Source organism: Kineococcus sp. TRM81007 (assembly GCF_022669155.1).
Lineage (GTDB): Bacteria > Actinomycetota > Actinomycetes > Actinomycetales > Kineococcaceae > Kineococcus.
Genome location: NZ_JALBVB010000032.1, coordinates 23,357 through 79,413, shown reverse-complemented (window position 1 = coordinate 79,413; position 56,057 = coordinate 23,357). Strand labels below are relative to the sequence as shown.

Genomic DNA, 56,057 nt, shown 5'->3' with positions numbered 1-56,057 from the left:
ACGAGCCGCCCGGGCGCCAGGACGGCCACCTCGCCGGGGTGGACGGGCGGTTGCGCGGCGCCCGCCAGGGCCGGGTGCGCCACCGGTGCGCCCAGGCGCGCACCGCCGGGGGCGTCGAGCAGCGGCAGGGAGAGGACCGTCGCGTCCAGCTCCCCGGTGACGTGCACGGCGCGGGAACCGGGGGCACCGGTGACGGCGACGTGGCGGGGCCCGCAGCCGGGCGGGGTGCGCACCACCTGCACCGGCCGGGGGCCCACCCGGCGGGTCGCGGGGTCGACGCCGTGCAGCCGCAGCTCGTCGGTGCCCAGGTCCGCGACGAGCAGCGTGCCGGCGTCCAGGAAGGTCGCCGAGTGCGGGTGGGAGGACTCCTGCCGGTCGGCGCGCGGCCCTGAACCGGGCGCGGTGAGCACCTGCACGAGGTCCCGGGCGATCCCGCCGGGGGCGTCGACGATCCCCACGGCGCCGCCGTAGTCCGCCACCGCGAGCAGTTCCCCGCCGGGGTGCACCCCGACGTGGCAGGGGGCGGCGCCGCCGGTGGGCGCCCGCCCCAGCACCTCCCGCCCGCCGGGGCGCCGGGTGGAGACGACGCCGTCGTCGAGCTCGTGGGCGGCGTGCAGGACCCCCGGCGCACCGGCCGCGGCGAGGAACGACGGCGAGTCGCACGGGTCGGTCGCCACCGGTCCGCGCAGCCTGCCGGTGGCCGGGTCTCGCGCCAGCAGCACCACGCCGCTGCCGCGACCGCCGGTGGCGGCGGTCCAGCACCCGACGGCCAGGAGTTCGCCCACCGGCCCATCCTGCCCCGCACCGCTGCGGCAGGATGGGCGCCGTGCCGACGGGAACCCCGCACGACCCCGCTCCCGGCCCGCAGCGCGGCCCGGGACCGCGGCTGCGCCCGTTCGACCCGGCCGCCCCGGCGGACCTGAGCGGGCTGTACGAGGTGTGCCTGCGCACCGGGTTCCACGGGGAGGACGCCACCGGCCGCTACGCCGACCCGCTGCTGCTGGGCGACGTGTACGCCGGGCCCTACGCCGCGCACGACCCCGCGCTGGTGACCGTCGTCGACGACGGGGACGACGGGGACGACGGGGACGACGGGAGCGGCGGGGTGGCCGGGTACGTCATCGGCTGCGCCGACACCTTCTCCTTCGAGCAGTGGGCCCGTGAGCACTGGTGGCCCGGTGTGCGGCGGCGCCACCGGGGGTTCGTCGCGTCGGGGCACGAGCCGACGGCGCTGGACACCGCGCTGCTGCGCTCCCTGGACTCCCCGCCCGGCCCGCGCCCGCACCTGCTCGGGCGCTCGGGGTTCCCCGCGCACCTGCACATCGACCTGCTGCCGCGCGTGCAGGGCCGCGGGCTGGGGCGCCGCCTGGTGGAGCACCTGCTGGTGCAGCTGGCCGGGCGCGGCGTGCCCGGCGTGCACCTGGGGGTCTCCACCCGCAACCCCGGCGCCGTCGCGTTCTACCGCCGGCTGGGTTTCTCGGAGCTGCCCGGGCAGGAGCCGGACGCCGGCGGGCTCACGATGGGGCTGCGGCTGCGGTGATCCCGGGTCGAGCGCTCAGGGGACGACGGTGACCGGTTCGGCGCCGCACACGCGCAGCAGTTCCTCGAAGGTCGTCGGGAACACCGCGTTCGGCGTCCCCGCAGCGGCCCACACCACGTCGTGACCGGCGAGGGCGCTGTCCACGACGGTGCGCAGCGGCACGGGGTGACCGACGGGGGCGACGCCGCCGATGGGCTGGCCGGTGACGGCCCGCACCTCGGCCGCACCGGGCCTGGTGAGCTCGGCGGCCCCCAGCCGCGCCGCCGTGTGCACGGGGTCGACGCGGTGGGCGCCGCTGGTCAGCACGAGCACCGGCTCGCCGTCGGCGAGGAACACCAGGCTGTTGGCGATCGCTCCCACCGGGCAGCCCAGCGCAGCGGCGGCCTCCGCCGCGGTGCGGGCGGGGACGGGCAGTTCGCGGACCTCGCCCGCGCACCCGGCGGCGCGCAGGTGCTCGGCCACGGCGGTCGCGTTGCGGTGCAAGGAGGCTCCCGGGAGACGTGCGGGCGGGCGTCGGGCCCAGCCTGGCACAGGCGCCACCGGTCCCGGCGGGACGCTCGGCGCACCACCCCTCGCATTCACTGTGAGCAGTAAGCGCTCACTCCACGTAGTTCCGGATCGGCCGGGCCGGTCGTCCCGACGCGCACCGACGGGCGGAACGGCGCCGACGGGTCCACCATCGACGGGTGGCCGTCTGGACGTCGTTCATGGACCTCGTGCACCTCGTCGGTGCCGCCGGGTCGGTGGCGCTCGCGGCGGGGTTCACCGCCGACGGGGAGACCGCCCGCGCGCTCTTCTACGCCGTCGTGGCCGTCGCGTTCGCCGTGGCGCTGGTGCGCCGGCGCGCGCAGCGCCGGGCGGACGCCCCCGCCGCACCGGCCGTGGTGGACCTGCGCCCGGCCGCGGCCCCGGCGGCGCGGCAGGCGGGGGCCGGGCTCGGCGGCGCAGCCGAACCCGACCCCCAGCGGCCGGCCGCCTGAGCGGTTCAGACGCCCACGCGCTGCGGGTGCACGCCCTGGTGCGGCACCGGGGCCACCTCGGGCTCGGGCGCCGCGCCCCACAGGTCCGGCCCGAACACCTCGTAGCGGACCGCGGCGGCCGGCACACCGCGGGACAGCACCGTGGCGCGGACCTGGCGCATGAACGGCAGCGGCCCGCACGTGAACACCTGCACGCCCTCCGGCAGCGGCACCTCGGACAGGTCCATGAACCCGCGGCGCGACGTGGTGTCGCCCGGCTCGGGCTGCTCGTACCAGGCCAGCGCCGTGAAGTCGTCCAGCTCGGCCCCCACCCGCAGCACCGCCTCGCGCAGCGCGTGGTCGGCCGGGGTGCGGTCGGCGTGCGCGACGACCACCTTCCGCTGCGGCTGGGTGCGGGCGACGTGCTCCAGCACCGGCAGGACCGTGGTGATCCCCGCCCCGGCGCTGGCCAGCAGCAGCGGGGCCTGCGCGTCCTCGACGACGACGTCGCCGGAGGGGGTGCTGACGTCCAGCAGGTCACCGACCGCCACGGTGTCGTGCAGGAACGCCGACACGCGCCCGTCCGGGGCGCCGTCGCGGCCGCGCACGCGGCGCACGGTGATCTGCAGGCGGGCACCGCTGCGGGTGGAGGAGACGGTGTACTGCCGCGGCTGGCGACTGCCGTCGGGCAGGTCGGCGAACACGGACACGTACTGGCCGGGCAGGATCTCCGGCAGGGGCTCGCCGTCCGCCGGCTCCAGCACGAGGGAGACGACCTCCGCGGTCTCCTGCACGCGGCGCACCACGCGGTACGGGCGCACCGGCAGCGCCGGGTCCACACCGGCCAGGTGGTACAGGCGCGCCTCCTCGGCGACGAGCTGGGTGGCGAACAGCCAGTAGACCTCGTCCCAGGCGGCGGCGACCTCCGGCGTCACCGCGTCGCCGAGGACCTCGCCGACCGCGGCCAGCAGGTGGCGGCCCACGATCGTGTACTGGTCGGGGCGGATCCCCAGGGAGACGTGCTTGTGCGCGATGCGCCGCAGGACGTGGTCGAACGGCGGGGCGGCGGGGTCGATGAGCTGCACGGCGTAGGCCACCACGGAGGCGGCCAGGGCCTTGCTCTGCTCCCCCGTCGCCTGGTTGCCCGTGTTGAACACCCGGAGCAGCTCCGGGTGGGCGGCGAGCATGCTCGGGTAGAACACGCCCGTGATCTCCTCGGCGTGCGCGGCGACGACGGCGGCCGTCGCCCGCACCACCGCCTCCGAGCTCTCCGACAGCAGCGGCGCGGTGATGGGCACGGGACCTCCAGGGACGTGCGGGTGGGTGGCGCAGCGCCGCACCTCGCCGGCACGACGGCACCACCAACGTAGGGACCCGCGCGGTCGACGGGACCAGGCCGGTGGTCCCCACCGCGGGGACCAAGGTCCCGGTCGGGAACTCCCCGGCCGGACCCCCCGGCTGGAACTCACTCGGCCGGAACTCCCGCGACCCGGGACGGCGCCGCGCCGACCCGGTTCAGACCAGCGGCACCCGCCAGCGCAGCTCGGCGCCGCCGCGCGCCCGCACGCCCAGCGAGCAGTTCCCGCCCAGGCGCTCGGCGCGGGCGGACATGTTGCGGGTGCCGTGGCCCGGCGAGGCGTCCGGGTCCGGGCCCACGCCGTCGTCGGACACGCGCAGCAGCAGCTCGCGCCCGGTGGCGTCCACGGACACGTGCACGTCCACGCGGGAGGCGCGGGCGTGGCGGGCGACGTTCGCCAGCGCCTCCCCCAGCACCGCCAGCAGGTCCGCGCGCACGTCGTCGGGGACCGCCGAGTCCAGCGGCCCCTCCAGCGCCAGGTGCGGTTCGAAACCGAGCGGGTCGGTCGCGCCCGAGGCCACCCGCAGCAGTTCGCCCCTCAGGCCCGTGGGCCCCTCGTCCGGTTCCTGCAGGGAGAAGATGGTGCGCCGCACCTCCCGGATCGTCTCGTCCAGGTCGTCGACGAACGCGGCCAGGCGGTCCTCCGCACCGGTCCCGCGCAAGCGCGGCCCCAGGGACTGCAGGCCGAGGCCCACGGCGAACAACCGCTGGATGACGAGGTCGTGCAGGTCGCGGGCGATGCGGTCGCGGTCCTCGTAGACGGCGAGGCGCTGCCGGTCGGTCTGCGCGCGCTCGAACTCCACCGCGAGCGCGGCGTGACCGGCGAAGGAGCCGACCATGCCCACCTCCGCCCCGGTGAACTCCGGCGCACCGCGGTGCCGGGCGACGGCCAGCACGCCCAGGGCGTCGCGGCCGGGCACCGACAGCGGCGCCAGCGCGGTCGGCCCGCCCGCCGCCCCCAGCCCCGGCAGGTGCTCCCCCGCCTCCGCCAGCAGGCGCGGGCCCGCGCCGGACAGCACCTCCAGGGCGGTGCCGGCGACCACGCGCCGGCCCACCAGCTCCTCGGCGCCGGGCCCGGCGACCGCGGCCACCCGCAGCCCCGGCGAGGCGTCGGCGAGCAGCAGCACGCCGGCGTCCGCGTCGGCCGCCACGCACGCCTGCGCCACCACCCGGTGCAGGGCCTGCGCCCCGGCGGACCCGCCGAGCAGCGCCGCGGTGACCTCGGTGGACGCCTCCAGCCACCGCTCGCGGCTGCGGGTCTGCTCGAACAGGTCGGCGTTCTTGATCGCGATGCCGGCGGCCGCGGCGAGCGCCACGACGACGTCCTCGTCGTCCTGCGTGAAGTCGCCCCCGCCGGCCTTCTCGGTCAGGTAGAGGTTGCCGAAGACCTGCTCGCCGACCTGGATGGGCACGCCCAGGAAGGAGGACATGGGCGGGTGGTTCGCCGGCACCCCGTACGACTTGGCGTGCTCGGCGATGTCGTGCAGGCGGATGGGCCGCGGGTCCTCGATGAGGACGCCGAGGACGCCGTGCCCGCGCGGCGGCGGCCCGATGCGCAGCCGCGTCTCCTCGTCCACGCCGACGGTGACGAACTGCGACAGGCGGCGGTCGGGCCCGACGACCCCCAGCACCCCGGAGGTCCGGCCGTGAGCGCCCTCGACACCGCCCTGTGGATCGTCGTCCCCTACGCGTGCCTGGTGGTGTTCGCCGTCGGCCACGCGTGGCGATGGTGGTGGGGCTGCTGCTGCTCATCGCCCGCCGGTTCGTCGTCGGCGGCCGCGTGCGCCGCACCACGACGCCGATGGACCGCGTGCTGTACGTGGCGCTGGCCGCGATGGTGGTGCTGGGCATGAGCGCGACCATCGGCGAGAACCTGATCGGCCCGGGCTACGACTACCGCGAGACGATCGCGGTGTGGTTCCGCGGGGTGTTCATGCTGTCCCCCGACACCTCCCTGATGGCCGGGGCGCCGCTGGTGTACCAGGCGCACGCCCTGGGCGGGTTCCTGTTCCTGGCGCTGTGGCCGTTCACCCGGCTGGTGCACGTGTGGTCCGCCCCGATGGCGTACCTGTGGCGCCCCTACGTGGTCTACCGCCGCCGCCCCGGTGCGGCGCCGCTGCCGCACCCGCGCCCGGACGTGGTCCGCGACCGCGCCCTGCCCCCTCGGTAGGGTCGTCGGCGAGACCACCCCAGCGCACCGGAGGACGCCGTGAGCGAGTACCTGCCCTCGATCTACCGCGAGTTCACCGAGCGGTACCCGGACGTCGCCGCCGCGCAGGGGGCGCTGGCCGAGGCGGTGCGGGCGCACACCGGCTTCGACGCCCGCACGGACCGGCTGCTGAAGTTCGCCCTGGCCCTGGGCGCCCAGTCCGACGGCGCCGTGCGCTCCAACGTCCGCAAGGCGCTGGCGGAGGGCTCCTCGCCGGACGAGCTGCGCGCGGTGGCGCTGGCGGCCATCACCACGTGCGGGTTCCCCACCGCCATCGCGGGGCTGCGCTGGATCGAGGAGGTCCTGGCGGCGCAGGACGACGCGGCGGGGCAGGAGTAGGTGGTGGGCGTGGATCTCACCGCGGACGCTGAGGTGCGCGCGGTGCACGTCGGGCCGATGGACAACGCGGCGTACCTGGTGACGTGCCGGCGCACCCGCGAGCAGGTGCTCGTGGACGCCGCCGCGGAGCCCGGCACCCTCCTGGAGCTGGTGCGCGACGGCTCGCCCGACGGCCGGCTCGGGCTGGTCGTCACCACGCACCGCCACCACGACCACGTCGGCGCCCTCGCCGACGTGGTGGCCGCCACGGGGGCCGCGACCGCCGCCGGCGAGGACGACGCCGACCACCTGCCCGTCCCCGTGGACCGTCGCCTGCGCCACGGGGACGTCGTGGTGGCCGGCGACGTGCGGCTGGAGGTGGTGCACCTGCGCGGGCACACCCCCGGTTCCGTGGCGCTGGTGCTGCGCGACGGCGGGCAGGGCCCGGACCGCGTGTTCACCGGCGACTCGCTGTTCCCCGGTGGTGTCGGGAACACCCGCGGTGACGCCGCCGCGTTCGGCTCGCTGCTGACCGACGTCACCGAGCGGCTGTTCGCCGTCCTCGACGACCGCACCGTGGTGCACCCCGGGCACGGGGCGGCCACCACGATCGGCGCGGAACGCCCGCACCTCGGTGAGTGGCGCGAGCGGGGCTGGTGACCCCGGCCGCCGCGGTCAGTCCTCCAGGGCCCGGTCCCTCGTCTCCGGCAGCAACCAGCTCGCGGCCGCCGCGACCGCGAACGCCACGCCGAACACCACGAACACCGCCGCGGTCCCACCGGCTCCCAGCAGCGGCGGCACGCTGAGCGGGGCGAGGATCGAGGCGATGCGGCCGAACCCGGCGGCCGACCCGGCACCGCGCCCGCGCACGAGCGTCGGGTACACCTCCGGCGTCAGCGCGTACAGGGCGCCCCAGGCGCCCAGGTTGAAGAACGACAGCAGGATCCCGGCGGTGAGGATCGCCGGGTCGCTGTCGGCGGCCGAGTACAGCAGCGCCGCGGCCGCCGACCCCACCAGGAAGACCGACAGCGTGCGCCGGCGCCCCCACGCCTCCACCAGCCAGGCGGACACCGCGTACCCCGGCAGCTGGCCGAGGGTGATGATGAGCGTGAACTCCAGCGAGCGCACCACCGTGAACCCGTCCTCGAACAGCAGGCTGGGGATCCACGTGAACGCCCCGTAGTAGCTGAAGTTCACGAAGAACCACACCAGCCACAGGCCGGTGGTGCGCCGCCGCAGACCCCGGCTCCACACGCCGGGCGCAGCGGCCGCGACGGCACCGGCCGGCGCCTCCTGCGCGAGCGGGCCCGGCGAGTACCGCACGCCCGCGGACTCCTCGAACTGCCGCACCACCTGCTCGGCCTCGGCGTGCCGGCCCTTCGACATGAGGAACCGCACGGACTCCGGCAGCCCGCGGCGCACCACGATCGCGTAGAGGGCGGGCACCGCCCCCAGCACCAGCGCCCAGCGCCACCCGTCGTCGGAGGCCGGCACGAGCAGGAAGCCGACGAGGGCGGCGGCCGTCCAGCCGACCGCCCAGAACGCCTCCAGCATCACGACGACGCGCCCGCGGATGCGGCGCGGCGCGAACTCGCTGACGAGGGTGGACGCCACCGGGAGCTCCGCTCCCAGGCCGAGCCCGACCAGGAACCGGAAGACGAGCAGCGCACCCAGCGACCACGACAGCGCGGAGGCGCCGCTGGCGATGCCGTACACCAGCAGCGTCAGCGCGAACACCTGCCGGCGCCCGATCCGGTCGGCGAGCAGGCCGCCGAGGCTGGCGCCGACCGCCATGCCCGCGAAACCGATCGAGGCGATCCACGACCGCTCCGCGTCGCCGAGCTCCCACTGCACGCGCAGCGCCAGCAGCACGTACGCGACCAGCCCGACGTCGAAGGCGTCCAGGGCCCAGCCGATCCCGGAACCGACGAGCAGGCGCCGGTGGCGGCGGGTGAACGGCAGGTCGTCGAGGCGCTCGGCGGCGGTCAGGGCCGTGCCGCCGGCGGGCCCCCGTGGTGCGTCGGACATGCGCCCCACGCTAGTGCCCGGGGGCGGAACCCTCAGATCGTCGCGACGGAGCCGGAGTCCACGCGGTAGTTGCTGCCGTTGACGAAGCTGGCCCGCTCGGAGACCAGGAACGCGATGACGGAGGCGACCTCGTCCGGGTCGCCGCGGCGCTTCAGCTCCATGAACGGCCGGTCCTCGTCGAGGAACGTGCTGATCGCCTGCTCGACGCTCGTGCCGTCCTGCTGGGCGCGCTCCTCCATCACGGCGTCCGTCATGGGGGTGGCGATGAACGCCGGGGAGACGGCGTTGACGAGGACGCCCTCGCTCGCGTACGTCTTCGACAGGCCCTTGGTGAGGTTCAGCAGGGCGGCCTTCGCCGCCGAGTACGGCAGCTCGTCGACGTAGGGCTGCTGCGCGTCCTCGGAGGCGACCAGCACGATCCGCCCCCACCCCTTCGCGCGCATCGGGTCCAGGAAGGCCCGCACGACCCGCACGGCGGCGAGGAAGTCGGTGTCCAGCGTGGAGCGCCAGCCGTCCTCGTCGATCTCGTGGAACAACCCCTGCGCTCCGGTCACCCCCGCGCAGTGCACCAGGACGTCGGGGTCGCCGAGGCGCGGCGGCACCTCCCGCTGCAGCCGCTGCACCGCGTCGGGGTCGGTGAGGTCCGCGGCGACCGCGACCAGGCGGTCCTCCCCCGCACCCAGCCGCTCGGCGGCCTCCTGCAGCCGGCCGGCGCCCACGTCGGTGAGGGCGACGCGCGCGCCCTCCGCGAGCAGCAGGCGGGCGGTGTGCCACCCGATGCCGGAGTCCGCGCCGGTGATCAGGGCGGTGTGCCCGGTGAGTCCCAGGTCCATGCCCGCCACGGTGGGCAGCACCGGCTCGGCCCGCGCGGCAGGGCTCAGCGGGGTGCGCGCCGCCACACGGCGCGCGGGGTGGCGCGCATCGCGGCGGCCAGCGCGCGCAGCGCCCCCGGCACCCACACCTCGACGTGCCCGGCGGCGAGCGCCGCCACGGTCGCGTCGGCGACCTGCGGCGGGGTGCTCGACAACGGCGCGGGGCGCATCCCGGCGCTCATGCGGCCGACGACGAAGCCGGGACGCACCAGCAGCAGGTGCACACCGCTGCCGGCCAGGGCGTCGGCCAGCCCCGAGGCGAAGGCGTCCAGGCCGGCCTTGGCGGAGCCGTACACGTAGTTCGGGCGGCGGGCGCGGACCCCGGCGATCGAGGAGAACGCGACGATCCTGCCCGCGCGCAGGGGGCGCAGCAGCAGCGCCAGGTGGGACAGGACGCTGACCTGCGCGGTGTAGTCGGTGTGCACCACGGCCAGGGCGTGCGCGACGTCCACCTCGGCGCGGGCCTGGTCACCGAGGACCCCGAACGCCACCACGGCGTCCAGCGCCCCGTGCCGGGTGACGACGTCCGCGAGCAGGGGGCCGTGCGCGGCGACGTCGTCGGCGTCGAACTCGACGGTCTCGACGTGCCGGGCACCGGCCGCGCGCAGCCGCTCGCTCTCCGCCGTGAGCTCACCGGCGCGGCGGGCGGCGAGGACGACGGTGCGGGCGCCGGCGCGCACGAGCCGTTCGGCGACCTCCAGGCCGATCTCGCTGCGCCCGCCCAGCAGCAGCACGGTGGGGCTCGGCGGGACGGGACCACGGGACGAGGCGGCGGGCACGCCCCCACCCCACCACACCCCCTCCCCTCGTTCCCCCCACCCCACGGTGATCTTGCACGCGTGAGCGTTCACGCGTGCAGGATCACCGTGGGGGGTGCGGTGGGGGTCCGTGGTGCGGCGGGCGGGCGGCGTTCCCCTCAGAGGGGGGTGACGCGGGTGAGCAGGTGGGTGCGGGCACCGTCGCGGCTGCGCACGGCGGTGCGCCAGCCACCGCCCTCCCGCTCCGGCACGCGCTCGTGCCGGTGCTCCACCGTCGCCGGCAGCAGCAGCGGCGCCTTGAACCGCACGTCGGCGCGCACCGCGTCCGGCAGCCGGCCGTCCAGGACGGCCAGGCTGCGCGAGGCGGTCCACAGCCCGTGCGCGAGGGCGCGACGGAAGCCGAGCAGCCGCGCGGCCGGGGCGGCCAGGTGGATCGGGTTCACGTCCCCGCTGACCTCCGCGTAGCGGCGGCCGGTCGAGGCCCCCACCCGCCAGCGCCCGACCGCGGCGCCCGGCCCGGGAGCGGGCGGGTCCGCCTCGGCCGGCGGGACCGCCCCCGGCAGCCGCGCACCCGGTGCGAGGTAGCGGCTCACCCCCCGCCAGGCGGGTGCGCCGTCCCCCGCCGCGCGCACCTCGGTGACGAGGTCGACGACCGCGCCGCGACGGTGCGGGGCCATCGCCACGGCACGCACCGACACCTCCAGCTCGGCCTCCACCGGCAGCGGCCGGTGCTGGGTGAACTCCTGCGCGACGTGCACGAGCCCCAGCAGCCGGAACGGGAACGGCTCGGACACCAGCAGCTGCACCTGGGCGGTGAAACCCAGCAGGTGCGGGTACGGCAGCGGCAGCCGCGAGCGCAGGGGGTACCCGCACAGGCGCGACCACGCCGCCAGGCGGAAGGGGTCCACGCGCACACCGTGCTGCTCGACGCGCCGGCGCGGCAGGTCCACCGCGCCGCGCGGTCGCGGGACCACGAGGGAGCGCAGGTAGTTCGCGGCCAGGGGCCTGGGGGTGGTTCCCACGGCGCTCACGCCCCCGTCAGGTGCTGGCCGTCGACGCGCAGCACCTGCCCGTTGACCCCGGCCGCGCCCGGCGAGGCCAGCCAGGCCACGGCCTCGGCGACGTCCACGGGCAGCCCGCCCTGCTGCAAGCTGCTGGCGCGCCGGCCCACCTCGCGCGGCACCGCGGGCATGGACGCCGTCATGGGCGTCTCGATGAAACCCGGGGCGACGGCGTTGGCGGCCATGCCGCGGCGCGCCAGCGGTTCCGCCAGCGCCTGCACGAGGCCGACGAGCCCCGCCTTGCTGGTGGCGTAGTTCGCCTGCCCCTTCGCGCCGGCGAGGCCGTTGATGGACGACAGGCACACGAACCGCGCGCCCGGCGCGAGGGCGCCGTCGGTGCGCAGCAGGCCCTCGGTCAGCCGCAGCGGAGCGGCGAGGTTCACGCCGAGCACGGTGTCCCAGGCGTCGGCGCCGAGGTTCACGAACGAGCGGTCGCGGGTGACGCCGGCGTTGTGGACGACGACGTCGGCGCCGCCGAACCGGCGCCTCAGGTGGTCGGCGAGGACGTCCGGGGCGTCGGCGGCGGTGACGTCCAGGGTGAGCGCCGAGCCGCGCACGCGGTTGGCGACGCGGGCGAGCTGCTCGCCGGCGGCGGCGACGTCGGCGCACACGACGTGCGCGCCGTCGCGGGCGAGGACCTCGGCGATCGCCGCGCCGATGCCGCGGGCGGCGCCGGTGACCACGGCCACGCGTCGTTCCCGCCCTGCCACCGCGGGTGCGGGGGCGGGCCCGACGAGCAGGGGCTGACCGGAGACGAACGCCGCGCGGGCCGAGCAGAGGAACTCCAGCGGGGAGCGCAGCGCCTCGCCGGCGCCGGCGGCGACCCGCAGCAGGTTCACGGTGGTGCCGCCGCGGGTCTCCTTGCCGAGGCTGCGCACGAGCCCGTCCAGGCCCTGCTGCACCGCACGGGCCTCGACGTCACCGAACCCCTCGCCGAACTCCCCACCGGCGCTGCCCCCCGCCTCGGCGGGCACCGCCCCCAGGACGAGGACGCGCCCACCGGAGGCGGTGCGCCGGAACGCCGGCGCCAGCGACTCCCGCAGCGCGCCGAGGTCGCCGACGCGGGAGGCGGCGGTGGCGTCGACGACGACGGCCCCGAGCCGGTCCTCCCCCGCGGCGGAGAGGTCGCCGACCACCCGGGCGCCGGCGGCGGCCAGCCACACCGCGACGTCGTCGGCCAGCGGTGCCGCACCCGCGCGCAGCACGAGCGCCGGTCCGGTGAGGAACTCCTGGCCGGGTTCGTGGCGGCGCAACCGCGGTGGCACGGGCAGGCCCAGCCGCCGCGCGGCCGCCGCACCGGGGCCGCGGCGCACGAGGCCGCCGTACGGGTCGTCCGGGAGGTGGACGGGGAGCTTGGCCATCACGCCTCCACCAGGGCCGCGATGCCCTGCCCGCCGGCCGCGCAGATCGAGATGAGCGCGCGCCCGCCGCCGCGCTCGGCGAGCAGCTTCGCCGTGGTGGCCAGGATGCGCGCGCCCGTGGCGGCGAACGGGTGGCCGGTGGCCAGCGAGGAGCCGGCGACGTTGAGCTTCGCGCGGTCCACGCGCCCCAGCGGCCCGTCCAGGCCGAGGCGCTCGCGGCAGAACTCCTCGTCCTCCCACGCCGCCAGCGTGGCCAGGACGGTGGAGGCGAACGCCTCGTGGACCTCCACGACGTCCAGGTCGTCCAGCGTCCACCCGTTGCGCTGCAACAGGACCGGCACGGCGTGCACGGGGGCCGTGAGCAGTCCCTCACCGCGGTGGACGTGGTCCACCGCGGCGGTCTGGGCGTCGACCAGGTGCGCCAGGACGTCGAGGCGGTGCTCGGCGGCCCACTCGTCGGTGGCGAGCAGCACCGCGGCGGCGCCGTCGGTGAGCGGGGTGGAGTTCCCCGCCGTCATCGTCGCCGGCGCCTCCAGGTCGCGGCCGAACACGGGCTCCAGCTCCGCGAGCTTGGCCGGCGTGGTGTCCGGGCGCAGCAGCCCGTCGCGGCGCAGCCCCAGGTACGGGGTGACGAGGTCGTCGAAGAACCCGCGCTCGTAGGCGGCGGCGAGGTTGCGGTGGCTGGCGAGGGCCAGCTCGTCCTGCGCCTGCCGGCTCACGCCCCAGTGCGCGGCGGTGCGGGCGGCGTGCTCGCCCATCGACAGCCCGGTGCGGGCCTCGGCGTTGCGGGGGAGCTCCGGCACGACCTGCCCGGGGCGCAGGCCCGCGAGCGCCTTCAGGCGGGCCCCGGGGGTGCGGGCGCGGTTCAGGGCGAGCAGGACGCGGCGCAGGCCCTCGTCCACGGCGATCGGGGCGTCGCTGGCGCTGTCGGCGCCGCCGGCGATCCCGGCGTCCACCTGGCCGAGGGCGATCTTCCCGGCGAGCAGCACGGCGGTCTCCAGCCCCGTCGCGCAGGCCTGGGAGACGTCGAAGGCGGGGGTGGCCGGGTCCAGCGCGGTGGACAGCACGGCCTCGCGGGTGAGGTTGAGGTCGCGGCTGTGCTTGAGCACGGCGCCGGCGACGACCTCGCCGAGGCGTTCACCGGCCAGCCCGGTGCGGGCCACCAGGCCGTCGACCGCGGCGACGAGCAGGTCCTTCGCGGAGGCCTGCGCGTAGCGGCCGCCCGCCTTGGCGAAGGGGGTGCGGTTGCCGGCGACCACGGCCACCGGGCGCACGGCCCGGGTGGTGCGGGGCGGGGGCGTGGGTGCGGTCACGGGACCTCCTCGTCGAGCCTGGACCCCTGGAACTTAACAGGTACTCGGGGTACCGGGTACCCGTCGTCCGAGGTACCGTCGAGACGTGGAACCCGTCACCGCCGACGCCCCCGCCCCGTCCGCGCCCCGCCAGGACGGGCGGCGCACGCGCTGGGCCGAGCACCGCCGCCAGCGCCGCGAGGAGCTGGTGACCGCCGCCCTGCGCGCCATCACCACGCACGGAGCCGGGCTGGGCATGGACGAGCTGGCCACCGCGGCCGGGACCAGCAAGACGGTCCTGTACCGGCACTTCGCCGACAAGGAGGACCTGTACCTGGCGGTCGCGCGCCGCGTGAACCGGCTGATCGTGCGCGAGCTGCGCAGCGCCGTGGAACGCGCGAGCAGCCCCCGCGAGGCGCTGGCCGGGATCGTCACCACCTACCTGGGCCTCGTCGAGGCCGACCCCGAGGTGTACCGGTTCGTCGTCTCCCACCCGTTCGGCGCCACCGCCCGCGACCCCGAGCGCGACCCCGTGCAGCGCCTGACCCGCGCGCTGGCCGACGAGACCGCCCGCACCCTCACCGCGCACCTGCGCGCCGCCGGGGCCGCCGACACCTCCGCCGACGCCCTCGCGCACGGCCTGGTCGCGCTCATCCGCTCCGCCGCCGACCGGTGGATCTCCACCCCGGACCGCCTGGGCGCCGCCGAGATGAGCGCGGCCCTCACCGACCTGGCCTGGGGCGGCCTCAGCGCCGTCCTGACGGGCCCCGCCCCCCGCTCCACCCACCCCGAGACCGAGGAGCTCCCGTGACCGCCACCGAGTTCGACACCGCCGTCGACGCCCCGGTCCCCGCCGGGCGGGCCGCCGAGACCCCCGCCCCCCCGGCCCCCGGGCCCGCCGCCGGGCCCGTCGACACCGACGAGCTGCGCAGGGTGCTCGACGGCCGTTCCGCCGACCTGCGCGAGAAGGCACGCCGCGAGTTCCCCGCCGACCTGTTCGGCCCGATCGACCACCTGAGCACCGCCGAGCAGCGCGACCTCACCCTCGCCCGGCTGCGCGTGCTCGCCGACCTGGGCGGGCACGAGGCGGGGTTCTCCTCGCGGTACGGCGGCGGCGACTCCCCCGGCGCGCAGGTCGGCCAGTTCGAGGTGCTGGGTCTCGGCGACGCCTCCCTGATGATCAAGTCGGGCGTGCAGTGGGGCCTGTTCGGCGGCGCCGTGCAGGCCCTGGGCACCGAACGCCACCACGCGGAACTGCTGCCGCCGCTGCTGCGCCTGGACCTCGTCGGCTGCTTCGCCATGACGGAGACCGGGCACGGGTCCGACGTCGCCTCCCTGGGCACCACCGCCACCTACGACCCCGCGACGCGGGAGTTCGTCGTCCACACCCCCGACGAGTCCTGCCGCAAGGACTACATCGGCGGCGCCGCGCGCGACGCCGAGGTCGCGGTGGTGTTCGCGCAACTGGTCACCGGCGGGGTGCGGCAGGGCGTGCACGCCTTCGTCGTGCCGCTGCGCGGGCCGGACGGGGGCGACCTGCCCGGGATCCGGCGTGGCGACGACGGCCGCAAGGCCGGCCTGAACGGCGTCGACAACGGCCGCCTGTGGTTCGACGCCGTGCGCGTCCCGCGCACCGCGCTGCTGGACCGCTACGCCCAGGTCGCCGAGGACGGCACCTACTCCAGCCCGATCGCCAGCGAGAACGCCCGGTTCTTCACGATGCTCGGCGCACTGGTGAAGGGCCGCGTCAGCATCTCCGGCGGCGCGATCGGCCAGACGAAGGTGGCTCTGGAGATCGCGTCGCGCTACGCGCTGCGACGCAGGCAGTTCGCCCGCCCCGGCGCCGAGAGGGGCGAGCGCGGCGAGGAGGTCGTGCTGCTGGACTACCTGGCGCACCAGCGCCGCCTGCTGGTGCCGCTGGCCACCACGTACGCCCTGAGCTTCGCGCAGGACGAGCTGATGGGCGAGATGGACGACCTGCTGAAGGTCCAGCTCGCCGGCGGCGACCCCGAACCCGACCGCCAGCGCGCGTTCGAGGCCCACGCGGCGGGGATGAAGGTCGCCGCCACCTGGCACGCCACCCGCACCATCCAGACCTGCCGCGAGGCGTGCGGCGGCCACGGCTACCTCTCCGAGTCCCGCTTGCCGCAGCTGAAGGCCGACACGGACGTGTTCACCACGTTCGAGGGCGACAACACCGTCCTGCTGCAACTGGTCGCCAAGAGCCAGCTCACCGCGTACGCCCAGCAGTTCTCCGACCTGGACACCCTGGGGATGGCGCGGTTCGCCACCCGCGACTTCGTCACCACGCTGGCGGGCCGCAGCCCCGCCCGCTCCCTGGTCGCGGACGTCGTGGAGGCCGGGCGCGTGCCCGACGAGCTGCACGACCGCGCGTGGCAGCTGCGGATGATCGCCGACCGCGAGCGCCACGTCGTGGAGTCGCTGGCCAAGCGGATGCGCAAGGCCCGCTCGCGCGACGACCGGGACGCGTTCGAGACCGTCGACGGCCTGCAGGACCACCTGCTGCTGGCCGGGCGCGCGCACGTGGACCGCGTGGTCGCCGAGGCGTTCGCCGCGGCGATCGCCCGCACCGAGGACGGCGCGGTGGCGGCCCTGCTGGGCGAGGTGTTCGACCTGCACGCGCTGGCGCTGCTGGAGGCGGAGAAGGGCTGGTACCTGGAGCACCGGCGGATGACGACGCTGCGGGCCAAGGCCGTCACCCACGCGGTGAACGAGCTGTGTCGCCGGTTGCGCCCGCGCACCGAGGAGCTGCTCGACGGGTTCGGCATCCCGCGGCACTGGCTGGCGTCCTCCCTGGTGCCCGGCTCCCTGGCCGGCGGGCCCCCGGTCGCCGCAGCGGGTGCGGCGGCGCTCTCGTAGGGTCGCCCCGTGCACGGTGAGTACAAGGTCCCCGGCGGCAAGCTCGTGGTCGCCGACCTCGACGTGGTCGACGGCGCGCTGGCCTCCGTCCGCGTCTCCGGCGACTTCTTCCTGGAGCCGGACGACGCCCTGGAGGCCGTGGACGAGGCGCTGACGGGCCTGCCCGCCGACGCGGACGCCGCGACGATCGCCGGCCGGGTCCGCTCGGCGCTCCCGCCGGGGGCCGTGCTGCTGGGTTTCTCGCCCGAGTCGGTCGCCACCGCGGTGCGCCGCGCGGTCGGCGGGGCCAGCGGGTGGCTGGACCACGACTGGCAGCTCGTGCACACCGGCCCGCAGTCGCCCCAGGCGCACATGGCGCTGGACGAGGTGCTGGCCCGCGAGGTCGCCGCGGGCCGGCGCCCGCCGACGCTGCGGGTGTGGGAGTGGGCCAGCTCCGCCGTGGTCATCGGCAGCTTCCAGTCGCTGGCCAACGAGGTGGACGGCGAGGCCGCCCAGCGCCTGGACGTCGAGGTGGTGCGGCGGATCTCCGGCGGCGGGGCGATGTTCGTCGAGCCGGGCAACACCATCACGTACTCGCTGTACGCGCCCGCCTCCCTGGTGGAGGGCCTGTCGTTCACGGAGTCGTACGCGTTCCTCGACGACTGGGTGCTGGTGGCGCTCGGCGACCTGGGCGTGAAGGCGTGGTACCAGCCGATCAACGACATCGCCACGGAGCAGGGCAAGATCGCCGGTGCCGCGCAGAAGCGCCTGGCCGACGGCACCGTCCTGCACCACGTGACGATGTCGTACGACATCGACGCCGCCAAGATGCTGCAGGTGCTGCGGATCGGCCGGGAGAAGCTGCAGGGCAAGGGCCTGGCCAGCGCCGCCAAGCGCGTCGACCCGCTGCGCCGGCAGACGGGCCTGCCTCGCGAGCAGGTCATCGACCGGATGGTCGCCACGTTCCGCAGGCAGTACGGGCTGGGGGACTCGGCCCTGACCGACGCGGAACTGGCCGCCGCCGAGGAGCTCGTGGCGGCGAAGTTCGCCACCCGCGACTGGATCGCGCGCGTCCCCTGACGCGGCGGGGGCACCCGGCCGGCCCAGCGTCCCTCGACAGCCGCGGGCGGCGGGCGCACCATCGGGGCATGGAGGACGCAGCGGTCCGCGCGAGGCACGGCACCCCCACCGGCGTGCTGCGCGACGCCGACCGGTCCGGGCGCGCCCTGCGCGTCAGCGCCCACCCCGACGCCGACCGGGTGGTGCTCTCCACCTGGCAGGACACCTCGTGCGTGTCCACCGTCCGGCTGGACCGCGCCGAGGTCGTCGAGCTGCTCGCGGCCCTGGGGGCGGCGCTGCTGCCGCCCCCGGGGCCGGGCGGTCACCAGGGCACGACGCCGTAGCGGTCGCGGAACACCCCCGTCGGCCCGTCCGGCCCGATCGTCGCCAGCTCGACGATCGCGTCGGTGCCCTCCGCGACGCTCTGGGTGCCGCTGTGGCCGTTGAAGTCGGTCGCGGTGTACCCCGGGTCGGCGGCGTTGACCTTCACACCCGGCAGCGCCTTGGCGTACTGGGTCGTCAGCATCGTCACAGCGGCCTTGGACGACGTGTAGAGCGGGGCCACGAGCTGCGACTCCACGCGGGAGGCGTCGTGGGTGGCCGTGAACGAGCCCATCCCGCTGCTGACGTTGACGATCACCGGGTTCGCCGAGCGCCGCAGCAGCGGCAGGAAGGCGTGCGTCACCCGCACGACCCCCACGACGTTGACGTCGAGCACCGCGCTCGCGTCGGCGGCGGTGATCTCCTCGGCGGGCACGAGGGGCCCGGGCACCCCGGCGTTGTTGACGAGGACGTCCAGGGCGCCCTCGTGCTCGGCGACGTCGGCGGCCGCCGCGGCCACCGAGGCGTCGTCGGTGACGTCGAGGTGGACGAAGCGCGCACCGAGCCGCTCGGCGGCGGCCCGGCCCCGCTCTCGGTCGCGGGCGCCGAGCAGGACGCTGTGGCCGGCTTCGACGAGGCGGCGGGCGGTCTCGAACCCGAGGCTGCGGTTGGCCCCGGTGATGAGGGTCGTGGTCATGCCCCCACGCTGGCCGGACCGCGCCGCCCCGGCCAGGGCCGTCGCGACGGGGGGACCGGTGGTACCAGGCCGGGCCCGGCACCGGCGGGCGAGGATGGGCCGGTGCCCGAGCAGCGTCCCGAGACCCTCGCCACGGCGCTGCGCCGCTGGCGCGACCGGCTCTCCCCCCGCGACGTCGGCCTGCCGGAACGGCCCGGCCGGCGGGCGCCGGGGCTGCGCCGCGAGGACCTGGCCGACCTGGCCGGGCTGTCCGTGGACTACGTCGTGCGCCTCGAGCAGGGCCGGGCGGTGAACCCCTCGGCGCAGGTCGTCGGCGCCCTGGCCCGGGCGCTGCAGCTGGACCGCGCCGAGCGCGACCACCTGCACCGCCTGGCGGGCCTGCTGCCGCCGGCGGACGGGCTGGTCGACGGCCACGTGCCCCCCGGGGTGCAGCGGGTGGTGGCGCGGCTGGGCGACCTGCCCGTGGCCGTCTTCGGCGCCGACTGGACCCTGCTGTCCTGGAACCGGCCGTGGGCGGCGCTGCTGGGTGAGCCCGGCCCCGACCGCAACCTCGCCCTGGCCGTGTTCGGCCTGGCGCCCGGCGTGAGCGGGCCCGCGGTCGGGCACGACGGTGACGCCCTGGCCGCGGCCCTCGTCGCCGACCTGCGCACCGTCGCGGCGGCGCACCCGCGCGACCGCGGCCTCGCGGGCCTGCTGGCGCGGCTGCGCACCGGCAGCCCCCGCTTCGCCCGGCTGTGGGACTCCGGTGCGGTGGGCGCGCACGTCTCGGCCCGCAAGACGGTCCACCACCCCCGGGTCGGTGACCTGCTCCTGGACTGCGACGTGCTGACGGCCCCCGGCAGCGACGTCCGCGTCGTCGTCCACTCGGCCGTCCCCGGCTCCCGGGACGCCGAGGCGCTGGAGTTCCTGCGGGTCGCCGCCGGCACCGGCGCCGCGGTCGCGCCGACGGCCGGGGGCTGAGCGCACCGCCGAGGTGCGGTGGGGGCGGGCGCTGCGCACCATCGGGGGGTGCCCCGCCTGCGCCGCGTCTCCAGCTCCTCCCCCGGCTTCACGCGCCGCCGGTGCGGGAAGGGCTGGACGTACCTCGACACCGCCGGGGAACGGATCACCGACCCGGCGGTGGTCGAGCGCATCGCGAAGCTGGCGATCCCGCCCGCCTACACCGACGTGTGGATCTGCCCGCACCCCGACGGGCACCTGCAGGCCGTCGGCACCGACGAGCGCGGCCGGCGCCAGTACCGCTACCACGAGCAGTGGCGCCTCGAGCGCGACCGCGCCAAGCACGACCGCGTGCTGGAGGTGGCCGCGCAGCTGCCGCGCGCCCGGGAGGTCGTCGCCGGGCACCTGCGGCTGCCGGGGGTCCCGCGAGAGCGGGTGCTGGCGGCGGCGTTCCGCCTGCTGGACCTGGGGTTCTTCCGCGTGGGCGGGGACACCTACGCGGAGGAGAACGGCTCGTACGGCCTGGCGACCCTGAAGCGCGAGCACGTCGTCCAGCACGGCGGCGAGCTGGTGTTCCGCTACGTGGCGAAGTCCGGCAAGGACCGCACCACCGTCATCGCGGACCCGGACGTGGTGGAGGTGGTGCGCACCCTCAAGCGGCGCCGCGGCGGCGGCGACGACCTGCTCGCCTGGAAGGACGGCCCGCGCTGGCACGACGTCACCAGCGACGACGTCAACGCCTACCTGCACGAGACGATCGGCCCGGACGTGTCCGCGAAGGACTTCCGCACCTGGCACGCCACCGTCCTGGCCGCGGTCGCCCTCGGGGTCTCGCTGCCCGCCTGCACCACCCCGACGGCGCGCAAGCGGGCGGTGGCGCGGGCGGTGGCGGAGGTGGCGGAGTACCTGGGCAACACCCCGGCGGTGTGCCGCAGCAGCTACGTCGACCCGCGCGTGGTCGACCTGTTCGACGACGGCGTCACGATCGCGCCGGCGCTGCAGGGACTGGGCGAGGACGCCGCGCTCGGGCACCCGGCCACGCACGGGGCGGTGGAGCGCGCGGTGCTGGACCTGCTGCACACCGACCCGGTCGCCGTCTCCCGCGCGGCCGCGCGGGGACGCCGGCTGCCCGTGCGCTCGCGGCGGCTGTCCACCCCCGGTGGGCCGGGTGCGCCCGGGGATCCCGGCGCGCCGGTGGCGGCCTGAGCGGCGCGCGGGGACGCGCCGCCGGCCCGCCACCCCCTATGCTGGTCGGGCTCCCGCCACAGGGAGTCGCGCCCTCATCGTCTAGTGGCCTAGGACGCCGCCCTTTCAAGGCGGTAGCACGGGTTCGAATCCCGTTGGGGGTACGCGAGCGGGCACCCGCCGGCCGGCTTCCGGATCCGTGTCACGAGCACGGCCCGGGATCGGGTACTGTTGGTCCCGCAAGCGAGCAAGACAGCAAGTTCAAGCAAGGCCTCTTGAGGCCCCGTAGCGCAGTTGGTTAGCGCGCCGCCCTGTCACGGCGGAGGTCGCGGGTTCGAGTCCCGTCGGGGTCGCTCGTCGTGCCGGTTGATCCGGCCCGGCACGGCCAGGTAGCTCAGTTGGTAGAGCGTCCGACTGAAAATCGGAAGGTCAGCGGTTCGACCCCGCTCCTGGCCACCTGACTCCCTCCTGATCGATCGAAGGCCGTCGCGTTCCGCGGCGGCCTTTCGCGTGCCGGCGCCGGCCTCGGTAACCTGATCACGTGGCCCCCACCCCCACCTCCCCCGTCGTCGCCGCCGCCGTCCTGGGCGGGTACGCGATCGGGCGCTCCACCGGGAACCGCCGGCTCGCCGGGGTCGCCCTGCTGGCCGGGCTGGGCTGGTCGGCGCCACGCTGGGCCGCCACCTCGCTCCCCCTGGCCGTCGCCCTGACCGCCGGCACCGTGGCCCTCGTGGGTGCCTCCCACCCGCTCTCGAAGCGCGTGGGCCCCTGGCCCGCGGTGCTGGCCTCCACGGCCGCCGCCGGTGCCCTGGCCGCCGTTGGCGACGGGGTCGCGAGCCGCCGGTGACCGCCGCGGACGGCACCGGCTGGCGCACTCTCGCCGAGGGCAGCCCGGCGGCGGTGCTCTCCGGGACCGTCGTGCTGTGGGCCTCCCTGGCCGCCCACGAGCTCGCGGGGGCCGCACCCGGGACCCTGGCCGGCCGGGACGCCCTGGAGCTCCTCTCGGGCGCCGACCGCCCCCGCGCCCGCCTCGCCCTGGAGTTCGCCAGGGACCACCCCGGCGAGGTGCACCACCCGCTGCGGGTGCGCCTCGCAGCACCTCCCGGCCGCCGGCTGGAGGTGACCGCCCGCCCCCTCGACGGGGACCGGGTCGCCGTCGCGGCCTGGGACGTCACCGACCGCCTGCGCCGCGAGCGCGAGCTGCGGCACCGCGCCGGTCACGACGCGCTCACCGGGCTGCCCAACCGGGCGCTGCTGGCCGACCGGTGGGAGGTCTCCCGGGCGCGCGCGGTCAGCACCCCCGGCCGCGGCACGTTCGTCCTCGTCTGCGACGTCGACGGCCTCAAGCGGGTCAACGACGAGCAGGGCCACGCCGCCGGCGACCGGCTGCTGGTGGACGTGGCGCGGGCGCTGAGCGCGCACGTGCGCCCGGGCGACACCGTGGCGCGCACCGGCGGCGACGAGTTCGTCGTGCTGGTGGAGCAGGTGGCCGCCGGGCACGTCGAGGAACTGGCCGTGCGGCTGCGCGGGGACGCCCCGTCGGGGGCGGGCCGCGGCGTGCGGGTCTCGGTCGGCTGGGCCGCGGACGGCCCGGGCCGCTCCCCGGAGTCCGTGCTGGCCGAGGCGGACGCGCGCATGTACGCCGACAAGCGCGCCGCCCGCGAGCGCGCCGTGCCCGCGCCGCGCGGGGCCGAGGGCGAGGGCGAGGGCGAGGGCGAGCCCACCGGGCCGGTCAGGAGCGCGGGGCCGTGAGGTCGCGCACCCGGGCGTAGCGCTCCCGCACGTGCGGGAGGGGGTCGGCCTCGAAGGTCCGGGCCTCGCCCAGCTCCCACCGCGGCGGTTGGCCCGCCCCGGAGAGCACCCACGCCGCCTGCAGCGCGGCGCCGTCGGCGACGTACTCCCCCGGTGGGGGCACCAGGACGGGGCGCCCCAGCACCGCCGGCGCCAGGCGGCGCACCGCCTCCGAGCGCGCTCCGCCGCCGACGAGCAGGACGCGGCGCACCGGCACGCCCTGGGCGACGAGGGCGTCGAGGCCGTCGGCGAGCCCGCACAGCAGGCCCTCCACGGCGGCGCGCGCCAGGTGGGCGGGGGTGGACGTCTCCAGGGTCAGCCCGTGCAGGGCGCCGGTGGCGTCCGGGCGCACGGGCGTGCGCTCCCCCTCCAGGTACGGCACGAGGACGAGGCCGCCGGCACCGGCGGGGGCGCTCAGCGCCAGCCGGGACAGCTCCGCGTGGTCCACCCCCAGCACGCGGGCGGCGGCGTCGAGGACGCGGGCGGCGTTGAGGGTGCACACCAGCGGCAGGTGCCGGCCGGTGGCGTCGGCGAAGCCGGCGACGGCGCCGGAGGGGTCGCGGGTGGCCACGTCGCTGACGGCGCTGACGACGCCGGAGGTGCCGATGGAGACCACCACGTCGCCGGGCACGGCCCCCACCCCCAGGGCGGCGGCCATGTTGTCGCCGGTGCCGGCACCGAGCAGGGCCCCGCGGCTGGACGCGCAGGCGCTCTCCCCGGCGACCGCGTCCGGCGCCAGGACCTCCGGCAGCCGCGGGCGGGTTCCGAAGGCGCGCTCCAGCAGGTCGGGGCGGTACTCGCCGGTCGCGGCCGAGAAGTAGCCGGTGCCGCTGGCGTCGCCGCGGTCGGTGACCAGGCGGGCGCCCGCGGCGGCACCCCCGGCGAGCCGGTGGGTCAGCCAGTCGTGCGGCAGGCACACGGCGCGGGTGCGCGCGGCCGCGTCCGGTTCGTGCTCGGCGACCCAGCGCAGCTTGGTGACGGTGAAGGAGGCGACCAGGACGCTGCCGACCTGCTCGGCCCAGGCGCCCGGGCCGCCGAGCTCGTCGGTGAGGTCCCGGGCCGCGCCGGCCGAGCGGGCGTCGTTCCACAGCAGCGCGTCGCGCACCACGCCGCCGTCGTCGTCCAGCAGGACCGAGCCGTGCTGCTGGGCGCCCACGGCGAGGGCGCCGACGTCGTCCAGGCCGCCGGCGTCGGCGACGGCCCGCTCCAGCGCCTCCCACCACAGCTGGGGGTCCACCTCGGTGCCCTCGGGGTGCACGGCCCGCCCGGAGCGCAGCAGGCGCCCCGTGGCGGCGTCGCGGACGACGACCTTGCAGGACTGCGTGGAGGAGTCGATCCCGGCCACCGTGGGCGAGCTGCTCGGCATGGGGGTCATGCAACACCACGTCCCCGTGGCGGCGCGCCGACCCGCGCTCCCCCGTCCGGACGCGCCTCGCACCGACCGGGATGCCGGAAGCTCTCGCGAACCTGTACGGTTGGCACCACGGAGAGATGACAGCTACTCCGGGGCCCACTCACCGGCCCCGGCCGACGCGCGAGGGGGTCGACGCCATGGGGCGCGGCCGTCAGAAGGCCAAGCAGACGAAGGTCGCTCGGCAGCTGAAGTACTTCAGCCCGCAGACTGACTACAACGCGTTGCAACGCGAGCTGCACGGTCCTGACCCGTTCCGTCCGACGACTGGGCGCTCCGACGTCCAGGAGGCACCGGAGACGGACGAGGACGAGACGGACGAGGACACGGACTGGTCCCGGTACTCCGCCACGGACGACTACGAGGACTGGGCGACCAAGCGTCGCGCCTGACCTCCCGTCCGACGGCGTCCCGGGACGAGCTGTCCCGGGACGTCGAGTCCCCGGTCGCACAGCGCACCGGGGGCTGGGGCAGCGCACCAGCAGGAGCGATCAGCAGGGGGCGTGGCACCGCCCCGGAGGACACTCACCAACCCTGGTGAGATCCCCGGAGCATCGCCACGCCCCCTGCCACGCCCTTGCCGTTGCTCTCACCGTCCGCGTCCTGCCGATCCCGCACCCGGCCGCACACCCACGCCGGCACGCCCGCGGTCTCCAGGGACGCCACCACGGCGTCGACGGTCTCGGGGCTGACGACGGCGACCATCCCGACCCCCAGGTTCAGGGTGCGTTCCAGGTCGTCGGCGGGCACCCCGCCCAGGTCCCGCACCAGGGAGAACACCGCGCCCGGGGTCCAGGTGGAGCGGTCGACCTCCGCGGTCACCGCGGTGGGCAGGCAACGAGCCAGGTTGGCGGCCAGTCCCCCGCCGGTGACGTGGCTCATCGCGTGCACGCCGCCGGTGGCGAGGGTCGCCAGGGCCGGTGCGGCGTAGATGCGGGTGGGTTCCAGCAGCTCCTCGCCGAGGGTGCGGCCGAACTCGTCCACGTGGCGCTCGTACGACCACCCGGCGTCGGCGAACACCCGCCGCACCAGCGAGTAGCCGTTGGAGTGCAGACCCGAGGACGCCATCGCCACCAGGACGTCCCCGGCGCGGACCCGCTCGGCGCCCAGCAGCTCGTCGGCCTCGACCACCCCGGTCACGGCGCCGGCCACGTCGTACTCGTCGGGCCCGAGCAGCCCGGGGTGCTCGGCGGTCTCGCCGCCGACGAGGGCGGTGCCGGCCTCCTCGCAGGCGCGGGCGATGCCGGCGACGATGCCCGCCATGCGCTGGGGGACCACCCGCCCGCACGCGACGTAGTCCGTCATGAACAACGGCTTCGCGCCGCACACGACGACGTCGTCGACGACCATGCCGACGAGGTCGAAGCCGATGGTGTCGTGCTTGTCGACGGCCTGGGCGACGGCGACCTTGGTGCCCACGCCGTCGGTGCTGGTGGCCAGCAGGGGGCGGCGGTAGCTCTTCAGCGCGCTGACGTCGTACAGGCCGGCGAAGCCGCCGAAGCCGCCGACGACGTCGGGGCCGTGGGTGCGGGCCACGGAGGCCTTCATGAGCTCGACGGCGCGGTCGCCGGCGACGACGTCGACGCCGGCGGAGGCGTAGGTGGTGCCGGTCACCGGCGGTCTCCCGAGTGGTGCGCGTGCGAGGGCACGGGGGTGATGGGCAGCAGCGCCTTGTCGAGGGCGTGGTCGCCCAGGCGCTGGAGGTCGGGCACCGGCACCGGGTAGGTGCCGCTGAAGCAGGCGCTGCACAACCGCTCGGCGGGCTGGTCGGTGGCGGCGATCATGCCCTCGGGGGAGATGTAGCCGAGGGAGTCGGCGCCGATGCTGGCGCGCACGTCGTCCACGGCCAGGCCGGTGGCGATGAGCTCGGCGCGGGTGGCGAAGTCGATGCCGTAGAAGCACGGCCACGTCACCGGCGGGGAGGAGATCCGCACGTGGATCTCGGCGGCACCGGCCTCGCGCAGCATCCGGATGAGGGCGCGCTGGGTGTTGCCGCGCACGATGGAGTCGTCGACGACGACGAGCCGCTTGCCCTGCACGACGTTCTTGAGCGGGTTGAGCTTCAGGCGGATGCCGAGCTGCCGGATCGTCTGGCTGGGCTGGATGAAGGTGCGGCCCACGTAGGCGTTCTTCACCAGGCCCTGCCCGTAGGGGATGCCGGACTCCTCGGCGTAGCCGATGGCGGCGGGGGTGCCCGACTCGGGCGTGGGGATCACCAGGTCGGCCTCGACGGGGTGCTCGCGGGCCAGGGTGCGGCCCATCTCGACGCGGGCCTCCTGCACGACCTTGCCGTTGATGGTGGTGTCCGGGCGGGCGAGGTAGACGTACTCGAAGACGCAGCCCTTGGGGTTCGCCGGGGCGAAGCGGCTGGAGCGCAGGCCGTCGGCGTCGACGGCGATGAGCTCACCGGGTTCGACCTCGCGCACGACGCTGGCGCCGACGATGTCGAGGGCGGCGGTCTCCGACGCGACGACCCAGCCGCGGTCGAGGCGGCCGAGCACCAGCGGGCGGATGCCCTGCGGGTCGCGCGCGGCGTACAGGGTGCGCTCGTCCATGAAGACGAGGCTGAAGGCGCCCTCGACGTGCGGGAGCACCTCCACGGCCGTGGCTTCCAGCGTGCGGTCCGGGTCGCCGGCGAACAGCGCGGTGATCAGGGCCGTGTCGGTGGTGTTGCCGCGGGCGATCTCCCCGCCGGACCCGGGCCGGGCGGCGGCGCGGTCGGGGTAGCGCTCGGCGATCAGCTCGCGCAGCCGGAACGCGTTGGTGAGGTTGCCGTTGTGGGCCAGCGCGACGGTGCCGCCGGCGGTGGCCCCCAGGGTGGGCTGGGCGTTCTGCCAGCCGGCGCCGCCGGCGGTGGAGTAGCGGGTGTGCCCGACGGCGATGTGGCCCTGCAGGGACTCCAGGGCGGACTCGTCGAACACCTGCGAGACGAGCCCGGTGTCCTTGAACACGAGGATCTGCTCGCCGTTGCTGACGGCGATGCCCGCGGCCTCCTGCCCCCGGTGCTGCAGGGCGTACAGGCCGTAGAACGTGAGCTTGGAGACTTCCTCGCCGGGAGCCCAGACCCCGAAGACGCCGCAGGCGTCCTGGGGGCCCTTCTCGCCGGGCATCAGATCGTGGTTCAGACGTCCGTCACCGCGGGCCACGTCACGAGTGTGGCACAGCCCGGGGCCCGCGACGCATCCGTACCCGGCGGGGGCACCCGGCGGGGGCACCCGGCGGGGGCACCCGGCGGGGGCACCCGGCGGGGCGGGTGGTCGCGTCAGCGACGGCGGCCCGCGCCGCCGCGGGCGCGGGTGCGGTCGGCCAGGACCGCCACCAGGCCGCCGAGCAGCGCCCCGACGAGGCCGAAGGAGACGAACAGGTAGCCGAGCAGGTCCTGCTGCGAGTACCCGGCGGCGGGCGGGGTGAGGACCGCGACGACCGCGGCGGCGAGGAACGCGACCACCACGCCGGTGAGCACGAACGCCCGGAACCGGGGGGCGCGCCGGCGCGTCACCTGGACCAGCCTCGCACCCTCCTGCTGCGCGGGCTCCTCCTGCTGCGCGGGATCCTCCTGCTGCGCCCCGGTGGGCTGCGGCACGGGCGGCTGCGGCTCCCCGTGGCCGTCGTCGGGCGCCCGGCGCTCCTGCTCGCTCACCGGCGCAACGGTACGCGGTGCGCTCACGCGCCCGGACCCGTGACCGGCAGGAGCCGCCCGAGGTCAGCGCGCTCCCCGCTGGCCCGCACCCGCCCGCCGGCGCGCGCGTCCTCGAAGGCGAGACGGCCGGTGGCCAGCTCCAGCCACGTCACGGCGTCGGTCTCCACGACCGCGGGCGGGGTGCCGCGGGTGTGCTTCGGGCCCGCGACGACCTGCACGGCGGCGAACGGCGGCACCCGCACCTCCACGCTGCCGCCGGGGTGGTGGGCGGCGAGCTCCTCGAGGGTGAACCGCACTGCCGCGGCGAGGTCGGGACGCTGCGGGGTCGTCCCGGCGTCGAGGGCGTCCAGCGCGGCGCGCAGCGCGGCGCGCCCCTGCTCGGGGTCTGTGCGGCGGCGGGGTGGCACCGGCCCACTGTGCCACCCCGGCACCGCACCTCCCCGGGTGCTCAGCACTCCGGGACGTTGACCCCGACGGCCGTGCGCGCCCCCACGACGGTGAGGGCGAGACCGCCGCGGGAGGTCTCCTTGTACTCCGAGCGCATGTGCGCCCCCGTGGCGCGCATGGTGGCGATCGCGGTGTCGAGGCTGACGACGTGGGTGCCGTCGCCGCGCAGCGCGGTGCGCGCAGCGTGGACGGCGGTGGTGGCGCCCACGGCGTTGCGCTCGATGCAGGGGATCTGCACCAGCCCACCGACGGGGTCGCAGGTCAGCCCCAGGTGGTGCTCGATCGCGATCTCGGCGGCGTTCTCGACCTGCTCGGGGGTCCCGCCGAGGACGGCGGTCAGGCCGGCGGCGGCCATGGCGCTGGCGGAACCCACCTCGCCCTGGCAGCCGACCTCGGCGCCGGAGATGGAGCCGGTCTCCTTCAGCACGATCCCGATGCCGCCGGCGACGAGCAGGAAGTCCACGGTGCTGGCGTCGTCGGCGCCGGGGGTGAACCGGCGGTGGAAGTGCAGCACGGCGGGCACGATGCCGGCGGCCCCGTTGGTGGGGGCGGTGACGACGCGGCCGCCGGCGGCGTTCTCCTCGTTGACGGCCAGCGCCCACAGGCTCAGCCAGTCCACCGCGCGCAGCGGGTCGCCGCCCGCTCCAGCGCCCTGCGCCTCGTCCTCGGCGAGGAGCTGGCGGTGCAGGGCGGGTGCGCGGCGTCGCACGCCCAGACCGCCCGGCAGGGTGCCGTCGATCGACAGGCCGCGCTCGACGCAGGCGGCCATCGCGGCGAACACCTCCAGCAGACCGGCGTCGACCTCCTCGCGGCTGCGACGGTGCTCCTCGTCGCGGCGCACCAGGTCCGCCACCCCGAGCCCGGTGCGGCGGCACTGCTCCAGCAGTTCGGCGCCGGTGCGGAAGGGGTGCGGCACGTCGTCGTCGGGGTCGGCGACGGGGGCGGCCCCGTCCAGCGGGTGGTCGCGCACGAAACCCCCGCCGACGGAGTACGAGGTGCGCTCGGCGAGCACGCGCCCACCGTCGTCGAGCGCGGTGAACACCATGCCGTTGGGGTGGGCGGGCAGGGCCTCGCGCAGCAGGCGCACGTCGGCGTCGAGGGCGAAGCGCACCGTGTGCCGGCCCAGCAGGCGCAGTTCCCCGCGCTCGCGCACGGCCTCCAGCAGCCCGGGGACGGCGTCGGGGTCGACGGCCTCGGGCCGCTCCCCCAGCAGGCCCAGCACGACGGCGCGGTCGGAACCGTGGCCGCGACCGGTGGCCCCCAGCGAGCCGTGCAGGTCCACCCGCACCGCGGCGACCCGTTCCAGCAGCCTGTCACCGGCCAGGTCCTGCGCGAAGCGCAGCGCGGCGCGCATCGGGCCCACCGTGTGGGAGCTGGAGGGGCCGATGCCGATGGAGAACAGGTCGAAGACTCCGGCGGTCACGGCGCTCACCGGGCCCGGCGGTAGAAGGGGAGGTCGACGACCTCGACGGGTTCGGGGCGCCCGCGCACGTCCACGGCCAGCGCGGTGCCGACCCGCGCGGCGGCCGCCTCGACGTACGCCATGGCGACGGGGTGGCCGAGGGTGGGTGAGAGCGCGCCGCTGGTGACGGTGCCGACGGGGCGGCCCTCGTGCAGGACGGGGTAGCCCTGGCGGCCGGCGCGGCGGCCGGTGCCGCGCAGGCCGACGAGGACGCGGTCGGGGGTGCGCTGCGCGAGGTCTTCCAGCGCGGCGCGGCCGGGGAACCCGGTGGGCTTGTCGAGCTTGACGACGCGGCCGAGCCCGGCGGTGTACGGGTCGACGTCGCGGGAGAGCTCGTGCCCGTACAGCGGCATCCCGGCCTCCAGGCGCAGGGTGTCGCGGCAGGCCAGCCCGCACGGCACGGCGTCGTGGACGCGGCCGGCGTCCAGCAGCGCCTCCCAGACGGGCACGGCGCGCCCGGTCGCGGCGAACACCTCGAAGCCGTCCTCGCCGGTGTAGCCGGTGCGGGCCAGCAGCACGTCGACGGCGCCGTCCGCCGTGCGCAGCGAGGCGGGGGTGCAGCGGTAGTAGCCCAGGGCGTCGAGGTCGGCGTCGACGAGCTCGCCGACGATCAGGGCGGCGGTGGGGCCCTGCACGGCCACCAGCGCGGTGCCGGCGGACTCGTCGGTGACGGTGGCGTCGAACCCGGCGGCGCGCCCGGTCAGCTCCGCTGCGACGAGGTCGGCGTTGGAGGCGTTGGCGACGACGAGGAAGTCCTGCTCGCCGAGGCGGTAGGTGACCAGGTCGTCGAGGATGCCGCCGTCCTCGTCGACGACCAGCCCGTACCCGGCGCGGCCGACGGGCATGGCGGAGGGGCGGCCGACGAGGGCGGCGTCCAGGGCGTCGCCGGCCTGCGGGCCGCGCACGCGCACCTCCCCCATGTGGGACAGGTCGAACACGCCGGCGGTGGCGCGCACCGCGCGGTGCTCCGCGAGGTCGGAGGCGTAGCGCACGGGCATGGACCAGCCGGCGAAGTCGGTGAACGTCGCACCGAGGGCGGTGTGGACCTCGTGCAGCGGGGAGGTGCGGGACACGGCGGAGCTCCTTCCGGGCGCGGCCGCCGGGCGCGGCTGCGCGGACCCCCTCTGTCGTGGCACCTGAGAGCTTCGCGCGCGGTGGCGCTTTCCCCGTCGGTGAGGGCCGTGCGGACCCTGCTCTCCAGAGCGGCCTGCCCGTGACGGTCCTGGTACCTGAGAGGTTCCGGGGTGGTTGCTCCTTCGGTGCCCGCCGCCGGTGCGCGGCGGGGCTCTCCCGCCCGGGTGCGTGGCCTGTGCTGTTCGGTTGTGCGGGCAGCGTCGCACAGCGGTGCGCGCCGCGGCGAGCCCCGACCCGGTCGGCGGGGCGGCGACCGGTGATTCCGCGACGCGTCCGGGGTCACCCCCACCGAGACCCGCACCCGCACCCGCACCCGGAGGACGCCGTGACCACCACCACCCCCACCGCGCGCGACGCCCTGTGGGCGGCAGCGCACAGCGAGCGCGCCGCGCTGGCCGACGACCTCGCCGGCCTCGACGACGCGGACTGGGCGCGGCCGTCGCTGTGCGGGCGCTGGAGGGTGGAGGAGGTCGTCGCGCACCTGACCGCGGCGGCGAGCACCGGCCGGGCGCGCTGGCTGGCGAGCATGGCCGGGGCGCGCTTCGACCCGGGCGTGCACAACGACCGGCGCCTGGCCGAGCAGCTCGGCGCCACGCCCGCGCGGACGCTGGAGCGGTTCCGCGCGGTGGTCACCAGCACGACGGCCCCCACCGGGCACACGGCGGCGTGGCTGGGCGAGGTCGTCGTGCACGCCCAGGACGTGCGCCGCCCCCTCGGGCTCGCGGGTGGGCCGCCGGTCCCCGTGGTCACCGAGGTCGCGCGGTTCTTCACGGCCCGCGACTTCACGGTGGGCGGCCGCAGCGCGTCGCGAGGGCTGCGACTGGAGGCCACCGACGGCCCGTTCACGACCGGCGCGGGAGCGCTGGTGCGCGGCTCGACGCTCGCGCTGACCATGGCCGTCGCCGGCCGGGGCGCGTTCTGCGACGAGCTGACCGGGCCGGGGGTCCCGCTGCTGCGTGCCCGGTGCGCGCTCGCCCGCTGACCGCGCCGCCCGTCACGACCCGCTCACCAGCGGTCGACGTGCTCCTGGATCTTCTCGCGCATGAGCCGGCTGGACTGCTCGCGCTCCTCCTCCCACGCGAAGACGCTGGCGCACACCGCCCCGTCGAAGCCGACCTCGCCCAGGGCGGCGAAGATGCCGTCGAAGTCCACCTCGCCCTCACCGATGTTCAGGTGCTGGTGGACGCGCGCCGTCGAGCCGGGCGGGTTGACGATGTACCGCAGCCCGGAGGAACCGCGGGGGTCGAACGTGTCGGCCACGTGCACGTGGCGCACGAGGTCACCGGCGTACCGGACGATCCCCGGGCCGTCACCGCCCTGGTGGAACGTGTGCGGGGTGCAGTACACGAACCCCACCCACGGGCGGTCCAGCCCGCGCACGAGGTCCACCGCGCGGAAGCCGTCCTCGACGAAGTCGTCGGGGTGCGGCTCGAGGCGCAGCTCGATCCCGTTCACCTCGAAGACGGGCGCCAGCTCCTCGAAGGAGTCGAGGAACCGGGCCTCGCTGGCCTCGGGCAGCTCGGGGCGGCCGTTGAACTCCGACTGCACGACGGGCACGCCGAGCTCGGTGGTGACCTCGACGATGCGCTTGACGTTGCGCACCGCCTGGCGGCGCTCGTCCTCACCGGGGCCGGACCAGCGCTGCACGAACTGGGTGGAGCACACACCCACCCCCGCCGCGTCGAGGGCCTTGCGGAACGCCCGCACCGTGGCCAGGTCCACCCGCGGGTGGCGGAAGAACGGGATGAAGTCCTCGCGCGGGGACAGCTCGATCCACTCGTAGCCGAGGTCCGCGACCACGCCGGGCAGCTCCAGCAGCGGCACGTCCCGGAACATGTAGGTGTCCAGGGCGATCTGCACGGTCACCGCTCCCCTCAGACCCGGGCGCCGAGGTCGACCTCGACGCGGCGGCCGGTGCGCAGGGACTCCACGCCGGCGGCGCAGACGGCGGCGGCGGCGTACCCGTCCCACACGCCCGGGCCGTCGACGCCGGCGCCGCTGCGGACGGCGTCCACCCAGCGCTGGAACTCGACGTCGTAGGCGGCGCCGAAGCGCTCCTTGAAGTCGGCGGGGATGCCGCCGCCCCAGCCGGCGCGGGACTGCTGGACCAGACCGACGCCCAGGCCGATCTGGGCGGTGCCGCGCTCGGCGACGAGCTCGGTGCGCACGACGTACCCGGTCGTGGTGTTGACGAAGATCTCCACGTCGACCAGGGCGCCGCTCTCGGTCTCCATGAGGACGAACTGGGGGTCCTGCAGGCCCTCGGGGGCGTTCGAGGTGCGCCCGGGCCTCAGGACCGTGATGGCGGTGATCTCCTCACCGAGCAGGAAGCGGGCCGCGTCCACCTCGTGCACCACCGAGTCGAGGACGAGCATCTCGGAGGAGAAGTTCGGCGGGGTGGTGGCGTTGCGGTGCACGCAGTGCAGGAACAGCGGCCGTCCCAGCTCCTGCGAGGCGACGACGGCGCGCAGCCGCTCGTACTCGGCGTCGAAGCGGCGCATGAAACCGACCTGGACGAGCTGCCGGCCCAGCGCGCGCTCGGCCTCGACGATCGCTCGGGACGTCTCCGGGGAGGTCGTCAGCGGCTTCTCGCACAGGGTCGGCTTGCCGGCCTCGAGGGCCTTCAGCACGAGGCCCTCGTGGGTGAACCCGGGGGTGGCGATGACGACCGCGTCGACCTCGGGGTCCTCGACGGCCGCGACCGGGTCGTGCAGGGCGCGCACGCCGAACTCGGCGGCCACCGCGTCGGTGCGGGCCCCGTCCACGTCGCTGACCGCGACGAGCCGCGCGCCCTTGGTCAGCTGCGCCAGGCGGCGGGCGTGGTCCTGCCCCATCATCCCGACGCCGAGCACGGCGACGCGGAGGTCCCGGTCGTACCCCTCGCGAGCGGTGTGCAGGGTCGTCTGCGTCGCCGTGCTCATCGGTGTCGTCACCTTCCGGTCGTGCGGGCCGTCGTCAGGCCGGCGGCGTTCTCGGGGGTCTCACCGGGGACGGAGAGCTCGTGGCTCAGGGCCTCGAGCTCCGCGCCGCCGGCCATCTCGTTGGTGAGCTCGTCCAGCGTGATCTCCTGCCGCGGCTTGTCCAGGGAGACGTGGCCGCGGTTGAGGATCACGAAGTGGTTGCCCACCAGGTAGGCGTGGTGCGGGTTGTGGGTGATGAAGATGACGCCGAGACCCGCGTCGCGGGCCTTGGCGACGTACTTCAGCACCACGCCGGACTGCTTGACGCCCAGGGCGGCCGTCGGCTCGTCGAGGATGAGCACCTTGGCGCCGAAGTAGATCGCCCGGGCGATGGCGATGCACTGGCGCTGGCCGCCGGACAGGGCGCCGACGGGGCGTTCGAGGTCGGGCACGCTGATGCCCATCTTCGTCAGCTCCTCGTCGGTGATCTCCATCATGCGCTTGACGTCGAGGTGCTTGAAGGGCCCGAAGCCGGTGCGCAGCTCCGAGCCGAGGAAGAAGTTGCGCCAGATCGACATCAACGGCACCAGCGCCAGGTCCTGGTAGACGGTCGCGATGCCGCGCTCCAGGGACTCCCTGGGGGAGGTGAAGCGCACGGCCTCGCCGTTGACCTCGACGGTGCCCTCGGTGTGCTGGTGCAGGCCGGCGACGACCTTGATGAGGGTCGACTTGCCGGCTCCGTTGTCACCGAGCACGCAGGTGATCTCACCCTGCTTGACCGACAGCGACACCCCGCGCAGGGCGTGGACGTTGCCGTAGCTCTTGCCGACGTCGGTCAGCCGCAGGATCTCCGTGTTCGGGGAGTGGCCGGGCCCTCCGGTCCGCTGGTGGGTGTCGGTGCTCATCGGTCCCCTCACCTCTTCGCCGCGTGGTTCTTGACGACCAGGTTGACGATCGTGGCCAGCAGGAGCATCACGCCGAGGAACAGCTTGAACCAGTTCGCGTCCCAGCCGGCGTAGACGATGCCCAGGCTCGTCATGCCGAAGATGAGGGCGCCGATGGCCGAGCCGACCGCCGAGCCGTACCCGCCGGTCAGCAGGCACCCGCCGACCACGGCGGCGATGATGTAGATGAACTCCTGGCCGACCCCGCCGCCGGACTGGATGGAGTCGAAGCTGAACAGCTGGTGCATGCCGACGAACCAGCCGCAGAAGCCGACCGTCATGAACAGGCCGATCTTCGTCCGCTTGACGGGCACGCCGACCGCACGGGCGGAGGCGGAGTCGCCGCCGACCGCGAAGATCCAGTTGCCCACCCGGGTGCGCAGCAGCGTCCACGTGGCGACCGCCACGAAGAGGATCCACCAGAACACGGTGATCCGGACACCGACGCCGCCGATGCTGATCGTCGAGGCGAACACCGCCCGGGCGGAGTCCCAGCCGTCCATGTCCGACACGGCGCTGGAGGAGACGCCGCCGGTGAGCAGCTTCGTCACGCCCAGGTTGATGCCCTGGAGCATGAAGAACGTCCCCAGGGTGATGAGGAAGCTCGGCAGGCCGGTGCGCATGAGCAGCCAGCCGTTGAAGGCGCCGACGGCCAGGGCCACCAGGAGCGAGACGACGACGCCCACCCACAGGTTCAGCCGCAACTGGTAGGCGAACGTCGCCGCCGTCAGCGCCGTCGTGGTCACCACGACACCGGCGGACAGGTCGAACTCCCCGCCGATCATCAGCAGGGCCACCGCGACGGCCATGATGCCGATGGTCGAGCCGGCGTAGGCCACCGTGGCCAGCGAGGACGCCTGCCGGAAGGTCGGGGCGACGGCGGCGAAGAGGACGAAGACCGCCAGGGCGCCGATGAGGGAGCCGATCTCCGGCCGGGACAGCAGTCGGGAGGTGAAGGAGCGGGTGCGGACGCGGTCGTCGCGGTCCCGGACGGCGGGCGCGGTGCCCGCGGGGCTCACCGAGGTGCTCACGACGGCCTCACCTGGTCCCGCCGGCGGCGAACTCCGCCACCCGGTCGACGTTCGTGGAGTCGATGAACGACGGGCCCGTCAGCGTCGCCTGGCCACCGCCGATGGTGTTGCCGTTGGTGTTGTACAGCCACAGCGAGTCCACCGCGAGGTAGCCCTGCAGGTACGGCTGCTGGTCGATCGCCCACTGCACGTCGCCGTCCTGGATGGCGCCGATCAGCTCGGAGTTGGTGTCGAAGGTGACCACCTGGGCGTCGCTGCCGGCCGCGTCCACGGACTGCACCGCCGTCATCGCGAACGGTGCGCCGAGGGTGACGACCCGGTCGATGCTCGGGGACTGCTGGAGCTTGGAGGTGATCGCCTGCTGCACCGACGGCATGTCCGTGCCCGTCACGTACAGCACCTCGCTGGTGCCGTTGAAGGTGTTGTCCACCCCGCGGCAGCGCGCCTCCAGGCCGACGTGGCCCTGCTCCTGGATGACGCACAGCTCGTGCGTGGCGCCGTCCTCGTTCAGCCGGGTGCCGGCGGCCTCGCCGGCGAGCTCCTCGTCCTGGCCGAAGTAGCCGACGGCGCCGGACTCCTGCCAGTCCTCGAAGCCGCCGTTGAACGCCACGACGGGGATGCCGGCCTCCGTGGCCTTCTGCACCACCGGGCTCAGCGCGTCGGCCTTGGCCAGGGTGACGGCGATGCCGTCCACCCCGGAGTCGATCGCGCTCTGCACCAGGTTCACCTGGTTGCCGGCCTCGGGGTCACCCTGGAAGTTCAGCTCGACGTTGTCCTTGGCCGCGGCGTCCTCCGCACCGGAGCGGACGATGTCCCAGAAGGTGTCGCCGGGTGCGGCGTGGGTGATCATCGCGATCTCCATGCGCGGGGTGTCCGCCACGCCCGCGGCCGCGTCGTCGCCCCCCTCGTCGGCGGGGCGGCCCCCGGAGGAGCTGCACCCCGCCACCGTCATCGCGGCCACGGCCACGAACGCGGCGACGGTCGTCCTGCGCGAGCGAATCCTCATCGATCCGTTCCCTTCTCCACGGGCGGTCGCGCCCGGTGCGTCGAGCCCGCTGGGTCCCAGCGGGGTGGTGCGGGTCTGGTGCGAGACGGTGGCGCGGGGCGGGCCGTCAGGCCTGCGGGAGCCGGCAGGACCGCAGGTAGGTGGAGGTGCGCCGGGCGATGGGCAGGGGGGCGTCGAAGGCGACCGGGTAGAGGTCCTGCTCGACGATGGCGAAGACGTCACGCCCCAGATCTTCCAGCGCGTCGAGGATCGGCGGCATGTCGGGGACCCCCCGGGGGGGCTCCACCATCGCGCCCAGCTTGACCGCGTCGCCGAACCCGAGGTCGTCCTCCTTCACCTTCGCGACCACCTGCGGGTCCACCTGCTTGAGGTGGGCGTAGGCGATGCGGTCGGGGTACCGGCGGATGATCTCGAGGTTGTCCCCGCCGGAGTAGCTGACGTGGCCGGTGTCCAGGCAGAGCTTGACCGCGTCGGGGTCGGTCGTCTCCAGGAAGCGCTCGATCTCGTCCTGGGTGTCGACGTGCGTGTCGGCGTGCGAGTGGAACGCCATCTGCAGGCCGTAGCCGTCCTTGATCGCCCGGCCGAGGCGGTCCATGCCGGAGGTCAGCCGCCGCCAGCCCTCGTCGTCGAGGGTGCGGGGCTCCAGCGCCTCGCCCGTCCTGTCGCTGCGCCACTGGCCGGGGATGACCACCAGGTGGGTGCCGCCCACCGCCCGGGTCAGCTCCGCGACCTGCTCGACCTGGGCCCACGCCTCGTCGTAGTGGTCGGGGCGGTGCAGGGCAGCGAAGATGGTGCCGGCGGAGACCTTGAGGTTCCGGGGCGCCAGCTCGTCGGCCAGCTGCTGCGGGTCGGTCGGCAGGTAGCCGTACGGGCCCAGCTCGATCCACTCGTACCCGGCCTCGGCGACCTCGTCGAGGAAGCGGGCCCACGGGGTCTGCAGCGGGTCGTCGGCGAACCAGACGCCCCAGGAGTCGGGGGCGGACCCGATGGTGATGCGGCTCACTGACTGAACCCTCCCACGTCGTCGTGCGCTCCTGGCGGAGCGGGCACCGGAACTGTCGCGCGCGGAGCGCGACCTGTCAAGCATTTGTCTGGACATTCTTACCTGGCGGGGCGGTGGCGCCCCTGCGGGCGGGCGTCAGACCAGCGGGCGCTGGCGCGCCTTGTGCTGCTCGTACTCCACCCGGGCGCTGCGCGTGGACTCCAGGTGCGAGACCTCCGAGACCGGCACGTCCCACCAGCCGCCCCCGTCGGGTGCCTCGGAGTACAGGTCGGTCTCCACGTGCACCAGCGTCGACTCCTCCGACGCCTTCGCGTCCCGCAGCGCCGCGACCAGCTCGTCGCGGGTGTGCACGCGCAGCACCCGCACGCCCAGGCTCTCGGCGTTGGCGGCGAGGTCCACGGGCAGCTTGTCGCCGGCGAGGTGGCCCTGCTCGTCGCGGTAGCGGTACTTCGTGCCGTAGCGCTGCGAACCGCGCGACTCGCTCAGGGCGCCGATGGAGGCGAACCCGTGGTTCTGCAGCAGCACCACGATCACCTTCACCCGCTCCTGCACGGCGGTGACCAGCTCCGTGGGCATCATCAGGTACGAGCCGTCCCCGACCGTGATGAACACGTCGCGGTCCGGGGCGGCCATGCGCACCCCGATGCCGCCGGGGATCTCGTAGCCCATGCAGGAGTACCCGTACTCCACGTGGTAGCCCTTGCGGTCGCGCGTGCGCCACATGCAGTGCAGGTCGCCCGGCAGCGACCCGGCCGCGCACACGACGACGTCGCGCGCCTCGGCGACCTCGTCGACGGCGCCCAGGACCTCCGCCTGCGCGAGCACGCCGTTGCGCTCCCCCAGCCCGGAGTTGTAGTACCGGTCCACCACGGCGTCCCACTCGCGGTTCAGCCGGGCGGCGCGCTCGCGGTACGCGTCCGGCGTGGAGAAGCCCTCCAGCGCGGCGCCGAGCGCCTCCAGCGCCTCGCGGGCGTCCGCCAGGACCGGCAGGCCGGCGTGCTTGACGGAGTCCAGCCCGGCCACGTTGATGTTGACGAACCGCACGTCCGGGTTCTGGAACGCCGTGCGCGAAGCGGTGGTGAAGTCCGAGTAGCGGGTGCCGATGCCGATGACGAGGTCGGCCTCGGCGGCGATCTCGTTGGCCGCGGTCGTGCCGGTGGAACCGATCGCCCCCAGGCACAACGGGTGGTCGTAGGGCAGCGTCCCCTTGCCCGCCTGGGACTGGCCGACGGGGATGCCGGTGGCCTCCACGAACGCGCGCAGGGCGTCGTCGGCGCCGGAGTACGTCACACCGCCGCCGGCGACGACCATCGGCGCCCTCGCGGCGCGCACCAGCGCCGCCGCCTCCTCGATCAGGGCCTTCTCCGGCGCCGGACGGGCGACGCGCCAGGTGCGCTCGCGGAACAGCTCCACCGGCCAGTCGTGCGCCTCGGCCTGCACGTCCTGCGGCAGGCAGACGGTGGCCGCGCCGGTCAGGGCGGGATCGGTGAGCACCCGCATCGCCCCCAGCAGGGCGGCGGGCAGCTGCTCCGGCCGCCACACGCGGTCGAAGAACCGCGACAGCGGCCGGAAGGCGTCGTTGACGGAGACGTCGTAGCCGGAGTCCAGCTCCAGCTCCTGCAGGACGGGGGAGGCGACGCGGGTGGCGAAGACGTCGCTGGGCAGCAGCAGGACGGGGATGCGGTTGATCGTGGCCAGCGCCGCGCCGGTGAGCATGTTCGACGAACCCGGCCCGATGGACGCCGTGACGGCCATCGCCTGCAACCGGTCCTTCTGGCGGGCGTAGCCGACGGCGGTGTGGACCATCGCCTGCTCGTTGCGTCCTGTCACGTAGGGCACCTGCGCGGCGGGCTTCCAGCCGTCCCCGGCGTCGGCCTCCAGCTCGGCCTCCAGCAGCGCCTGCCCGACGCCGGCCACGTTGCCGTGGCCGAAGATGCCGAGGACGCCGCCGAAGAACTGCTGGCGCTGCCCGTCGCGCTCGGTGAACTGGCTGCTGAGGAAGCGCACGACCGCCTGGGCGACGGTCAGGCGGACGGTGCCGGCGGCGGCGGGGGTTTCTGCGCTCATGGCGATCGGCTCCGATCGGTCCGTGTCTTCGAGGGGGTGTTCAGGCGCCGGTGGGCGCGGAGCAGAGGGGCAGCCGGGGGTCGATCTCCTGGCCGTCCCACGTGCCGCGGACCCAGCCGTGGGCGGGGTCGTCGCAGATCCTCCAGGCCCGCTCGTCCTCCGGGCCGGCCATGACGTTGAGGTAGTACATGTCGTGCGACGGGGAGGCGATGGACGGGCCGTGCCAGCCGTGCGGGATGAGCACGACGTCGCCGGAGCGGACCTCCTCGAGCACGTCGATCGGCCGCTCGGGTTCGCCGTACACGCGCTGGTACCCCAGCCCGGCCTCCGCGCCGGGGGTCCCGGCGGGGGCCAGCGAGCGGAACTCGAAGTAGTAGACCTCCTCCAGCTCGCTCTCCACGTCGCTGGTGCGGTCGTGCCGGTGCGGCGGGTAGGAGGACCAGTTCGCTGCCGGGGTGAGCACCTCGCAGGCGATGAGCTTGTCGGTCTCGAAGGCCTGCGGGGTGGCGAAGTTGTTCACCTGCCGGCTGCACCGCCCCGCCCCGCGCAGCTCCACGGCCACGTCGGAGGCCGGGCCGTAGCGGAACGGCAGCCGGCGGCGGGCGCGCGCGCCGGGGAAGGACAGCACGGCACCGTCGCGGCTGCTCACCCGCACGGTGCTGTCGCGCCCGACGTAGGCGAAGTCGCTGACCGCGTCGAACACGCTGCTGCGGCCGGTCAGGTCGATCACCTCGCCGCCGGCCTCGACGCGCGCCGAACCCGACAGCGGCAGGACGAGCAGTTCCTCCTCCCCCGTGGCGAACTCGCGGGCGGCGCCCGGCGCGAGGGTGAGCGTGCGCAGGCTGGAGAACCTCCAGCCCGCGCTCTCGGGGGTCACCACGAGGTCGAACCCGTCGCGGGCGGCGCTGCCGCGGGGCAGGTGGTGGGGGTTCTCCGCCACGTCCTGGTCCTCTTCCTTCGTCGTTCTCGGTCCGGCGGTGGTCAGTGCACGAGCGAGGCGGCGGTGCGCACGGCGGCCGCCACGTCGTCGTCCGGCGGGTACAGCAGGGTGCGCCCGACGGTCAGCCCGCGCACCGACGGCAGGGCCAGCGCCTTCTGCCAGGTGGCGAACGTCTCCTCGGGAGAGGTGGTGGGGTCCCCGCCGAGCAGCACGGTGGGCAGCGTCGTGGCCTCCATGACGCGCTCCATCTCGTCCACGACGGGCAGCTTCAGCCACGTGTACGCGGTGGTGCGCCCCAGCGCCTGCGCCACGTTCACCGACTTGATGACGCCCTCGGCCGTCAGGTCGTGCGTGACCTTCCCGCCCTCGCGCCGCGACCAGAACGGCTCGATCATCGCGATGAGCCGGCGGGCGGCGAGCTCGCTGATCGCGTCGGCGGAGGCGGTGAGGGTCGACAGGGTGCCCGGATCGTCCAGCGCGATGCGGGTGAGGAACTTCCCGCCGTCGAGGTTGGCGTCGGCGATCGCCCGGGCGTCGTACCCGGTGAAGCGGTCGTCGAGCTCGAAGGAGGCCCCCTGCAGGCCCCCCCGGTTCATCGACCCGAGGACGACCTTGCCCTCCAGGGCTCCGACGAGGGTGAGGTCCTCGATGATGTCGGCGCTGGCGAGCAGACCGTCCACACCCGGGTCGGCCAGCGCCACCCGCAGCCGGTCCAGCAGCTCGGTGCGGCTGGCCATCGCCATCGGGCGGTCGCCGACGCCGTTCGCGCCGCGCGCCGGGTGGTCGGCGGCGATGACCATCAGGCGGCCGTCGGCGGGCAGCACCTGCTCCCGGCGGCGGCGGGCCCGCGCCAGCTCGGCGATGCGCCCGGGACGGAACGCGCGGACGTCGGAGACCTCCGCGTAGTCCTTCGCGAAGGAGGGGTTCTCAGGCACGGGCGGCGACCTCCTCGAGCAGGGCCTCGACCTCGGCGGTCGTCGGCATGGCGGTGGAGCACTCCCTGCGCGTGGCGACGATCGCGCCGGCCGCGTTCGCGAAGCGCAGCACGCGCTCGAGGTCCCAGCCGGCCAGCAGCCCGTGGCACAGCGCGCCGCCGAACCCGTCACCGGCACCCAGGCCGTTGGTCACCTCGACCGGGGTGGGGGGCACCTCGACGACCTCGTCGCGCGTCATGCCCAGCACGCCGCGCGGTCCCTGCTTGACGATCGCGATCTCCACCCCGGCGTCGAGCAGCGCCTCGGCGGCCCGGCGGGGCTCGGTCTCGCCGACGGCGACCTCGCACTCCTCCTTGTTGCCGACGGCGACCGTCACGTGCGGCAGGGCGCGGCGCACCTCGGCGGTGGCCTCGGCGGGGTCCTCCCAGAACATGGGCCGGTAGTCCAGGTCCAGGACGGTCAGCGGCCGGCGGGCGCGGGCCTGCCAGGCGGCGTGGTGCGCGCCGCGACTGGGTTCCTCGCTCAGGCCGGTGACCGTGGACCAGAACACGCCGGCGCGGGAGATCGCCTCCAGGTCCAGCTCCTCCGCGCGGATCCGGAGGTCCGGTGCGGTGGGCAGGCGGTAGAACAGCAGCGGGAAGTGGTCCGGCGGGTAGATCTCGCAGAACGCCAGCGGGGTGTTCAGGCCCTCGACGCCGGAGACGAACGCGTCGGAGACGCCGAACTCCGCCAGCGCCTTGTGCACGAAGGTGCCGAAGGCGTCCTCGCCGGTGCGGGTGATGACGGCGGAGGAGCGGCCGTGGCGGGCAGCGGCGACCGCCACGTTCGTGGCGCTGCCGCCGAGGTACTTGCCGAAGGTCTCGACGTCCTCCAGCCCCACGTTGTCCTGCAAGGGGTAGAGGTCGACGCCGACCCTGCCGATCGTCACCACGTCGAACGCGGCACTGCTGCTCACGCGAGTCTCCTCGAAGTCGTCGGGCCTCGTACCGGCGGTGCCGGAGCACGCCCGGGAGGGAGCGCTCCGGTGCGCCCGGGAGCGGTGCGTCCCTCCCGGGCGCCTGCGTCGCCCGGGCCGCAGCGGCGCGGTGACGAGCCCAGCGTGCTCCCCGCCCCGAGCACTGTCAAGCATATGTCAAGACAAATCGACATGCTGACGTGAAGGCCCACCCCGGGCTAGCATGGCGCGACGGCCGACAGCGGCTGGGCAGCGACGCTGAGCACAGGAGCCCCGCGGTGGACGACCTCTTCGACGACCTCGACCGGTCCAGCCCGGTCCCCCTCTACTTCCAGGTCGCGCGGCAGATCGAGCAGGCGATCGAGGTCGGCAAGCTGCCCCCCGGCTCGCGCCTGGACAACGAGATCCACCTGGCGGACCGCCTGGGCCTGTCCCGCCCCACGATGCGCCGGGCCATCCAGCAGCTCGTCGACAAGGGCCTGCTGGTGCGCAAGCGCGGCGTCGGCACCCAGGTCGTCCACGGGCAGGTCACCCGCCCCGTGGAGCTGACGAGCCTGCACGACGACCTCGCCGCCAAGGGCCAGCAACCCACCACGAAGGTCCTCGTGCACGAGGTCGTGCCCGCCCCCGGTGAGGTGGCCGCGTCCCTGACGGTCCCCGAGGGCAGCCCCGTCCTGCACCTGCGGCGACTGCGCTTCTCCGCCGACGAACCGCTGGCCGTGCTGGAGAACTGGCTGCCCGAACCGTTCACGGACCTCACCGCGTCCAGCCTCGCCGAGCGCGGCCTGTACCAGCTGCTGCGCTCGCGGGGCGTGGGGATGCGCGTGGCGCGCCAGCGCATCGGGGCGCGGCGCGCCACCGCCGAGGAGTGCTCCCTGCTCGACGAGACCCGGGGCAGCCCGCTGCTGACCATGGAGCGCGCCACCCACGACGACTCCGGCCGCGCCGTCGAGTGGGGCCGGCACGTCTACCGCGCCAGCCGCTACGCGTTCGAGGTCACCCTCGTCGACCGCTGACCCACCCAGCTCACGTTCCCGCCCCGCGTCACCAGGAGGTCCCGTGGCACTGCTGCCCGGCAGGGTCGTGCTCGTCAGCGGCGGAACCCAGGGGGTGGGTGCCGCCGTGGCGCGGGCAGCCGTCCGCGAGGGCGCCGCCGTGGTCGTCACCGGCCGCCGGCCCGGCCCCGGCGAGGCCCTCGTCGCCGAGCTGACCGCCGCCGGCGGGGACGCCGCGTTCGTGCGGGCCGACGTCGCCGACGTCGCGCAGGCGCGCGCCTCGGTGGCGGCCGCGGTGGAGCGCCACGGCCGCGTCGACCACCTCGTCAACGCCGCCGGCCTCACGTCGCGCGGCACGCTGCTCGACACGACGCCCGAGCTGTTCGACGCCCACGTGGCGGTGAACCTGCGCGCCCCGTTCTTCCTCATGCAGGAGGTGGTGCGCCACCTGGTCTCCCGCGGCGCACCGGGCAGCGTCGTGAACGTCATCTCCTCCTCCGAGCACGGCGGGCAGCCGTACCTGGCGCCGTACGTCGCCGCGAAGGCCGGGCTGGCCGGGCTGACCCGCAACGCCGCGCACGCGCACCGCCGCGACCGCATCCGCGTCAACGGCCTGGACATCGGCTGGACCGACACCGAGGGCGAGGACGCGACCCAGCGGGAGTTCCACGGCGCCGGCGACGACTGGGCCGCGGCCGCCGGACGGGACCTGCCGATGGGCCGCCTCGCGGACCCGGGCGAGATCGCCGAGATGGTCGTGTTCCTGCTGTCCGACCGCTCCGGCGTCGTCACCGGCTCGGTGGTCGACTGGGACCAGAACGTCCTGGGCGCCCTGGACTGACCCGCCGCCCCGGAACCGCCGGGGCGGACCCGACACGCCCCTGGAGGAACCCGTGCGCCTCGGACTCGTCGGCCTCGGCCGCATCGGCGCGTTCCACGCCACCACCCTCACCGGCCTGGAGGCCGTCGACCACCTCGTCGTCGCGGACGCCGCCCCCGGTGCGGCGCGGGCGGTCGCCGAGCGCCACCCCGGCCGCGTCACCACCGCCGCCGACGTGGCGGAGGTGCTGGCCTCCGGCGTCGACGGTCTCGTCGTCGCCGCCGCGACCGACGCCCACCCGGGACTGGTCCTCGCCGCGCTCGACGCCGGGGTCCCCGTGTTCTGCGAGAAACCCGTCGCCCGCGCGGCCGGCGACGCGGTGGCGGTGCTGCGCCGCGTGGAGGCCGGCGACGTGCCCGTGCAGATCGGGTACAACCGCCGCTTCGACGAGGCCGTGGCCGCGGCCCGCGAGGCGGTGGCGAGCGGGGCGCTGGGCCGGCTGCACACGGTGCGCTCCACCACGATGGACCCCGCCCCACCGCCCGCCGCGTACGTCGCCACCTCCGGCGGCATCTTCCGCGACTGCAGCGTCCACGACTTCGACACCGTGCGGTTCGTCACCGGCCGGGAGGTCGTGGAGGTCTACGCCACCGGCAGCGCGAACGGCGACCCCGTGTTCGCCGAGAACGGCGACGTGGACACCTCCGCCGCCGTCCTCACCCTCGACGACGGCGCGATCGCCCTCGTCTCCAACACCCGGTGCAACGCGCGCGGCTACGACGTGCGCCTGGAACTGCACGGCACCGCCGACAGCGTCGCCGCCGGCCTGGAGGACCACCTGCCGCTGCGCTCGCTGGAACCCGGGGCGACGTTCCCCGCGGGGGCGCCGCACACGTTCTTCATGGACCGCTTCGCCGACGCCTACCGCGCCGAGCTGCGCGCGTTCACCGAGGTCGTCGCCGGCACCCGGCCCTCGCCGTGCACCGTGGCCGACGCGGTGGAGGCCGGCTGGATCGCCGAGGCGTGCATGCTCTCGCTGCGCGAGCACCGGCCGGTGCGGCTGGCGGAGGTGCGCTCGAGCCCCGCGCCGGCCTGACCCCTCCCCTCGGTGCGTCGCCGGCTCCGTCCTGGACGGCTGTGCCTCGCTGCACGGGTCAGCCGCGCAGCGAGACCGGTGGGACGTTGAACGGCGTCACCACCTGCACCTGGGAGGGCCGCGCGGGCACGGGCCCGGGCAGGACGCCGCGGGCGTGCAGCAGCACCCGGCAGGCGCGACGCAGGTCCGCGCGCAGGTCGTGGTGCAGCACCACCGAGATCCGCCGGTCGCGCAGGAGTTCCGCGTTCTCGCCGTCCAGGTCGTGCGCGACGAACGCCGCGCACCCGCGCCCCGCCGCGGCGAAGGCGTCCAGGACGGCGGTGCTCCCGCCCGCGCCGGCGTACATCGAGTAGACCGCCCGCACGCCCGCCCGCTCCCGGAGCACCCGAACCACGCCCGCGGCCACCGCCGCGGCGGAGTCCTCGTCGTCGACGACGTCCACCGTCGCGCGGCCCGGCGCCAGGCGCGCCAGGGTGCTGCGGAACCCCTCGTCGCGCTCGTCCTCGCCGCGCGAGGAACCCCCGGCGCGCACGACGAGCACGTCGCCGGGGTCCTCCCGCCCGGTGCCACCCAGCCACTGCGCCAGCAGGTACGCGGCCGTCGCGCCGGCGGCGCGGTTGTCCAGGCCCACGTAGGCGGTCCGGGCGCGGGAGGGCAGGTCGGTGACGAGCGTGACGACCGGGACGCCGGCCGCGGTCACCTCGGCGAGGGCGTCGAGGACCTCCGGCCGGGCGGGCGCCTTGAGCACCACGCCGTCCGAGCCGCGGCGCGCCAGCGTGCGCAGCGTCGCCGCCAGGGGTTCCGCCGAGGCGCCGTCGTGCAGGTGGGAGCGGGCCCGCACGAGCGCGGGTCGCAGCGACGGCAGCACCGCCTCCAGCGCCGAGCGCACCGCCCCCGAGAAGCGCGGAGGGGCCTGCACCACCAGGTCCACCCGGAACGCGCGGCCGCTCGCGCTGAGCTGGGAGCGCTGCCGCTCCAGCTCGGCGACGGCGCGGTGGACCTCCGCGACGGTGCCCGGGCGCACCCCGGGCCGCCCGTGGAGCACGCGGTCGACGGTGGCCAGGCTCAGCCCGGCCTGGGCGGCGATCTCGCGGAGGCGGAACGGGTGGGTCACGGCGGACGAGCCTGAGGTGTCCTTGAGGGCTTTTCAAGCCCCGCTCCCCCGCGGGGCCGCCCTAGCGTGGTGGCACGACCCGCCCGTGACGGCAGAGAGGCCGAGACGATGACCACCGTCCCCACCGCACCCCGCACCCCCGTCTGGTTCACCCCGGCCGACTGCGACCTCGACGCGTTCCGCGCGGTCGTCGAGCAGGAGACGCGCCTGGAGGAGCACCCGTTCGCCGACGCCGTCGAGCAGGGCGTCCTCGTCTACGGCGAGCGGGTGCGCGACCACCTCGCCGATCCGGCCGACCGGCGCGACGTGCAGGCGGAACTGGCCCGGGCCCTGGCGGACGGCCCCGGCGTCGTGGTGTTCCGGGGCGCGTTCGAGGAGGCGGTCGTCGACCGCGCCGGCGAGGTGTTCCGCGCCCTCATCGCCGAGCAGAGGGCCGCGGGCGTGTCCGGCGGCGACCACTTCGCCACGCCGGGCGCGAACGACCGCGTGTGGGGCGCGCTGGACAAGTTCGCCGTGCGCGACCCGGAGGCGTTCTGCGACTACTACGCCAACGACGTCCTCGCGCTGGTGAGCGAGGCCTGGCTGGGGCGCGGCTACCAGGTCACCTCACAGGTGAACGTCGTGAACCCGGGCGGGACCGCGCAGCGCGCGCACCGCGACTACCACCTGGGGTTCATGGACCGCGAGCAGGCGCTGGCGTACCCCGCGCACGTGCACGCGCTCTCCCCCGCCCTGACCCTGCAGGGGGCCGTGGCGCACGTGGACATGTCCGTGGAGACGGGCCCGACGCTGTACCTGCCGCACTCGCAGAAGTACCCCGCCGGCTACGTCGCCTTCCACCAGCCGGAGTTCACGGAGTACTTCGACGCCCACCGCGTGCAGCTGCCGCTGCGCAAGGGCGACGCGGCGTTCTTCAACCCCGCCCTGTTCCACGGCGCCGGTTCCAACGCGTCCGCCGACGTCGCCCGGATGGCGAACCTGCTGCAGGTCTCGTCGGCGTTCGGGCGGGCGATGGAGACGGTGGACACCACCGCGATCAGCTCGGCCGTCTTCGGCGCCCTGCGCGCCCGCCGGGCGGCCGGGGCGCCCGAGCGGGAACTGCGCAACGTGGTGGCGGTGGCCGCCGAGGCGTACGCGTTCCCCACGAACCTCGACCGCGACCAGCCGATCGGCGGGTTGGCGCCGGCCTCGCAGGCGGACCTGCTGCGGCGGGCCGTGGTGGAGGGCTGGGAGCAGGAGCGCCTGGACGCGGGACTGGCCGCGCAGGAGGAGCGCCGGCGCACCGGGCTGCGCTGACCCGCGGGGCACGCGACGGCCCGCCACCCCGGGTGGGGGTGGCGGGCCGTGGGCGGGCCCCGCGCGGGGAGAACGCGCTACGGGCGGACGTACAGCCCGATGGCGTCCCAGGCGACCCAGCCCCCGGTCGCCACACGGAACCGGACGGTGTTCTCCCCCGCCCGCAGCGCCCCGGCGGGCACCGCGAACTCGTGGAAGGAACGGACCAGGGTGGAGCCGGGCACGGTGGCGTCACCGTCGCGCGAACCGCGCGTGGCTCCGGCCGCCACGTCGACGTCCTGGACGCGAGTGTCGTTGACGTCGACCTCCAGGCGACCGCCCAGGCGGGTGCTGTCGATCAGCCACAGCGCCAGGTCGTGGTCGCCGGACGGAGCCTCGTCGAGGGTGAGGTGCCAGTCGGCGGTGTAGGCCTTGTTCCCGGCCCAGCCGTCACCGGGACCGGGCAGCAGGTAGGGCCACGCAGCCGCCGGGGTGTCCCGGCCCTGGACGTACTCGACGAGGGCGTCGGGGTACGTCGTGGGGATCTGCGCGTAGCCGGCCGGGGCGAAGCGGAACTCCAGGCTCTTCCCGTCGAACTCCCCGATCCGGGCGACCTCGAGCCCGGTGGCGGTGACCGAGGCCTGCGACGCGGCCGTGAGCGCGGCGCTGGGCCTGCTGCGCGCACCGGCGTCGGAGACGGCGGTGACCACGTAGGTCCACTCCTCGCCGGCCGGGTCGTGCCCGTCGTGGACGAAGCGGGGGTAGACGGTCTTGCCGAGCAGGTCCGCCTCGGTGGGCCGCCACCGCCGGCGCTCCCCGCGGGTGGCGTAGACGCGGTAGTGGTCGATCAGCGGCTCCCAGCCGGCCGGTTGCCAGCTCAGGACGGTGCGGGCGAGGGCGCTCTCGGCGGCCAGCTCGGTGACGGTGCGGGGGCGTGCGGTCATCGTGGTCTCCTTCAGGCCTGGATCAGACGGGGGTCACCGGCCGGGGTGGTGAACCGCGCGCTCAACTGCTTCGGGGCGGTGTCGTCGGCCTCGATCCACGGCACGATCCAGAAGCTGGAGACCATCTCCTCCGGGGTGAGGTGAACGTGGAGGTAGCCGCGGCGGCCGTCGTAGAGGCGGACGTAGTCGTGGCGGACCCAGTCGGGCGTGTAGGAGTCGGTCTCAGCGCCGTCCCCGTCGGAGGCGACGGACGTGCACACCAGCTCCACGCCGACGTTGGGCCCGTCCGGGTCGGAGAAGTCGGCCTTGAGCTCCGCGGCGACGTGCTTGTGGATGTCCCCGGTGAGCACCACCGGGTTGCGGGAGGCGCCCATGGCGTCCAGGAGCCGCTGCCGGGCGGCCGGGTAACCGTCCCACATGTCGGTGCGGTCCTCGCTGATCGCGGTCACCACCACCCCGCTGGCCAGCAGGTTCCACGTCGCCGGGGTGCGGGTCAGCCGTTCCCGGACCCACGCCTCCTGGGCCGCGCCGAGCATGGTGCGCGACTCGGCGTACTGCTCCTCGGGCCCGTCCGGGACCGGGTCGCGGAACTGCCGGGTGTCCAGCAATGAGAACCGCGCCAGGGAACCGACGTCGAAACCGGTGGTGATGTCCGACTCGGGCCCGGTGGGCAGCGAGTCCACGTCCAGCGGCATGTTCTCGTAGAACGCCCGGTAGGCGACCGCGATCCGGTGGGCGAACAGCTCGTCCGGGATGCCGTAGGCCGAGGAGTCGGCCACGTAGTTGTTCTGCACCTCGTGGTCGTCCCAGATCGCGACGGCCGGGACGCGGGCGTGCACGGCCTGCAGGTGCGGGTCGCTCTTGAACAGCGCGTACCGCAGGCGGTACTGCTCCAGGGTCTCGATCTCCACGGCGTGGGCGGCGCCCACCTCGGCCCCCTGGCGCCACAGGTTGGTGTCCGTGATGCCGTACTCGTAGACGTAGTCGCCCACGAACACCACCAGGTCCAGGTCCTCCTCGGCCGCCAGGTGCTTGTGGGCCGTGAAGTGGCCGTGGTACCAGGCCTGGCAGGAGACCACGCCGACGCTGAACGAGCCGACGGGCGCCCCCGGCGCGGGCAGGGTGCGGAACCGCCCGACGGGACTGGTCCGCGGGCCCACCAGGAAGCGGTAGAAGTAGTCGGTGGAGGCGTCGAGCCCTTCCACCCGCGGGTGGACCGAGTGGGCGAGCTCCGGCTGGGCGAGCGCGTGGCCCGTGCGCACGACCTGCTCGAAACCCTCGTCGAGGGCGACCTGCCAGCGCACGCTCACCGGCCGCAGCGGCATCCCGCCGTGGCCGTCCTCGGCCAGCGGTTCCGGCGCCAGCCGGGTCCACAGGACCACGCCGTCGGGGCGGGGTGCGCCGCTGGCCACCCCCAGCCCGAACAGGTCCCCCCGCAGCGGCGGCGGTGCCGCAGCCGCGGTCTCCGGGGCGGCGACGCCCAGCGCGAGGACGGTGGCGCCGGCTCCGCTGAGGCCCAGCAGGTGACGGCGGCTCAGCTCTGGGCGGGCTACGACTGGTTGCGACACGGGAGACCTCTCGGATCGGTGGTTTCCCGTGACGCTAGGGAGGCGAGGTGAACGCGCGCCGACTCGGCGGTGACGCGCTCACGATCACCGGGGTTCGTCTCCGGTGACGCCCCGTGCTCCCGCGGACGCACCGGTGCCCCTCCCGCGTGGGCGGGAGGGGCACCGGGTCGGGGCGGTCAGGCGCCGAAGCGCGCCGGCAGGGTCGCGGAGTGGGCCTCGCGCAGCTCGGCCAGCGGCAGCGAGAACAGCCCCTGCACGTCCAGGGCCGGCTCCTCGCCCTCGACGACGTCGGTCACGCCGATGCGCAGGTGCGCCAGGCCGCGCGCGGTGCACATGTCCGTGAACCGCACCTCGTCCTCGCGGGGCACCGCGACGACCGCGCGGCCCGCCGACTCCGAGAACAGCGCGGTGAACGCGTCGACGCCGTCACGCTCGCACAGCTCGTCCAGCCACACGCGCGCCCCCACGCCGAAGCGCAGGCAGCTCTCCACGAGGGCCTGCGCCAGGCCGCCGTCGGAGAGGTCGTGCGCGGCGTCCACCAGGCCGTCGCGCGAGCAGTTCACCAGCACGTCCGCCAGGAGCTTCTCGTGCTCCAGGTCCAGCGCCGGGGGCAGCCCGCCCAGGTGGCCGTGCTCGGCCCACGCCCACTCCGAGCCGCCCAGCTCGTCGCGGGTGGTGCCCAGCAGGTAGACGTTCTGCCCGGCCTCGCGCCACCCCGAGGGGGTGCGGCGCGAGACGTCGTCGAGCACCCCGAGGACGCCGATCACCGGGGTGGGCAGCACCGCCGAGTCCAGACCGGCGTCGCCGGTCTGGTTGTACAGCGACACGTTGCCACCGGTGACGGGCACGCCCAGCGCCTCGCACGCCTCGGCCAGCCCCCGCACGGCCTCCGCGAACTGCCACATGACGCCCGGGTCCTCCGGGGAGCCGAAGTTCAGGCAGTCCGTCACCGCCAGCGGCTTCGCACCGGTGGTGGCGACGTTGCGGTACGCCTCCGCCAGCGACAGCTGCGCACCGGCGCGCGGGTCGAGCTTCGCGTAGCGCCCGTTGCCGTCCAGGGACAGCGCCACGCCCAGCCCGGTGCTCTCGTCCACGCGCACCACGCCGGCGTCGTCGGGCATCGCCAGGGTCGTGTTGCCCAGCACGTAGCGGTCGTACTGGTCGGTCACCCACGCGCGGCTGCACAGGTTCGGGGAGGCGACCAGGCGCAGCAGCGCGGCACGCAGCTCGTCCCCGCCCGCCGGGCGCGGCAGGCGCTGCGCCGTCGGGGCGTCGGCCTGCAGCGCGTCCTGCGAGGCCGGGCGCGCGTACGGGCGCTCGTACACCGGGCCCTCGTGGGCCACGGTGCGCGGCGGCACGTCCACGACCGTCTCGCCGTGCCACTGCACCACGAGGTGGTCGCCGTCGGTGACCTCACCGAGCACGGCGGCCTCGACGTCCCACTTCGCGGTCACCGCGAGGAACGCCTCGACGTTGGCCGGGGTGACCACCGCCATCATCCGCTCCTGCGACTCGCTCATGAGGATCTCCTCCGGCGAGAGCGAGGGGTCGCGCAGCGGCACCCGGTCCAGGTGGATCAGCATGCCGCCGTCACCGGCGCTGGCCAGCTCGCTGGTCGCGCAGGACAGCCCCGCCCCACCGAGGTCCTGGATGCCCTCCACCAGCCCGCTGTGGAACAGCTCCAGGCAGCACTCGATGAGCACCTTCTCCTGGAACGGGTCGCCCACCTGCACCGCGGGGCGCTTGCTCGGGCCGCCTGCCTCGAACGTCTCCGACGCCAGCACCGACACGCCGCCGATGCCGTCGCCGCCGGTGCGGGCGCCGAACAGCACGACGAGGTTGCCGGCGCCGCGCGCGTTCGCCAGGTGCAGGTCCTCGTGCTTCAGCGCACCCACGCACAGCGCGTTGACCAGCGGGTTGCCCTGGTAGGAGGGGTCGAAGACGACCTCGCCACCGATGTTGGGCAGGCCGATGCAGTTGCCGTACCCGCCCACGCCGGAGACGACGCCGGGCACCACGCGGGCGGTGTCCGGGTGGTCGATCGCCCCGAAGCGCAGCGAGTCCATCACGGCGATCGGGCGCGCACCCATCGCCATGATGTCGCGGATGATGCCGCCCACGCCGGTGGCCGCGCCCTGGTAGGGCTCGACGTAGCTGGGGTGGTTGTGGCTCTCCACCTTGAACGTCACGGCCCAGCCGTCGCCGATGTCGACCACGCCGGCGTTCTCGCCGATGCCCACCATGAGGGACGTCTTCATCTCGTCCGTCAGGTGCTCGCCGAAGGTGCGCAGGTGCACCTTGGACGACTTGTAGGAGCAGTGCTCGCTCCACATCACCGAGTACATCGCCAGCTCCGCGCCCGTGGGCCGCCGGCCCAGGATCTCGCGGATGCGCGCGTACTCGTCGGCCTTCAGGCCCAGCTCCGCCCACGGCTGCCCGTGCTCCGGCGTGGCGGTGGCGCGCTCGACGGTGTCCAGGGCGCGCGCGCTGGGCACGACGGGGGCGCTCACGCGCCCACCGCCGCGAGGCCCGCGGTCAGCACCGAGGTGAACAGCCCCAGCCCGTCGGTGCCGGGGCCGTAGCCGTCCTCCACCGCGTGCTCCGGGTGCGGCATGAGGCCCACCACGTTGCCGCGCTCGTTGGCGATGCCGGCGATGCCGCGCAGCGAGCCGTTGGGGTTGGCGCCCAGGTAGCGGAAGACCACGCGGCCCTCGCCCTCCAGGCGGTCCAGGGTCGCCTCGTCGGCGACGAAGCCGCCCTCACCGTTCTTCAGCGGCACCGTGATCTCGGCACCGGCCTCGAAGGCGGACGTCCACGCCGTCGCGGTGGACTCCACGCGCAGGCGCTGGTCCGTGCACACGAACTTCTGGTGGTCGTTGCGCACCAGGGCACCGGGCAGCAGGTGCGACTCGCACAGCACCTGGAAGCCGTTGCAGATGCCGAGCACGGGCATGCCGCGCCGCGCTCCGGCGACGACCTCGCCCATCACGGGCGCGAAGCTGGCGATGGCTCCGCAGCGCAGGTAGTCGCCGTAGGAGAAGCCGCCGGGCAGCACGACCGCGTCCACGCCGCGCAGGTCCGCGTCGGCGTGCCAGAGGGTCACCGGCTCGGCACCGGCCAGGCGCACCGCGCGGCGGGCGTCGCCGTCGTCCAGGGAGCCGGGGAAGGTGACGACGCCGACCTTCACGCGGTCACCTCCTCCGCGGCCCGCACCGAGACGACGTCCTCGATGACCGGGTTGGCCAGCAGCTTCTCGGCCGCGGCGCGGGCCTGCTCGAGGACCTCCGGGGTGACCTCCCCGTCGACCTCCAGCTCGAACCGCTTGCCCTGGCGGACGCCGGTGAAGGCGTCGAAGCCGAGGCGGGGCAGGGCGCCGACGACGGCCTTGCCCTGCGGGTCGAGGATCTCGGGTTTCGGCATGACGTCGATGACGACGCGGCCCATGCGCGGCGCTCCTTCGAGGGGGTGGACCGAGGGGGGCTCGGCTGACCCCAGGCTACCGCCGCGGCGGCGGGCCCTCGTCCGCCGGGACGCGGTCGTCCTCGACGTCCCAGCCGGCGAGCGCGTGCGGCAGGCCCCGGTGCCCGCGCGTGGTCCACACCGCGACCGCCGCGGCCACCGCCAGCGCGGCCGCCAGCGTCGACGCCGCCGCCGGCCCGGAGGTGTTCAGCAGGTGGAAGCCGCCGGCGCCGGCCAGCCAGCGCAGCACCCCCCGCCACGGGCGCAGCGGGCCGCGCGGGCGCAACCGCACCACCGCCTCCCCCGGGGTGCGCCCGGTGGTCAGCACCTGCGCCAGCAGCAGCGCCGCCGGCAGCAGGGTCGCCACCAGCAGCAGCACCGCGCGGTCCGCGGCCGGCGGCACGCGCAGCCCGGCGCCCAGCACCAGCGCCCGCCAGGTGAACGCGGCGGCCGCCCCGGCCCCGGTGAGCAGCACCACGTCGCTGACCATGCCCAGCAGCCGGCGCCAGACCGTCACGGGCCGCGCCACCCCCGCCGGCCGGGCCTCCTGCCCGGGCAGCCGCCGCAGGAGCGGGGCCAGGAGCGCCCCCAGCAGCGCGCCGGCGGTGTTGGCGAGCAGGTCGTCCACGTCGAGGATGCGGTAGGCGCACGGGTACAGGGACCACACACCGGTGAGCTGGGTGAGCTCCACGAGCGCCGACACGCCCAGGCCCGTCAGGACCGCGCCGGCCACACCGCGCCGGGTCAGGTGGCGCACGAACGCCCCCAGCGGCGCGAAGAGCGCCACGTTGAAGGCGAACTGCTGCAGGGCGGCGTTGGCGACCACGTCGGCGGGGGTGCGCAGCCCCAGGCGGGCGGCGTCGGCGAGGAACCGGCCCGGCACCAGCTGCGGCTGCTCACCGCCGTCCGCGCACAGCTGAGCGGTGCTCGCCGGCAGCGGCAGCAGCGTGTACGCGACGACCGCCAGGGCGTGCACGAGGACGGCGAGGGCCAGCACGGACGGCACCAGCCCGACGGTGCCGCGGCGGCGGAACTGCACCGCCACGTACGGCACGAACAGCGCCGACGCCAGCAGCACGCCACCGGTGACGGCGACCACGGCCGGCAGCAGGAGGCGGTTCACGCGCGCCCCCGCCCGGGGCCGGGAGCGCGGCGGCGGGTCCGGGGGTGCACGGGCCCAGCCTGGCGCAGGGGGACGGCCCGGTCGCGCCGGCGGAGCACCCGGACGGCCCCGCGGGGCGGCCCGCGCGGGCCGCGACGGCGGTACGGTGCGCTCACCCGCGCGGGGCGCGGGAGGACCGAGGAGCTGCCGTGACCACCATCATGGACGTCGCCGCGGCCGCGGGGGTCTCCGCGAGCACGGTGTCGTACGTGCTCAGCGGCAAGCGCACGATCTCCGCGCCCACCCGCGCGCGCGTGGAGCGCGCCATCCGCGACCTGGGCTACCGACCGCACGCCGGCGCGCGCGCCCTGGCCTCCAACCGCACCGACATCATCGGCCTGGTCGCGCCGCTGCGCGAGGACGTCAACGTCACCGTGATCATGCAGTTCGTGCGGTCGGTGACCACCACGGCCCGCGGCCACGACCTGGACGTGCTGCTGCTGACGAAGGAGGAGGACGCCGGCCTGCGCCGCGTCAGCAACGGCTCCCTCGTCGACGGCCTGCTCGTGATGGACATCGAGGCGGAGGACCCGCGCGTGGACGTGCTGGCCGCCCTGGAGCGCCCCACGGTGCTCATCGGCGTGCCGAACGACCCCAAGGGCCTCAGCTGCGTCGACTTCGACTTCGCCGGTGCGGCGCGCACCGCGGTGGCGCACCTGACGGGCCTGGGGCACCGGCGCATCGCGGTGCTGGCCTCGCCGCCGCGCTCGCTGACCCGGCACGCCGGGTACGCCGAGCGGGTGCGCGACGGGTTCCGCGAGGCGGTGCGGGCGGCCGGCGCCGAGGGCGCGTACCAGCCGTGCGAGCCGGGGGCCGAGGGCGTGCGCAGCAGCCTGGCGGCGGTGCGGGAGGAGCTGCCGGGGGTGAGCGCGCTCGTGGTGCACAACGAGGCGGCGCTGCCGTCGCTGCTGGCGGTCCTCGCCGAGGAGGGCCTGCAGGTGCCGCGGGACGTGTCGGTGGTGACGATCGCGGCCAGCGCGGGTGCGAACCTGCCCCAGCCCCTGACGTCGCTGGACATCCCGGCGCTGGACGTGGGCCGGATCGCGGTGGACATGCTGGTGGCCCGCATCGCCGGTGAGCGCACCGCGGAGACGCGGCTGCTGGCGGCGTGCCTGGAGGACCGCGGGAGCACGGCGGCGCCCC

At 75.6% G+C, this 56,057-nt stretch carries 54 protein-coding genes, 3 tRNA genes, 2 pseudogenes and 2 riboswitches (1 of these 61 cut by a window edge); of the genes and pseudogenes, 23 read left to right on the top strand and 36 right to left on the bottom strand.

What is annotated here, in order from left to right:
* Positions 1 to 785, bottom strand: partial view of a beta-propeller fold lactonase family protein gene (locus MN205_RS03310; protein WP_242124294.1) — the 5' portion only. Its footprint begins 265 nt before the window's first position; only the first 785 of its 1,050 coding nucleotides appear in the window; it begins with the start codon at positions 783 to 785; its stop codon lies off the left edge, out of view.
* Positions 786 to 826: 41 nt separating this feature from the next.
* Between MN205_RS03310 and MN205_RS03305 the strand changes: the two genes are divergently transcribed.
* Positions 827 to 1,540 (top strand): N-acetyltransferase, encoded by a 714-nt coding sequence (locus MN205_RS03305; protein WP_242124292.1) that lies wholly within the window; start codon positions 827 to 829, stop codon positions 1,538 to 1,540.
* Between the two features lie 15 nt (positions 1,541 to 1,555).
* Here MN205_RS03305 and MN205_RS03300 read toward each other — a convergent pair whose 3' ends face one another.
* Positions 1,556 to 2,023: a YbaK/EbsC family protein gene (locus MN205_RS03300; protein ID WP_242124290.1), complete on the bottom strand. Its 468-nt coding sequence runs from the start codon at positions 2,021 to 2,023 to the stop codon at positions 1,556 to 1,558.
* Between the two features lie 203 nt (positions 2,024 to 2,226).
* Here MN205_RS03300 and MN205_RS03295 point away from each other — a divergent pair, with 203 nt between their 5' ends.
* Positions 2,227 to 2,520: a hypothetical protein gene (locus MN205_RS03295; protein ID WP_242124288.1), complete on the top strand. Its 294-nt coding sequence runs from the start codon at positions 2,227 to 2,229 to the stop codon at positions 2,518 to 2,520.
* A gap of 5 nt (positions 2,521 to 2,525) precedes the next feature.
* Here the strand turns inward: MN205_RS03295 and MN205_RS03290 are convergent, their stop codons facing one another.
* Together MN205_RS03290 and MN205_RS03285 are read right to left on the bottom strand one after the other, a co-directional pair.
* The gene (locus tag MN205_RS03290) at positions 2,526 to 3,791 is read right to left on the bottom strand and encodes a globin domain-containing protein (RefSeq protein WP_374115828.1); all 1,266 of its coding nucleotides are present in this window, start codon (positions 3,789 to 3,791) and stop codon (positions 2,526 to 2,528) included.
* A gap of 223 nt (positions 3,792 to 4,014) precedes the next feature.
* On the bottom strand, positions 4,015 to 5,574 hold the full coding sequence (locus tag MN205_RS03285; protein ID WP_242124284.1) for a GAF domain-containing protein: 1,560 nt from the start codon (positions 5,572 to 5,574) through the stop codon (positions 4,015 to 4,017).
* Between the two features lie 8 nt (positions 5,575 to 5,582).
* Between MN205_RS03285 and MN205_RS03280 the strand changes: the two are divergent.
* The 3 genes and pseudogenes from MN205_RS03280 to MN205_RS03270 all read left to right on the top strand — a co-directional run.
* A pseudogene (locus tag MN205_RS03280) lies at positions 5,583 to 6,026 on the top strand (respiratory nitrate reductase subunit gamma); the annotation flags it as partial.
* A 39-nt stretch (positions 6,027 to 6,065) separates the two neighbouring features.
* Positions 6,066 to 6,404, top strand: coding sequence for a carboxymuconolactone decarboxylase family protein (locus tag MN205_RS03275; RefSeq protein ID WP_242124281.1), 339 nt, complete (start codon positions 6,066 to 6,068; stop codon positions 6,402 to 6,404).
* Between the two features lie 57 nt (positions 6,405 to 6,461).
* Positions 6,462 to 7,043 (top strand): MBL fold metallo-hydrolase, encoded by a 582-nt coding sequence (locus MN205_RS03270; RefSeq protein ID WP_255817785.1) that lies wholly within the window; start codon positions 6,462 to 6,464, stop codon positions 7,041 to 7,043.
* A gap of 15 nt (positions 7,044 to 7,058) precedes the next feature.
* Here MN205_RS03270 and MN205_RS03265 read toward each other — a convergent pair whose 3' ends face one another.
* The 6 genes from MN205_RS03265 to MN205_RS03240 form a co-directional block, all read right to left on the bottom strand.
* Positions 7,059 to 8,411, bottom strand: coding sequence for an MFS transporter (locus MN205_RS03265; protein WP_242124277.1), 1,353 nt, complete (start codon positions 8,409 to 8,411; stop codon positions 7,059 to 7,061).
* Between the two features lie 32 nt (positions 8,412 to 8,443).
* Positions 8,444 to 9,244 carry an SDR family NAD(P)-dependent oxidoreductase gene (locus MN205_RS03260; RefSeq protein ID WP_242124275.1) on the bottom strand — a complete coding sequence of 267 codons (801 nt, stop codon included), beginning with the start codon at positions 9,242 to 9,244 and terminating at the stop codon, positions 8,444 to 8,446.
* Positions 9,245 to 9,288: 44 nt separating this feature from the next.
* Positions 9,289 to 10,017 (bottom strand): SDR family NAD(P)-dependent oxidoreductase, encoded by a 729-nt coding sequence (locus MN205_RS03255; protein WP_374115827.1) that lies wholly within the window; start codon positions 10,015 to 10,017, stop codon positions 9,289 to 9,291.
* 182 nt (positions 10,018 to 10,199) lie between these two features.
* The gene (locus MN205_RS21455) at positions 10,200 to 11,072 is read right to left on the bottom strand and encodes a MaoC/PaaZ C-terminal domain-containing protein (protein ID WP_242124271.1); all 873 of its coding nucleotides are present in this window, start codon (positions 11,070 to 11,072) and stop codon (positions 10,200 to 10,202) included.
* A complete protein-coding gene (locus MN205_RS03245; RefSeq protein WP_242124269.1) occupies positions 11,069 to 12,463 on the bottom strand; it encodes a 3-oxoacyl-ACP reductase in 1,395 nt (464 codons plus the stop codon). Before MN205_RS03245 ends, MN205_RS21455 begins: the two co-directional genes overlap by 4 nt.
* Positions 12,463 to 13,776: an acetyl-CoA C-acetyltransferase gene (locus MN205_RS03240; protein WP_242124268.1), complete on the bottom strand. Its 1,314-nt coding sequence runs from the start codon at positions 13,774 to 13,776 to the stop codon at positions 12,463 to 12,465. The genes MN205_RS03245 and MN205_RS03240 overlap by 1 nt, the downstream gene beginning before the upstream one ends.
* A gap of 85 nt (positions 13,777 to 13,861) precedes the next feature.
* Here MN205_RS03240 and MN205_RS03235 point away from each other — a divergent pair, with 85 nt between their 5' ends.
* The 4 genes from MN205_RS03235 to MN205_RS03220 all read left to right on the top strand — a co-directional run bounded on the left by MN205_RS03235 (position 13,862) and on the right by MN205_RS03220 (position 18,017).
* Positions 13,862 to 14,566, top strand: coding sequence for a TetR/AcrR family transcriptional regulator (locus tag MN205_RS03235; RefSeq protein WP_242124266.1), 705 nt, complete (start codon positions 13,862 to 13,864; stop codon positions 14,564 to 14,566).
* Between the two features lie 122 nt (positions 14,567 to 14,688).
* A complete protein-coding gene (locus MN205_RS03230; protein ID WP_374115826.1) occupies positions 14,689 to 16,635 on the top strand; it encodes an acyl-CoA dehydrogenase in 1,947 nt (648 codons plus the stop codon).
* A gap of 9 nt (positions 16,636 to 16,644) precedes the next feature.
* Positions 16,645 to 17,694: a lipoate--protein ligase family protein gene (locus tag MN205_RS03225; RefSeq protein WP_242124262.1), complete on the top strand. Its 1,050-nt coding sequence runs from the start codon at positions 16,645 to 16,647 to the stop codon at positions 17,692 to 17,694.
* 68 nt (positions 17,695 to 17,762) lie between these two features.
* Complete coding sequence (locus MN205_RS03220; RefSeq protein ID WP_242124260.1) at positions 17,763 to 18,017, top strand: hypothetical protein; 255 nt, start codon at positions 17,763 to 17,765, stop codon at positions 18,015 to 18,017.
* On the opposite strand, the gene MN205_RS03215 is transcribed toward MN205_RS03220, so the two are convergent.
* Positions 17,996 to 18,691, bottom strand: a complete 696-nt coding sequence (locus tag MN205_RS03215) for an SDR family NAD(P)-dependent oxidoreductase (protein WP_242124258.1) — start codon at positions 18,689 to 18,691, stop codon at positions 17,996 to 17,998. The two genes, MN205_RS03220 and MN205_RS03215, sit on opposite strands and share 22 nt — an antisense overlap.
* A 102-nt stretch (positions 18,692 to 18,793) precedes the next feature.
* Here MN205_RS03215 and MN205_RS03210 point away from each other — a divergent pair, with 102 nt between their 5' ends.
* From MN205_RS03210 to MN205_RS21450, 7 genes are all read left to right on the top strand, one after another.
* Complete coding sequence (locus tag MN205_RS03210; protein WP_242124256.1) at positions 18,794 to 19,651, top strand: helix-turn-helix transcriptional regulator; 858 nt, start codon at positions 18,794 to 18,796, stop codon at positions 19,649 to 19,651.
* A 48-nt stretch (positions 19,652 to 19,699) separates the two neighbouring features.
* Entirely contained in the window at positions 19,700 to 20,836 is a 1,137-nt protein-coding gene (locus MN205_RS03205) for a DNA topoisomerase IB (protein WP_242124253.1), read from the top strand.
* Between the two features lie 70 nt (positions 20,837 to 20,906).
* Positions 20,907 to 20,979: transfer RNA gene (locus tag MN205_RS03200), tRNA-Glu, on the top strand.
* 115 nt (positions 20,980 to 21,094) lie between these two features.
* Positions 21,095 to 21,168: transfer RNA gene (locus MN205_RS03195), tRNA-Asp, on the top strand.
* Positions 21,169 to 21,198: 30 nt separating this feature from the next.
* Positions 21,199 to 21,271, top strand: a tRNA-Phe gene (locus tag MN205_RS03190).
* An 85-nt stretch (positions 21,272 to 21,356) separates the two neighbouring features.
* Positions 21,357 to 21,662 carry a hypothetical protein gene (locus MN205_RS03185; protein WP_242124251.1) on the top strand — a complete coding sequence of 102 codons (306 nt, stop codon included), beginning with the start codon at positions 21,357 to 21,359 and terminating at the stop codon, positions 21,660 to 21,662.
* Positions 21,659 to 22,567: a sensor domain-containing diguanylate cyclase gene (locus MN205_RS21450; RefSeq protein ID WP_242124250.1), complete on the top strand. Its 909-nt coding sequence runs from the start codon at positions 21,659 to 21,661 to the stop codon at positions 22,565 to 22,567. Before MN205_RS03185 ends, MN205_RS21450 begins: the two co-directional genes overlap by 4 nt.
* Here the strand turns inward: MN205_RS21450 and xylB are convergent.
* Positions 22,548 to 23,972, bottom strand: a complete 1,425-nt coding sequence (xylB, locus tag MN205_RS03175) for a xylulokinase (protein ID WP_242124248.1) — start codon at positions 23,970 to 23,972, stop codon at positions 22,548 to 22,550. The genes MN205_RS21450 and xylB overlap by 20 nt on opposite strands.
* A 185-nt stretch (positions 23,973 to 24,157) precedes the next feature.
* On the opposite strand from xylB, the gene MN205_RS03170 reads away from it, so the two are divergent.
* Positions 24,158 to 24,409, top strand: a complete 252-nt coding sequence (locus MN205_RS03170) for a DUF3073 domain-containing protein (protein WP_242124246.1) — start codon at positions 24,158 to 24,160, stop codon at positions 24,407 to 24,409.
* Positions 24,410 to 24,542: 133 nt separating this feature from the next.
* Here the strand turns inward: MN205_RS03170 and purM are convergent, their stop codons facing one another.
* From purM to gcvT, 6 genes are all read right to left on the bottom strand, one after another.
* Positions 24,543 to 25,631, bottom strand: coding sequence for a phosphoribosylformylglycinamidine cyclo-ligase (purM, locus tag MN205_RS03165; RefSeq protein WP_242124244.1), 1,089 nt, complete (start codon positions 25,629 to 25,631; stop codon positions 24,543 to 24,545).
* Positions 25,628 to 27,127 (bottom strand): amidophosphoribosyltransferase, encoded by a 1,500-nt coding sequence (purF, locus tag MN205_RS03160; RefSeq protein WP_242124242.1) that lies wholly within the window; start codon positions 27,125 to 27,127, stop codon positions 25,628 to 25,630. Before purF ends, purM begins: the two co-directional genes overlap by 4 nt.
* A gap of 152 nt (positions 27,128 to 27,279) precedes the next feature.
* A complete protein-coding gene (locus MN205_RS03155) occupies positions 27,280 to 27,657 on the bottom strand; it encodes a hypothetical protein (protein WP_242124240.1) in 378 nt (125 codons plus the stop codon).
* Between the two features lie 23 nt (positions 27,658 to 27,680).
* Entirely contained in the window at positions 27,681 to 28,064 is a 384-nt protein-coding gene (locus tag MN205_RS03150) for a sterol carrier family protein (protein WP_242124239.1), read from the bottom strand.
* Positions 28,065 to 28,105: 41 nt separating this feature from the next.
* Entirely contained in the window at positions 28,106 to 29,527 is a 1,422-nt protein-coding gene (locus MN205_RS03145; RefSeq protein WP_374115825.1) for an L-serine ammonia-lyase, read from the bottom strand.
* A 5-nt stretch (positions 29,528 to 29,532) separates the two neighbouring features.
* On the bottom strand, positions 29,533 to 30,639 hold the full coding sequence (gene gcvT, locus MN205_RS03140) for a glycine cleavage system aminomethyltransferase GcvT (protein ID WP_242124235.1): 1,107 nt from the start codon (positions 30,637 to 30,639) through the stop codon (positions 29,533 to 29,535).
* Between the two features lie 41 nt (positions 30,640 to 30,680).
* Positions 30,681 to 30,777: riboswitch (glycine riboswitch) on the bottom strand.
* A gap of 5 nt (positions 30,778 to 30,782) precedes the next feature.
* A riboswitch (glycine riboswitch) is annotated at positions 30,783 to 30,860 on the bottom strand.
* A gap of 165 nt (positions 30,861 to 31,025) precedes the next feature.
* On the opposite strand from gcvT, the gene MN205_RS03135 reads away from it, so the two are divergent.
* Positions 31,026 to 31,682, top strand: a complete 657-nt coding sequence (locus tag MN205_RS03135; protein ID WP_242124233.1) for a maleylpyruvate isomerase family mycothiol-dependent enzyme — start codon at positions 31,026 to 31,028, stop codon at positions 31,680 to 31,682.
* A gap of 23 nt (positions 31,683 to 31,705) precedes the next feature.
* Here MN205_RS03135 and MN205_RS03130 read toward each other — a convergent pair whose 3' ends face one another.
* The 10 genes from MN205_RS03130 to iolC all read right to left on the bottom strand — a co-directional run bounded on the left by MN205_RS03130 (position 31,706) and on the right by iolC (position 42,481).
* The gene (locus MN205_RS03130) at positions 31,706 to 32,560 is read right to left on the bottom strand and encodes a sugar phosphate isomerase/epimerase (protein WP_242730631.1); all 855 of its coding nucleotides are present in this window, start codon (positions 32,558 to 32,560) and stop codon (positions 31,706 to 31,708) included.
* A 14-nt stretch (positions 32,561 to 32,574) separates the two neighbouring features.
* Complete coding sequence (locus MN205_RS03125; protein WP_242124229.1) at positions 32,575 to 33,621, bottom strand: Gfo/Idh/MocA family protein; 1,047 nt, start codon at positions 33,619 to 33,621, stop codon at positions 32,575 to 32,577.
* 8 nt (positions 33,622 to 33,629) lie between these two features.
* The gene (locus MN205_RS03120) at positions 33,630 to 34,505 is read right to left on the bottom strand and encodes an ATP-binding cassette domain-containing protein (protein WP_242124227.1); all 876 of its coding nucleotides are present in this window, start codon (positions 34,503 to 34,505) and stop codon (positions 33,630 to 33,632) included.
* 8 nt (positions 34,506 to 34,513) lie between these two features.
* Positions 34,514 to 35,575, bottom strand: a complete 1,062-nt coding sequence (locus tag MN205_RS03115) for an ABC transporter permease (protein WP_242124225.1) — start codon at positions 35,573 to 35,575, stop codon at positions 34,514 to 34,516.
* Positions 35,576 to 35,582: 7 nt separating this feature from the next.
* Positions 35,583 to 36,581, bottom strand: a complete 999-nt coding sequence (locus tag MN205_RS03110) for a sugar ABC transporter substrate-binding protein (protein ID WP_242124223.1) — start codon at positions 36,579 to 36,581, stop codon at positions 35,583 to 35,585.
* A gap of 106 nt (positions 36,582 to 36,687) precedes the next feature.
* Positions 36,688 to 37,584 (bottom strand): sugar phosphate isomerase/epimerase, encoded by an 897-nt coding sequence (locus MN205_RS03105; protein WP_242124220.1) that lies wholly within the window; start codon positions 37,582 to 37,584, stop codon positions 36,688 to 36,690.
* 135 nt (positions 37,585 to 37,719) lie between these two features.
* Positions 37,720 to 39,651 carry a 3D-(3,5/4)-trihydroxycyclohexane-1,2-dione acylhydrolase (decyclizing) gene (gene iolD, locus MN205_RS03100; protein ID WP_242124219.1) on the bottom strand — a complete coding sequence of 644 codons (1,932 nt, stop codon included), beginning with the start codon at positions 39,649 to 39,651 and terminating at the stop codon, positions 37,720 to 37,722.
* A 40-nt stretch (positions 39,652 to 39,691) separates the two neighbouring features.
* Positions 39,692 to 40,591: a 5-deoxy-glucuronate isomerase gene (gene iolB, locus MN205_RS03095; protein WP_242124217.1), complete on the bottom strand. Its 900-nt coding sequence runs from the start codon at positions 40,589 to 40,591 to the stop codon at positions 39,692 to 39,694.
* A gap of 41 nt (positions 40,592 to 40,632) precedes the next feature.
* The gene (locus MN205_RS03090) at positions 40,633 to 41,526 is read right to left on the bottom strand and encodes a deoxyribose-phosphate aldolase (RefSeq protein ID WP_242124215.1); all 894 of its coding nucleotides are present in this window, start codon (positions 41,524 to 41,526) and stop codon (positions 40,633 to 40,635) included.
* Positions 41,519 to 42,481, bottom strand: coding sequence for a 5-dehydro-2-deoxygluconokinase (iolC, locus tag MN205_RS03085; RefSeq protein ID WP_242124213.1), 963 nt, complete (start codon positions 42,479 to 42,481; stop codon positions 41,519 to 41,521). The genes MN205_RS03090 and iolC overlap by 8 nt, the downstream gene beginning before the upstream one ends.
* A 278-nt stretch (positions 42,482 to 42,759) precedes the next feature.
* Here iolC and MN205_RS03080 point away from each other — a divergent pair, with 278 nt between their 5' ends.
* From MN205_RS03080 to MN205_RS03070, 3 genes are read left to right on the top strand one after another with little or no spacing between them, the layout of a single operon-like run.
* On the top strand, positions 42,760 to 43,497 hold the full coding sequence (locus MN205_RS03080; RefSeq protein ID WP_242124211.1) for a GntR family transcriptional regulator: 738 nt from the start codon (positions 42,760 to 42,762) through the stop codon (positions 43,495 to 43,497).
* Between the two features lie 43 nt (positions 43,498 to 43,540).
* Positions 43,541 to 44,317, top strand: coding sequence for an SDR family oxidoreductase (locus MN205_RS03075; protein WP_242124209.1), 777 nt, complete (start codon positions 43,541 to 43,543; stop codon positions 44,315 to 44,317).
* A gap of 52 nt (positions 44,318 to 44,369) precedes the next feature.
* A complete protein-coding gene (locus MN205_RS03070; protein WP_242124207.1) occupies positions 44,370 to 45,392 on the top strand; it encodes a Gfo/Idh/MocA family oxidoreductase in 1,023 nt (340 codons plus the stop codon).
* Between the two features lie 58 nt (positions 45,393 to 45,450).
* On the opposite strand, the gene MN205_RS03065 is transcribed toward MN205_RS03070, so the two are convergent.
* The gene (locus MN205_RS03065) at positions 45,451 to 46,506 is read right to left on the bottom strand and encodes a LacI family DNA-binding transcriptional regulator (protein ID WP_242124205.1); all 1,056 of its coding nucleotides are present in this window, start codon (positions 46,504 to 46,506) and stop codon (positions 45,451 to 45,453) included.
* A gap of 108 nt (positions 46,507 to 46,614) precedes the next feature.
* Here MN205_RS03065 and MN205_RS03060 point away from each other — a divergent pair, with 108 nt between their 5' ends.
* Entirely contained in the window at positions 46,615 to 47,802 is a 1,188-nt protein-coding gene (locus tag MN205_RS03060; protein ID WP_242124203.1) for a phytanoyl-CoA dioxygenase family protein, read from the top strand.
* A gap of 77 nt (positions 47,803 to 47,879) precedes the next feature.
* Here MN205_RS03060 and MN205_RS03055 read toward each other — a convergent pair whose 3' ends face one another.
* The 7 genes from MN205_RS03055 to MN205_RS21445 form a co-directional block, all read right to left on the bottom strand.
* Positions 47,880 to 48,725, bottom strand: coding sequence for a polysaccharide lyase family protein (locus MN205_RS03055; RefSeq protein WP_242124201.1), 846 nt, complete (start codon positions 48,723 to 48,725; stop codon positions 47,880 to 47,882).
* An 11-nt stretch (positions 48,726 to 48,736) separates the two neighbouring features.
* Positions 48,737 to 50,293 (bottom strand): alkaline phosphatase, encoded by a 1,557-nt coding sequence (locus MN205_RS03050; RefSeq protein ID WP_242124199.1) that lies wholly within the window; start codon positions 50,291 to 50,293, stop codon positions 48,737 to 48,739.
* A 176-nt stretch (positions 50,294 to 50,469) separates the two neighbouring features.
* On the bottom strand, positions 50,470 to 52,803 hold the full coding sequence (gene purL, locus MN205_RS03045) for a phosphoribosylformylglycinamidine synthase subunit PurL (protein ID WP_242124198.1): 2,334 nt from the start codon (positions 52,801 to 52,803) through the stop codon (positions 50,470 to 50,472).
* Positions 52,800 to 53,480 (bottom strand): phosphoribosylformylglycinamidine synthase subunit PurQ, encoded by a 681-nt coding sequence (purQ, locus tag MN205_RS03040; protein WP_242124196.1) that lies wholly within the window; start codon positions 53,478 to 53,480, stop codon positions 52,800 to 52,802. Before purQ ends, purL begins: the two co-directional genes overlap by 4 nt.
* On the bottom strand, positions 53,477 to 53,737 hold the full coding sequence (gene purS / locus MN205_RS03035; RefSeq protein ID WP_242124194.1) for a phosphoribosylformylglycinamidine synthase subunit PurS: 261 nt from the start codon (positions 53,735 to 53,737) through the stop codon (positions 53,477 to 53,479). The genes purQ and purS overlap by 4 nt, the downstream gene beginning before the upstream one ends.
* Positions 53,738 to 53,789: 52 nt before the next feature.
* Positions 53,790 to 54,875, bottom strand: a complete 1,086-nt coding sequence (locus MN205_RS03030) for a VanZ family protein (RefSeq protein WP_242124193.1) — start codon at positions 54,873 to 54,875, stop codon at positions 53,790 to 53,792.
* 151 nt (positions 54,876 to 55,026) lie between these two features.
* A complete protein-coding gene (locus MN205_RS21445; RefSeq protein ID WP_242124191.1) occupies positions 55,027 to 55,182 on the bottom strand; it encodes a hypothetical protein in 156 nt (51 codons plus the stop codon).
* On the opposite strand from MN205_RS21445, the pseudogene MN205_RS03020 reads away from it, so the two are divergent.
* Positions 55,115 to 55,987 (top strand): annotated as a pseudogene (locus tag MN205_RS03020) (LacI family DNA-binding transcriptional regulator); the annotation flags it as partial. The gene MN205_RS21445 and the pseudogene MN205_RS03020 overlap by 68 nt on opposite strands.
* Positions 55,988 to 56,057: the final 70 nt, after the last annotated feature.

Bases quoted from the DNA above. Each gene is read 5' to 3' on its own strand.
- MN205_RS03055 (WP_242124201.1), bottom strand. From the start codon at position 48,725: ATGACCGCACGCCCCCGCACCGTCACCGAGCTGGCCGCCGAGAGCGCC.
- xylB (WP_242124248.1), bottom strand. From the start codon at position 23,972: ATGCCGAGCAGCTCGCCCACGGTGGCCGGGATCGACTCCTCCACGCAG.
- MN205_RS03170 (WP_242124246.1), top strand. From the start codon at position 24,158: ATGGGGCGCGGCCGTCAGAAGGCCAAGCAGACGAAGGTCGCTCGGCAG.
- MN205_RS03265 (WP_242124277.1), bottom strand. From the start codon at position 8,411: ATGTCCGACGCACCACGGGGGCCCGCCGGCGGCACGGCCCTGACCGCC.
- MN205_RS03125 (WP_242124229.1), bottom strand. From the start codon at position 33,621: ATGAGCACGGCGACGCAGACGACCCTGCACACCGCTCGCGAGGGGTAC.
- MN205_RS03120 (WP_242124227.1), bottom strand. From the start codon at position 34,505: ATGAGCACCGACACCCACCAGCGGACCGGAGGGCCCGGCCACTCCCCG.
- MN205_RS03270 (WP_255817785.1), top strand. From the start codon at position 6,462: ATGGACAACGCGGCGTACCTGGTGACGTGCCGGCGCACCCGCGAGCAG.
- MN205_RS03220 (WP_242124260.1), top strand. From the start codon at position 17,763: ATGGAGGACGCAGCGGTCCGCGCGAGGCACGGCACCCCCACCGGCGTG.
- MN205_RS21445 (WP_242124191.1), bottom strand. From the start codon at position 55,182: ATGGCGCGCTCCACGCGCGCGCGGGTGGGCGCGGAGATCGTGCGCTTG.
- purF (WP_242124242.1), bottom strand. From the start codon at position 27,127: ATGCCCGGCGAGAAGGGCCCCCAGGACGCCTGCGGCGTCTTCGGGGTC.
- MN205_RS03245 (WP_242124269.1), bottom strand. From the start codon at position 12,463: ATGGCCAAGCTCCCCGTCCACCTCCCGGACGACCCGTACGGCGGCCTC.
- MN205_RS03060 (WP_242124203.1), top strand. From the start codon at position 46,615: ATGACCACCGTCCCCACCGCACCCCGCACCCCCGTCTGGTTCACCCCG.
- MN205_RS03110 (WP_242124223.1), bottom strand. From the start codon at position 36,581: ATGAGGATTCGCTCGCGCAGGACGACCGTCGCCGCGTTCGTGGCCGTG.
- MN205_RS03215 (WP_242124258.1), bottom strand. From the start codon at position 18,691: ATGACCACGACCCTCATCACCGGGGCCAACCGCAGCCTCGGGTTCGAG.
- MN205_RS03260 (WP_242124275.1), bottom strand. From the start codon at position 9,244: ATGGACCTGGGACTCACCGGGCACACCGCCCTGATCACCGGCGCGGAC.
- iolD (WP_242124219.1), bottom strand. From the start codon at position 39,651: ATGAGCGCAGAAACCCCCGCCGCCGCCGGCACCGTCCGCCTGACCGTC.
- purS (WP_242124194.1), bottom strand. From the start codon at position 53,737: ATGGGCCGCGTCGTCATCGACGTCATGCCGAAACCCGAGATCCTCGAC.